57 protein-coding genes and 1 pseudogene are annotated in these 55,567 nt (G+C 56.2%); 22 read left to right on the top strand and 36 right to left on the bottom strand.

Features of this window, described 5'->3' with window-relative positions; all coding sequences use genetic code 11:
• The coding region (locus tag VFO10_RS31410; protein WP_414697023.1) for a deoxyribodipyrimidine photo-lyase at positions 1 to 156 on the bottom strand (156 nt) is incomplete at its 3' end.
• Between the two features lie 5 nt (positions 157 to 161).
• Complete coding sequence (locus VFO10_RS10940) at positions 162 to 1,106, bottom strand: MerR family transcriptional regulator (protein ID WP_325139954.1); 945 nt, start codon at positions 1,104 to 1,106, stop codon at positions 162 to 164.
• Between the two features lie 792 nt (positions 1,107 to 1,898).
• Between VFO10_RS10940 and folE the strand changes: the two genes are divergently transcribed.
• Together folE and VFO10_RS10950 are read left to right on the top strand one after the other, a co-directional pair.
• The gene (gene folE / locus VFO10_RS10945) at positions 1,899 to 2,552 is read left to right on the top strand and encodes a GTP cyclohydrolase I FolE (RefSeq protein WP_325139956.1); all 654 of its coding nucleotides are present in this window, start codon (positions 1,899 to 1,901) and stop codon (positions 2,550 to 2,552) included.
• Positions 2,552 to 3,766, top strand: a complete 1,215-nt coding sequence (locus VFO10_RS10950; RefSeq protein WP_325139958.1) for an MFS transporter — start codon at positions 2,552 to 2,554, stop codon at positions 3,764 to 3,766. Before folE ends, VFO10_RS10950 begins: the two co-directional genes overlap by 1 nt.
• A gap of 15 nt (positions 3,767 to 3,781) precedes the next feature.
• Here VFO10_RS10950 and VFO10_RS10955 read toward each other — a convergent pair.
• Together VFO10_RS10955 and VFO10_RS10960 are read right to left on the bottom strand one after the other, a co-directional pair.
• A pseudogene (locus VFO10_RS10955) lies at positions 3,782 to 5,611 on the bottom strand (ATP-binding protein); the annotation flags it as partial.
• A 146-nt stretch (positions 5,612 to 5,757) separates the two neighbouring features.
• Entirely contained in the window at positions 5,758 to 6,237 is a 480-nt protein-coding gene (locus VFO10_RS10960) for a glutathione peroxidase (protein WP_325139960.1), read from the bottom strand.
• Positions 6,238 to 6,561: 324 nt separating this feature from the next.
• Between VFO10_RS10960 and VFO10_RS10965 the strand changes: the two genes are divergently transcribed.
• The gene (locus VFO10_RS10965; RefSeq protein ID WP_325139963.1) at positions 6,562 to 7,728 is read left to right on the top strand and encodes a hypothetical protein; all 1,167 of its coding nucleotides are present in this window, start codon (positions 6,562 to 6,564) and stop codon (positions 7,726 to 7,728) included.
• Between the two features lie 13 nt (positions 7,729 to 7,741).
• On the opposite strand, the gene VFO10_RS10970 is transcribed toward VFO10_RS10965, so the two are convergent.
• Positions 7,742 to 8,590 carry an ABC transporter substrate-binding protein gene (locus VFO10_RS10970; RefSeq protein WP_325139965.1) on the bottom strand — a complete coding sequence of 283 codons (849 nt, stop codon included), beginning with the start codon at positions 8,588 to 8,590 and terminating at the stop codon, positions 7,742 to 7,744.
• Here VFO10_RS10970 and VFO10_RS10975 point away from each other — a divergent pair.
• The 3 genes from VFO10_RS10975 (at position 8,589) to VFO10_RS10985 (ending at position 10,815) form a co-directional block, all read left to right on the top strand.
• Positions 8,589 to 8,939, top strand: a complete 351-nt coding sequence (locus tag VFO10_RS10975) for a DUF1622 domain-containing protein (RefSeq protein ID WP_325139968.1) — start codon at positions 8,589 to 8,591, stop codon at positions 8,937 to 8,939. The genes VFO10_RS10970 and VFO10_RS10975 overlap by 2 nt on opposite strands.
• Complete coding sequence (locus VFO10_RS10980; protein ID WP_325139970.1) at positions 8,926 to 10,275, top strand: MATE family efflux transporter; 1,350 nt, start codon at positions 8,926 to 8,928, stop codon at positions 10,273 to 10,275. Before VFO10_RS10975 ends, VFO10_RS10980 begins: the two co-directional genes overlap by 14 nt.
• A gap of 141 nt (positions 10,276 to 10,416) precedes the next feature.
• A complete protein-coding gene (locus tag VFO10_RS10985) occupies positions 10,417 to 10,815 on the top strand; it encodes a hypothetical protein (RefSeq protein ID WP_325139972.1) in 399 nt (132 codons plus the stop codon).
• On the opposite strand, the gene VFO10_RS10990 is transcribed toward VFO10_RS10985, so the two are convergent.
• Both VFO10_RS10990 and VFO10_RS10995 read right to left on the bottom strand, forming a co-directional pair.
• Positions 10,816 to 11,439 carry a recombinase family protein gene (locus VFO10_RS10990; RefSeq protein ID WP_325139974.1) on the bottom strand — a complete coding sequence of 208 codons (624 nt, stop codon included), beginning with the start codon at positions 11,437 to 11,439 and terminating at the stop codon, positions 10,816 to 10,818.
• Between the two features lie 35 nt (positions 11,440 to 11,474).
• Complete coding sequence (locus tag VFO10_RS10995; RefSeq protein ID WP_325139976.1) at positions 11,475 to 12,611, bottom strand: hypothetical protein; 1,137 nt, start codon at positions 12,609 to 12,611, stop codon at positions 11,475 to 11,477.
• 258 nt (positions 12,612 to 12,869) lie between these two features.
• Here VFO10_RS10995 and VFO10_RS11000 point away from each other — a divergent pair, with 258 nt between their 5' ends.
• Entirely contained in the window at positions 12,870 to 13,535 is a 666-nt protein-coding gene (locus VFO10_RS11000) for an OmpA family protein (protein ID WP_325139978.1), read from the top strand.
• A 72-nt stretch (positions 13,536 to 13,607) separates the two neighbouring features.
• On the opposite strand, the gene VFO10_RS11005 is transcribed toward VFO10_RS11000, so the two are convergent.
• The 5 genes from VFO10_RS11005 to VFO10_RS11025 all read right to left on the bottom strand — a co-directional run bounded on the left by VFO10_RS11005 (position 13,608) and on the right by VFO10_RS11025 (position 18,765).
• Positions 13,608 to 14,213: a hypothetical protein gene (locus VFO10_RS11005; RefSeq protein ID WP_325139980.1), complete on the bottom strand. Its 606-nt coding sequence runs from the start codon at positions 14,211 to 14,213 to the stop codon at positions 13,608 to 13,610.
• Positions 14,214 to 14,427: 214 nt separating this feature from the next.
• A complete protein-coding gene (locus VFO10_RS11010) occupies positions 14,428 to 15,480 on the bottom strand; it encodes a succinylglutamate desuccinylase/aspartoacylase family protein (RefSeq protein ID WP_325139982.1) in 1,053 nt (350 codons plus the stop codon).
• Between the two features lie 3 nt (positions 15,481 to 15,483).
• Complete coding sequence (locus VFO10_RS11015; protein ID WP_325139983.1) at positions 15,484 to 16,644, bottom strand: hypothetical protein; 1,161 nt, start codon at positions 16,642 to 16,644, stop codon at positions 15,484 to 15,486.
• A gap of 9 nt (positions 16,645 to 16,653) precedes the next feature.
• Positions 16,654 to 17,433 (bottom strand): hypothetical protein, encoded by a 780-nt coding sequence (locus VFO10_RS11020; RefSeq protein WP_325139984.1) that lies wholly within the window; start codon positions 17,431 to 17,433, stop codon positions 16,654 to 16,656.
• Between the two features lie 45 nt (positions 17,434 to 17,478).
• Entirely contained in the window at positions 17,479 to 18,765 is a 1,287-nt protein-coding gene (locus VFO10_RS11025; protein WP_325139986.1) for a hypothetical protein, read from the bottom strand.
• Positions 18,766 to 18,902: 137 nt separating this feature from the next.
• On the opposite strand from VFO10_RS11025, the gene VFO10_RS11030 reads away from it, so the two are divergent.
• Complete coding sequence (locus tag VFO10_RS11030) at positions 18,903 to 19,520, top strand: recombinase family protein (RefSeq protein ID WP_325139988.1); 618 nt, start codon at positions 18,903 to 18,905, stop codon at positions 19,518 to 19,520.
• A gap of 3 nt (positions 19,521 to 19,523) precedes the next feature.
• On the opposite strand, the gene VFO10_RS11035 is transcribed toward VFO10_RS11030, so the two are convergent.
• The 7 genes from VFO10_RS11035 to sppA all read right to left on the bottom strand — a co-directional run bounded on the left by VFO10_RS11035 (position 19,524) and on the right by sppA (position 26,920).
• A complete protein-coding gene (locus tag VFO10_RS11035) occupies positions 19,524 to 20,069 on the bottom strand; it encodes a hypothetical protein (protein ID WP_325139989.1) in 546 nt (181 codons plus the stop codon).
• Between the two features lie 17 nt (positions 20,070 to 20,086).
• Positions 20,087 to 20,725: a hypothetical protein gene (locus VFO10_RS11040; protein WP_325139991.1), complete on the bottom strand. Its 639-nt coding sequence runs from the start codon at positions 20,723 to 20,725 to the stop codon at positions 20,087 to 20,089.
• A 361-nt stretch (positions 20,726 to 21,086) separates the two neighbouring features.
• Entirely contained in the window at positions 21,087 to 22,037 is a 951-nt protein-coding gene (locus VFO10_RS11045; protein ID WP_325139994.1) for a tetratricopeptide repeat protein, read from the bottom strand.
• A 67-nt stretch (positions 22,038 to 22,104) separates the two neighbouring features.
• The gene (locus VFO10_RS11050; RefSeq protein ID WP_325139996.1) at positions 22,105 to 23,154 is read right to left on the bottom strand and encodes a VWA domain-containing protein; all 1,050 of its coding nucleotides are present in this window, start codon (positions 23,152 to 23,154) and stop codon (positions 22,105 to 22,107) included.
• Positions 23,151 to 24,143: a VWA domain-containing protein gene (locus VFO10_RS11055; RefSeq protein ID WP_325139998.1), complete on the bottom strand. Its 993-nt coding sequence runs from the start codon at positions 24,141 to 24,143 to the stop codon at positions 23,151 to 23,153. Before VFO10_RS11055 ends, VFO10_RS11050 begins: the two co-directional genes overlap by 4 nt.
• Positions 24,140 to 25,018: a DUF58 domain-containing protein gene (locus tag VFO10_RS11060; RefSeq protein ID WP_325140000.1), complete on the bottom strand. Its 879-nt coding sequence runs from the start codon at positions 25,016 to 25,018 to the stop codon at positions 24,140 to 24,142. The genes VFO10_RS11055 and VFO10_RS11060 overlap by 4 nt, the downstream gene beginning before the upstream one ends.
• 3 nt (positions 25,019 to 25,021) lie before the next feature.
• Positions 25,022 to 26,920 (bottom strand): signal peptide peptidase SppA, encoded by a 1,899-nt coding sequence (sppA, locus tag VFO10_RS11065; protein ID WP_325140002.1) that lies wholly within the window; start codon positions 26,918 to 26,920, stop codon positions 25,022 to 25,024.
• Positions 26,921 to 27,200: 280 nt separating this feature from the next.
• On the opposite strand from sppA, the gene VFO10_RS11070 reads away from it, so the two are divergent.
• The 3 genes from VFO10_RS11070 to VFO10_RS11080 all read left to right on the top strand — a co-directional run bounded on the left by VFO10_RS11070 (position 27,201) and on the right by VFO10_RS11080 (position 29,014).
• On the top strand, positions 27,201 to 27,971 hold the full coding sequence (locus VFO10_RS11070; RefSeq protein WP_325140004.1) for a pentapeptide repeat-containing protein: 771 nt from the start codon (positions 27,201 to 27,203) through the stop codon (positions 27,969 to 27,971).
• A 420-nt stretch (positions 27,972 to 28,391) separates the two neighbouring features.
• On the top strand, positions 28,392 to 28,616 hold the full coding sequence (locus VFO10_RS11075; protein ID WP_325140006.1) for a hypothetical protein: 225 nt from the start codon (positions 28,392 to 28,394) through the stop codon (positions 28,614 to 28,616).
• Positions 28,617 to 28,621: 5 nt separating this feature from the next.
• Positions 28,622 to 29,014 carry a PilZ domain-containing protein gene (locus tag VFO10_RS11080; RefSeq protein WP_325140008.1) on the top strand — a complete coding sequence of 131 codons (393 nt, stop codon included), beginning with the start codon at positions 28,622 to 28,624 and terminating at the stop codon, positions 29,012 to 29,014.
• Position 29,015: 1 nt separating this feature from the next.
• Here the strand turns inward: VFO10_RS11080 and VFO10_RS11085 are convergent, their stop codons facing one another.
• From VFO10_RS11085 to VFO10_RS11115, 7 genes are all read right to left on the bottom strand, one after another.
• A complete protein-coding gene (locus VFO10_RS11085; protein ID WP_325140010.1) occupies positions 29,016 to 31,673 on the bottom strand; it encodes a 7TM diverse intracellular signaling domain-containing protein in 2,658 nt (885 codons plus the stop codon).
• A 68-nt stretch (positions 31,674 to 31,741) separates the two neighbouring features.
• Positions 31,742 to 32,188 (bottom strand): GNAT family N-acetyltransferase, encoded by a 447-nt coding sequence (locus VFO10_RS11090; RefSeq protein ID WP_325140013.1) that lies wholly within the window; start codon positions 32,186 to 32,188, stop codon positions 31,742 to 31,744.
• A gap of 72 nt (positions 32,189 to 32,260) precedes the next feature.
• Positions 32,261 to 33,100, bottom strand: coding sequence for a hypothetical protein (locus tag VFO10_RS11095; protein WP_325140015.1), 840 nt, complete (start codon positions 33,098 to 33,100; stop codon positions 32,261 to 32,263).
• Positions 33,101 to 33,306: 206 nt separating this feature from the next.
• A complete protein-coding gene (gene hpf, locus VFO10_RS11100) occupies positions 33,307 to 33,690 on the bottom strand; it encodes a ribosome hibernation-promoting factor, HPF/YfiA family (RefSeq protein WP_325140017.1) in 384 nt (127 codons plus the stop codon).
• A 195-nt stretch (positions 33,691 to 33,885) separates the two neighbouring features.
• Positions 33,886 to 34,845, bottom strand: coding sequence for a lytic transglycosylase domain-containing protein (locus tag VFO10_RS11105; protein ID WP_325140019.1), 960 nt, complete (start codon positions 34,843 to 34,845; stop codon positions 33,886 to 33,888).
• Between the two features lie 48 nt (positions 34,846 to 34,893).
• Positions 34,894 to 35,334, bottom strand: a complete 441-nt coding sequence (locus VFO10_RS11110) for a hypothetical protein (protein WP_325140021.1) — start codon at positions 35,332 to 35,334, stop codon at positions 34,894 to 34,896.
• A 240-nt stretch (positions 35,335 to 35,574) separates the two neighbouring features.
• Positions 35,575 to 36,441 (bottom strand): hypothetical protein, encoded by an 867-nt coding sequence (locus tag VFO10_RS11115; protein ID WP_325140023.1) that lies wholly within the window; start codon positions 36,439 to 36,441, stop codon positions 35,575 to 35,577.
• A 220-nt stretch (positions 36,442 to 36,661) separates the two neighbouring features.
• On the opposite strand from VFO10_RS11115, the gene VFO10_RS11120 reads away from it, so the two are divergent.
• Positions 36,662 to 37,033: a hypothetical protein gene (locus VFO10_RS11120; protein ID WP_325140025.1), complete on the top strand. Its 372-nt coding sequence runs from the start codon at positions 36,662 to 36,664 to the stop codon at positions 37,031 to 37,033.
• On the opposite strand, the gene VFO10_RS11125 is transcribed toward VFO10_RS11120, so the two are convergent.
• Positions 37,017 to 38,804, bottom strand: a complete 1,788-nt coding sequence (locus tag VFO10_RS11125; protein WP_325140027.1) for a GAF domain-containing protein — start codon at positions 38,802 to 38,804, stop codon at positions 37,017 to 37,019. The genes VFO10_RS11120 and VFO10_RS11125 overlap by 17 nt on opposite strands.
• 121 nt (positions 38,805 to 38,925) lie before the next feature.
• Here VFO10_RS11125 and VFO10_RS11130 point away from each other — a divergent pair, with 121 nt between their 5' ends.
• Positions 38,926 to 39,708 carry a hypothetical protein gene (locus tag VFO10_RS11130; RefSeq protein ID WP_325140029.1) on the top strand — a complete coding sequence of 261 codons (783 nt, stop codon included), beginning with the start codon at positions 38,926 to 38,928 and terminating at the stop codon, positions 39,706 to 39,708.
• Here the strand turns inward: VFO10_RS11130 and VFO10_RS11135 are convergent.
• Complete coding sequence (locus VFO10_RS11135; RefSeq protein ID WP_325140031.1) at positions 39,694 to 40,446, bottom strand: hypothetical protein; 753 nt, start codon at positions 40,444 to 40,446, stop codon at positions 39,694 to 39,696. The genes VFO10_RS11130 and VFO10_RS11135 overlap by 15 nt on opposite strands.
• Positions 40,447 to 40,552: 106 nt before the next feature.
• Here VFO10_RS11135 and VFO10_RS11140 point away from each other — a divergent pair, with 106 nt between their 5' ends.
• Together VFO10_RS11140 and VFO10_RS11145 are read left to right on the top strand one after the other, a co-directional pair.
• Positions 40,553 to 41,590: a FecR family protein gene (locus tag VFO10_RS11140; protein ID WP_325140033.1), complete on the top strand. Its 1,038-nt coding sequence runs from the start codon at positions 40,553 to 40,555 to the stop codon at positions 41,588 to 41,590.
• Positions 41,591 to 41,593: 3 nt separating this feature from the next.
• Positions 41,594 to 43,933, top strand: coding sequence for an adenylate/guanylate cyclase domain-containing protein (locus tag VFO10_RS11145; protein WP_325140035.1), 2,340 nt, complete (start codon positions 41,594 to 41,596; stop codon positions 43,931 to 43,933).
• 44 nt (positions 43,934 to 43,977) lie between these two features.
• Here VFO10_RS11145 and VFO10_RS11150 read toward each other — a convergent pair whose 3' ends face one another.
• From VFO10_RS11150 to VFO10_RS11165, 4 genes are read right to left on the bottom strand one after another with little or no spacing between them, the layout of a single operon-like run.
• Positions 43,978 to 44,733, bottom strand: a complete 756-nt coding sequence (locus VFO10_RS11150) for a response regulator (RefSeq protein WP_325140037.1) — start codon at positions 44,731 to 44,733, stop codon at positions 43,978 to 43,980.
• Positions 44,651 to 45,508: a matrixin family metalloprotease gene (locus VFO10_RS11155; protein ID WP_325140039.1), complete on the bottom strand. Its 858-nt coding sequence runs from the start codon at positions 45,506 to 45,508 to the stop codon at positions 44,651 to 44,653. Before VFO10_RS11155 ends, VFO10_RS11150 begins: the two co-directional genes overlap by 83 nt.
• Entirely contained in the window at positions 45,498 to 45,929 is a 432-nt protein-coding gene (locus VFO10_RS11160; RefSeq protein ID WP_325140041.1) for a hypothetical protein, read from the bottom strand. The genes VFO10_RS11155 and VFO10_RS11160 overlap by 11 nt, the downstream gene beginning before the upstream one ends.
• Positions 45,926 to 46,441 carry a hypothetical protein gene (locus VFO10_RS11165; protein WP_325140043.1) on the bottom strand — a complete coding sequence of 172 codons (516 nt, stop codon included), beginning with the start codon at positions 46,439 to 46,441 and terminating at the stop codon, positions 45,926 to 45,928. Before VFO10_RS11165 ends, VFO10_RS11160 begins: the two co-directional genes overlap by 4 nt.
• A 271-nt stretch (positions 46,442 to 46,712) precedes the next feature.
• Between VFO10_RS11165 and VFO10_RS11170 the strand changes: the two genes are divergently transcribed.
• Positions 46,713 to 46,943 carry a hypothetical protein gene (locus VFO10_RS11170; protein WP_325140045.1) on the top strand — a complete coding sequence of 77 codons (231 nt, stop codon included), beginning with the start codon at positions 46,713 to 46,715 and terminating at the stop codon, positions 46,941 to 46,943.
• Between the two features lie 132 nt (positions 46,944 to 47,075).
• On the top strand, positions 47,076 to 48,083 hold the full coding sequence (locus tag VFO10_RS11175; RefSeq protein WP_325140048.1) for a lysophospholipase: 1,008 nt from the start codon (positions 47,076 to 47,078) through the stop codon (positions 48,081 to 48,083).
• Positions 48,084 to 48,420: 337 nt separating this feature from the next.
• On the opposite strand, the gene VFO10_RS11180 is transcribed toward VFO10_RS11175, so the two are convergent.
• Positions 48,421 to 48,642: a hypothetical protein gene (locus tag VFO10_RS11180; protein WP_325140050.1), complete on the bottom strand. Its 222-nt coding sequence runs from the start codon at positions 48,640 to 48,642 to the stop codon at positions 48,421 to 48,423.
• Between the two features lie 57 nt (positions 48,643 to 48,699).
• Between VFO10_RS11180 and VFO10_RS11185 the strand changes: the two genes are divergently transcribed.
• On the top strand, positions 48,700 to 48,882 hold the full coding sequence (locus VFO10_RS11185) for a hypothetical protein (RefSeq protein WP_325140051.1): 183 nt from the start codon (positions 48,700 to 48,702) through the stop codon (positions 48,880 to 48,882).
• Here the strand turns inward: VFO10_RS11185 and VFO10_RS11190 are convergent.
• Together VFO10_RS11190 and VFO10_RS11195 are read right to left on the bottom strand one after the other, a co-directional pair.
• A complete protein-coding gene (locus VFO10_RS11190) occupies positions 48,870 to 49,454 on the bottom strand; it encodes a hypothetical protein (RefSeq protein WP_325140053.1) in 585 nt (194 codons plus the stop codon). The genes VFO10_RS11185 and VFO10_RS11190 overlap by 13 nt on opposite strands.
• A 10-nt stretch (positions 49,455 to 49,464) precedes the next feature.
• Entirely contained in the window at positions 49,465 to 50,694 is a 1,230-nt protein-coding gene (locus tag VFO10_RS11195; RefSeq protein WP_325140055.1) for a hypothetical protein, read from the bottom strand.
• Between the two features lie 207 nt (positions 50,695 to 50,901).
• On the opposite strand from VFO10_RS11195, the gene VFO10_RS11200 reads away from it, so the two are divergent.
• Positions 50,902 to 51,417, top strand: a complete 516-nt coding sequence (locus tag VFO10_RS11200) for a DUF4442 domain-containing protein (protein ID WP_325140057.1) — start codon at positions 50,902 to 50,904, stop codon at positions 51,415 to 51,417.
• Here VFO10_RS11200 and VFO10_RS11205 read toward each other — a convergent pair.
• The gene (locus VFO10_RS11205) at positions 51,407 to 52,438 is read right to left on the bottom strand and encodes a pyridoxal-phosphate dependent enzyme (protein WP_325140058.1); all 1,032 of its coding nucleotides are present in this window, start codon (positions 52,436 to 52,438) and stop codon (positions 51,407 to 51,409) included. The genes VFO10_RS11200 and VFO10_RS11205 overlap by 11 nt on opposite strands.
• A 123-nt stretch (positions 52,439 to 52,561) precedes the next feature.
• Between VFO10_RS11205 and VFO10_RS11210 the strand changes: the two genes are divergently transcribed.
• The 3 genes from VFO10_RS11210 (at position 52,562) to VFO10_RS11220 (ending at position 55,516) form a co-directional block, all read left to right on the top strand.
• On the top strand, positions 52,562 to 54,088 hold the full coding sequence (locus tag VFO10_RS11210; protein WP_325140060.1) for a DNA cytosine methyltransferase: 1,527 nt from the start codon (positions 52,562 to 52,564) through the stop codon (positions 54,086 to 54,088).
• The gene (locus tag VFO10_RS11215) at positions 54,015 to 54,431 is read left to right on the top strand and encodes a very short patch repair endonuclease (protein ID WP_325140062.1); all 417 of its coding nucleotides are present in this window, start codon (positions 54,015 to 54,017) and stop codon (positions 54,429 to 54,431) included. Before VFO10_RS11210 ends, VFO10_RS11215 begins: the two co-directional genes overlap by 74 nt.
• A gap of 65 nt (positions 54,432 to 54,496) precedes the next feature.
• Positions 54,497 to 55,516, top strand: coding sequence for an alpha/beta hydrolase (locus VFO10_RS11220; protein ID WP_325140064.1), 1,020 nt, complete (start codon positions 54,497 to 54,499; stop codon positions 55,514 to 55,516).
• Positions 55,517 to 55,567 lie beyond the last annotated feature (51 nt).

Genomic DNA, 55,567 nt, shown 5'->3' on the forward strand with positions numbered 1-55,567 from the left:
ATGCAGATAAACCCGTGACGCGGCCCCCAGGCCTCCAAGGTTCACTCCATCCGCCGTGAAGACAAGGACAGTGGGGCGTTCGGTGCCGACTGTCAGAGCGGGGTTATCGGTGAATCTTAGATCGTTCCTCACCCAGATGACATCGGCACTTCGCATGAACTTTACACCCGTTTGATATTGGCCAGGAGCCTGTCGAGTTCTTCCAGGGAAGGCAGCTCGCGCAGCCTTTCCGATTGCATCGATTTTTCCCCGCGCGGCATGCCACCGACCCAAACCTCGCACACCTTGGGCAGACGCTTCATCAGGTCGTCAAGGAAGTTACGGTTGGCCTCGGTGTAACCATCGAGGGGCGGCAGACCCACGACCACGCAGTTGGCTGAGAGGGCCTCGGTGGCTTCGGCCAGCGAAGCCGCGGGCAGGTTGGGCCCAAGGTAAAAGGTGGGGTAGCCGTGATACGCGCAGAGCACCGCGGCCACCATCACCCCAAACTCGTGCAGGTTGCCCTCGGACGTTGCCAAAACAAAGGACTTCGGCGATTTGGTATCGCCCATCATCGCATGCGAATGAGTCAGGAGATAGAAGAGCTGCAGCAGGTGATACTTCACGATCGCCGAGAGCGCATGCTCCTGGCCTATGGTGAATTCATCGCGGGCCACATACTCACCGATTCGCGACATCAGAGGTAAAACGACCTGAAAAAGGTACTCGCGCACACCATATTCGGCCTTGGCCTGCTGCAGGAGCACGTTGATCTTCACCAGCTCGTAGCGGCTGACGGCCTCTTCGATCCGCAGGGCCAATTCCTCGGCTCTGGAATTCTGCAGCGCCACCGCATCGCCCATGTCCGGTGTCTGCGCGGCTTCGTTCAGAAGACTGCTGAGTTCCGGCAGGGTATGACTCGCAATGTTTCCAATCAGAAAACCCTTGCGAATCAAAAGAGCGATCAGTTTCAGTTTCTCCAGATCCTCGATGGAATAGACCCTGCGGCCGTTTTCCAGGCGCCTGGGTTTGACAACGCCGTAGCGTCTCTCCCACGCGCGCAAAGTGTGTTCGTTAATGCCGGTTAGCTGGCATATGGTTTTGACGCTCAGTTTATCCTCGATCAATGTCAACTCCAGGGTGGAAGCTCCTTCCTGCGCGCTGCCTTATGAAGATCATCATGCGGCTTGTGCACAGGAATAAGCCTTGGATATGATGATCCTAATCTTCCAAGCCGGCTTGCACAAGTCAACCCCTCCCTGCACAAGTTTTTACCGAGTAATCAGAACCCGCGAACCGGCTTGACGACTCCCTGCGAAAATTTATTGAATTGCTTAACGCAATCCATGAGTTAGGAGAAAAAGCGAGGTGCTTTCGCTTTTCTCTGACTCTTTCTTTATAGCAGGCCATGAATAGGTTTTGCATCAGAATAATCATGCTAATGCTGTTCAGCAGAAAGAAACTCGCGGGGGACCGCGTGGCTGCCCAGCACAAAGGGGCATGCCGGTGTTGAGGCGCCCGAGGAATTGTCTTGGGAAAAAAGCTGGGAGTGCCTGAATTAGGCAAAGGGAGTTGCTTCGAAACAGCCATGGCGGCAGTTGCGTTTCCTGATCCAGGTGGATGATTGAGGAAAATCGTGGCCACTAATTTTCCTACTCAAGGTCCTTATAGCAAATAATACACAGCTTTTGTACAGGGTTTTTTTAACAGAAGCTGCACAAGTTTGCGCAGGTCGAGGACGCTTTCTGGCCCCGATTTCGGTCAAATCCATAAACATTACAGACAAATGTAATGTGAACAGGTATTGAATTAGTATTGTTGATTCATTTTTTATGCAATCTCAACGATGAAGACTTGCCAAGACATCATAAGAAGTATAATGACAATGCCTTGGCGATGATCGGAAAAGAGGATGACCTATGCCGAAGACGAACAAATCCCTGCGCAGTCAGCCTATCAACCTGCCACCCGAAGCGGCTGAACTGGGCGCCGTCACGCGAGCCACAGCGCGCGCTGTACAGAAACAGCAAAGCGCTGTGGAAGCCGGTCGCCGCATCCTGGATTTGACCGGAGAGAATACCGAGCGCGAAGGTCTGCGCGACACGCCTCAGCGTTTTGCCAAGGCCTACCAGGCTTTGCTGGACGGCTATAACCTTAGCCCGGCAGAAGCCGTCGGTAAAGGCGTCTTTCCCAGTGAAGGTCAGGGCCTCGTAGCAGTCGAGGACGTCGAGTTCTATTCCATGTGCGAACATCACCTGCTGCCCTTCTGGGGCAAAGCCACGGTCGCTTACTTTCCCGGTGAAAAGATTCTGGGCCTTTCGAAGATTCCCCGTCTCGTGGATGTCTTCGCTCGCCGCGTGCAGGTTCAGGAAAGGATCACCCAGCAGGTGCTGGATGCCGTGCAGAATCTGATCAGCCCGCGAGCCGTGATGGTCAAGGTCCAGGCCCAGCATCTCTGCATGATGATGCGCGGCGTGGAAAAGCAGCAGTCGCAGACGACCACCCAGTCCATCTATGGCTTCGACAATCTCCAGGACTATGAAAAGCAGCAGCTCTTGCGGCTGATGAAGTAATGAAAGAAAGCGTCCTGAACGAACCCTCGTTTCGGCTCTTTCTTGTCTATCGGCTGCTGGTGACCCTGGCGATTCAGATGCAATCGGTGGCGGTCGCCTGGCAGGTCTATAATCTTTCACATAGCGCCCTGCACCTTGGTTACGTGGGCCTTGCGATCTTCCTTCCGAACCTTCTTTTTGCCTTGCCGGGTGGGCGTGCGGCCGATCGCTATCCGCGAAGGCGGACCATGCTCATCAGCATCAGCCTGATTCTTCTGACCTCGGCCTCGCTGCTTCTCTCCCATCTTTTTCCCCGGAATGGACTCGGGCAGATTTATATCACGCTTGGCCTTCTGGGATTGGCGCGGGCTTATTACGGCCCGGCGGCCACTGCCTATCTTGCCCAGCTTGTGCCGACCCATCAGCTGCCGCGGGCGGTCGCTATCAATTCCACTGCATTTCAGCTGTCCACCATCATGGGCCCGGCCTTGGCGGGTGTGATTGTGGCTCTGCCCGACGCTTCGGTGGCCACGGTGTATGCGACCTGTCTCGTCTTTTTGCTGGCCGCTGTTCTGATCCTTCTCAGGCTGCCGATGCTGCCGGTTCCCGGCGGACCAGGTCGCGATCTGGACATCCTGGGCGGGCTTCGTTATGTCTGGGGAAACAAGCTGATCCTGGGCGCTATTTCGCTCGATCTTTTTGCTGTGCTTTTAGGGGGCGCGGTCGCTCTTTTGCCGGTCTTCGCCCGGGACATCCTGCATGTGGGGGCGGCGGGGCTCGGAACGATGCGGAGTGCCCCGGCCTTGGGTGCGACGCTGATGGCGATCTATCTTTCCCTGCGGCCTTTGAAGGGCCATGTCGGTCATAAGATGCTCGGGGCCGTGCTGCTCTTTGGCATCGCCACCGTGGGTTTCGGACTGTCCAGGAACTATCATTTTTCCCTCGCTTGCCTTGTGCTGCTGGGCGCCACCGATATGATCAGCGTGGTCGTGCGGCAGACTCTGATTCAAACTCACACGCCGGATGTCATGCGAGGCCGGGTGAGTGCTGTGAATATGGTGTTCATCGGCGCTTCGAATGAACTCGGTGAATTCGAATCAGGCGTGACTGCCGCCTGGCTTGGCACTGTGCCGGCTGTGGTGCTGGGGGGCGTTGGAACCTGTCTTGTCGTTCTGATTTGGTCCCTTATCTTTCCCACTTTGCGTAAAGTCGACAAGCTCCACCTCGGACAGTAGACGCTCCTTGGGTATACGAATGCTGGCCGTTGCGCCCTGTCCTGAACCCGGACTCTCCAGCTTCAATTCGAGTCCGAGATGCCGACAGGAATTGGCCGCATAATGAAGGCCGAAGCCATGACCCAAAGATTTGGTGCTGAAGCCGAAACGGAAGAGGCGGGATCCCACTTCGTCATCGAAACCATGACCGTTATCCTGGATGAAAAGAGTCAATCCCTCGTCATCCCGCGCGGTCGCAAAGCTGATGCGCCGCTGACCCTGGCCCTCGGTGGCGTCGATGGCGTTGCGAATCAGAACCGTCAGGATGCTTTCAAAAAGAAACCTCTCGGTCAGAAACGTTGCATCATGCTGCACCTGCATTCGCTCCTCGACGCGATGACGGCGGAAGGTTCCGAAGTAAAGGAGGAGCGTATGATGCAGAAGCTCCGAAAGCTTATAGGCCTCGGGGCTTTCGCTCTGATGCACGAAGGCCAGCTGGGACGAGATCGCGGCCATGGCCATGCGCACGTTATCGATCAGCCCGCGCAGTATCCCCTGAACATGCTGAAGCGCCTCCTGCTCGGCCGCCTCCAGCCTTGTGATCATGGGCTGCAGGGATTCGGTCGCACGCGGATCGGTTTGCCATTTTTTCAAAAAGGCCATGGTCAGCTGTCCGGGAGCATCGCGCTCCATATGTTCGCGCAAAAGCGTGCTCTGGATATTGAGCGAGGTGATGATATTGCCGATATTGTGCAGGGTCAGCGCGGCCACTTCCGACTGGCCGAGGCGCTTGGCGGTATCCAGCAACTCCTTCTGGGCATCGATCAGCTGACGGTTGCTGGTCTCCAGTTCCTGGTTCTTTCGTTCAAGATCGCGGGTCGTCTGATTCAGTTCGGCCGTGCGCCTCTCCACAAGGTTCTGCAGATGCCGGGAAATCACGAGGCGCCAGAGATAGGCCACGGCCATAATCAAAAGGCCCAGGGAAGCCAAAAGGATCCAGGCATAGGACATGCGCACGGTGTCTGCGAGCTGACGTGAGGCGCTGGACGTCCCGACGGTCAGGCGCAGATTCCACCCCAGCGACGGCGCATAGGGGGGCGCCTGAAGAAAGGATGAACCGCTCATGAAATCACCATCATCGGTCTCAATCAAAGACCAGATCTTGGCTGCCCGTGATCGATCCGCTGTCCCAGGGTAACGGGCCGGACGTTCATTCGCACCCTGGAATTTAATCTGGGCGCCCGCCTCGGCCATGCGTTCACCTTGAGCATTGATCAATTCCAAACGGGCCACGGAGAATCCGCCCGCGTGAAACATCGCATAGGCCTGATCGAGTTCCTTTTGTATCCACCGCACGCCTACGCGCAGGGCTATCACCCCGCGCACGGTTCCCTTGGAATCGGTGATGGCTGAAGCGAAGGTGGTCGTGCGCGCGTTGCGTCCATCCATCCAGGCGAGGTACGGATCCGCTGCGGGGTCCTGCACATAGGTTTGCCCGGAAAGGGCCACCTGAAACCAGCGCTCCTGCCTGAAATCATAGGCCCGCAAGGGATCGAGTTTCAACGCGTCGCCTTCCGGTCCCAGCGTGTTGCTGCCGATGAGCCGGCCTCGGGTATCGGTGACCAGGACCAGATCGTAAATCTGATACAGCTGCACAAAAGTATTCAGTACCTCGGCGATCGCTTTGGGATCCATCGATTGGACGGCAGGGTTTCTGGCAAAAGCATACAGATCGTAATAACGTTCGTTCATCTGCGAACCCAGGCCGTGATGCACGGCGACGGACATGGCATCCATGGCATCAAAGAGAAGGCTTTGGGCCTGATCCGCGAGGCGTTTAAAAAGCAGAAGGGAACCGACGGCCATGGCCAGGATCACAAGGCCCACCACGAGGAGCACCTTGAAATCGAGACTGCGGATGGAATGAGAGAAAACTCTGAATCGGTTCAAGCCGCCTCCTTCGGGGACTGGCGGCTATATTGGCGAATCGAAGAGACCTTGTCAGCAGAAAATCAGCCTTTCAAAAGTTTCTCAATATCCGCCGTGATCGCCTCCGGCTTCACCGTCGGCGCATAGCGCTTGACGACCCGGCCGTCTTTATCCACCAGGAACTTGGTGAAGTTCCACTTGATATCCTTGAAGATGAAGCCGGGTTTTTCTTTCACAAGGTACTGGTAAAGGGGATGGGCCTTGGGCCCTTTCACATCGATCTTGGCGAACAGCGGAAACTTCACGCCGAAATTCATTTCACAGAAGGATTTGATATCCGCCTCGGAGCCGCTTTCCTGCTTGCCGAACTGATTGCAGGGAAAACCGAGGACCGTGAACTTCCTGTCTTTGTAAGTTTCATAAAGCTGCTCAAGGCCCTTGTACTGCGGCGTGAAGCCACAGCCACTGGCAGTATTCACGATCAGAAGAGTCTGCCCGCGGAAGTCAGCAAGGGATTGCTCATGGCCATCGATTGTCTTGGCCTTAAAATCGTAAATACCCATCGAAAAGACTCCTCAAAAGGAAAGTGGTCAACGGTTCCATTCATCTTTGCCTGAGCCGCCTTCGGCAAACAAGCACAATTTGAAATCCCCGCTTGCAGAAATCCCCTAAAGGTATCCGGCATTTGCCAGCAAAAACCCGCTTTTGCGCGACTCCATTCCGCTGTCATTGTCATTTTTTCAAAGCTTTCCCCCATGTTAGCTCGAAAAACTCGAACGTTACGCAGACGAAAGTGACAGAAAATGGCAGCCAAGCTCCTGATTTACATAGGGAATTTTATGGTTTAACTCTTGCAAGAACAAGGGCAATTGGGGAGGGAACCGCTTATGCGTAACATTCGTTATGGTCTTTACGCTTTGGTGCTGCAGCTGACGGCCTGCTCGGAGTATCCGATGAGCAAGCTGCAGAACGCGCCTTTGAATTCACGGACCGTCTTTCAGCGCAAGGCCCAGGTGGCTCTGCGGGAAGCGACCGATGCTCTGAGCGATAGCAACCATCGCGGCCTGCAGGGTGCCGGTGGCATCGGTTTTCGCCTCCAGGAGATCGTGCAGCAGACCTGCACCAATCAACCCGATGGCGCCGTCATCAGCATCCAGTCCTCGCAGACTTCGACCTTTGCGATGGATTCCATGGAAAAGAATTACCAAAAAGATATGTTCGTCAACGCCCAGGTGGAGCGGTCCTATAAGCTCGTGGGCGAGGATCTGGAATGTGCCCGTAAGCAACCCATCATCGAAGTCGACCTGGATCGTGAGCTGGTGAATATGCAGCTTGATGTCAAACATCGGCGCGAGGAAAAGACCTACATTTCCGAGCTGCAAAAACCCAAGGCTCCAGAAAAAACGGAGGCGACCGCAGCCGAAAGCACGGATGGGACCGCACCGGCCACGGATGAAGCCGCAGCCGTGCCTCCGCCCCCACCCTCGCGGCAGATGACGGCGATCAGCTCGCTGGTCGAGGGAACGCGCAAAGTCACCTTCACCGCCGCGCTCGGCGAGAACAATGATGATGTCAGCTACAGCAAGGAATCGCAGGGCACAGGCACCCGCCGGGAAACCGTGCAGTCCACCGAAAACGGTGATCAGGAGCTGAATTTCACCGTTCAAAGCCAATTCAAGATGGTGGATACCTATGATGAAAACGCCCGCGACCGCGCGGTCGGCCGGGGCCCCATCCGCAAAGAGATCACGAGCGGAACCGTGAAATCGACTCTGGCCGGCCAGGGTTCGGTGGAAACGACCTTCTCGGACCTCAAGCTAGAATTCACCCAGGGTGCCTGCAAAGCCGTCTCGGGCAAGGTTCAAAGCCGCTTTATGAATGAAGGCGAGACCACGCCGCGGAAAACCGTGGACTTTGATGTGGCCAGCGGCTCGGTGAAAGTCACCGTGATGTCAGAAAGCGAAAACGCCGATCCCCTTATGGATCAGGCGGATATCCTGTCGTCGATGGACCTGCAGAAGGAACTCTGCGCGCAGGATGCATTTTTGGATTGATCCATTGACCGCGTTACTTGGCTGGCACCGGAAAGATCGGCTGCCAGCTCTTTTGCTCCATCAGCCGCTTCATCGCCTCATTGAAGCGCCGGATGAGGATTTCGCCATGCGGTTCCTGCCGCGAAATAATCAAATGCCCGTTGAACGAGAGTTCCAGGTCGTCTTCGACCACCTTATGCCCCTTGCGCTCGTGAATGGCCGCCTGATCGGGATGCATCATGAGAAAATCAATCCGACCATTGCCCAGCATCTGCTGACACTGCGCGGGATCGTTGACATAAACGAGCTTCACCTTCGCGTCATTCTTTAATCCATTCCAGATGGTGCTGCCCAGAGTATCGCAGGTAATGCGATGCTGGACGTTGTCGAGCGTCAGGCGCGGGAGATCGAGGGATTTTCTGAGGACAGCGACCGTGGGCTTCACAAAAAGCGGATCGGAAAAATAGAAATCCTTTTCGCGTTCGCTATCCCGATACCAGGGAAAACTTGCGAGGTAAGTGGTCTTCTGCGTTTCCAGATAGGCTCGTTTCCAGGGCATGGGTTCGATTTTCGGTGTCAGCCCCATCTCCAGAAAGATCCGTCTGACATTCTCCACCAAAGGGCCGCCGCCGGGCTGCTCAAAGTCGATGGCTGGTTTATACGATTCCCCTGTCGCCAGCTTCACAAGCGAATCACTCGATTCCGCAGGGCTGGTCAATCCCAGAAAGGCCCAGGCCAGCCAGCGCAGCTTCCACAGTGTCATGTTCCCCACCGCCCCTTTCATGAGTAAAAATATGTGCTCGTCTTCAAAATAATTGAATTCAGGACCCAGGGGAAGATCTTTTACACCCATGGACATGAACAACAGATGCGGAGCTTTCATGGAAGAGATCCTTCGACGCATGGTTTCCATCTTCATGGCCCTGACCGAAACCGCGGCGCTGATCATCATATTTTTCGGAGCGCTGCGCGCCTTCATCCTTTTTATCGTGAACACTCTGAAACGTCGTTCCGCGGAAAGTTTTATCGTCGTGCGGCTGGACCTTGGGCGTTTTCTTGCTTTAGGATTGGAATTTCAATTGGCCGCTGATTTGCTCCGCACCGCAGTCGCGCCCTCCTTTGAAGAAATCGGAAAATTAGCCGCCGTGGCCACCATTCGGACAGCTTTGAATTACTTTTTGAGCCGCGAGATTCGAGAGGAAAGAAAGGAAGTGTCGGTTGACAAGGTTTGAGTCCCAGAAGATCCGTGAACGCAGCATCTACAGTCTCTCCGGTCCCGTCCTTTTTGAATTGCTCATGCTTTTTATGGTCCCCGCCGTGGACGCCTACTACATGACCCGCGTCTCGCCCGAAGCGGTGGCCGCCGTCAGCGCCGTGCTGCCCGTGACAGGGCTGGGCTTCATCCTTTTCGCACCCTTGACCCAGGCCGGTTCCAGCGTAGCGGCGCAGCACCTTGGTGCGAACAATCACCAGCTCGCCGGCCTGACCTTTTCTTCGCTGCTCGGTTTGAATATCATCCTGGGCCTTTTCATGAGCCTCGTCTTCATCAGTTTCGCCCCCTATCTTCCGGAATTCGTGGGGCTGACGGGAAGCCTTGCGGATCTGGCTTCGCTCTATATCCGCGCCTTGGGTTTCGGCTATGTGTTCCTGGCCATGAAGATGACCAGCTCCGGAATCATGAATGCCCTTGGTCGCACGCAGATCAATATGTGGGCAGCCGTGCTGATGAACGCGGTGAACCTGGGACTGAATCATCTCTTTGTTACAGGCGCCTTGGGTTTTCCCAAGCTCGGCGTCATCGGGATAGCCGCGGCCAGTGGCATTGCCTGGTTAGTCTCGTTTCTGGCCGCGCTTTATTTCTGTCATCACTACCTTGCAAGGCCGAAGGTCATAGCCGCGAGCCTGCCCGCTGTGCGGGAAACCCTCGGGCATGTGCTGAGAATCGGTCTGCCTTCGTCTTTGGAACCACTCTCCTATCAGTTAAGCCAGGTCGTGATCAGCCGCATCCTCGTGAGCCTGGGAGTCCTGGCCGTGACGACCAAGGCCTACGTCGCGAACATCACACTTTTCTCGCTCCTTTGGGGTGCGGCTTTCGCCAGCGGCACCCAGATCAAGATTTCACATCTGCTCGGGGAAAGGTCCTTCAAGGAAGCGACCTCGCAACTTGTGTCGGGCGTGAAGATCGCGCTCTTCGGCTGCACGGTCCTAAGCCTGATCCTGGCCATCGGCGGCCCCTGGTTTTTGCGCATTTTCACCGAGGATCCTGACGTTCTGCGGCTCGGCTGCCAGGTGTTGTGGGTGGCTGTGTTTTTGGAATGGGGTCGGGCGCTGAACGTCATCGTGGGAGCGGCCTTGCGTGCTTCAGGGGACGCGAGGTTCGTGGCCGGGTTCGGCGTGACCAGCATGTGGCTCCTGGCGGTCACGGGAGCCTATGTGATCGGTGTGGAAGCCGGACTCGGACTGCTCGGCATCTGGCTTGTGATGAGCCTGGATGAGCATCTGCGCGGCTGGGTCAGCCTGCGGCGCTGGATGTCGGGACGCTGGCAAAGTAAAACCGTCTATCGCTGATTCTGAATAGCAAGCTGACATAAGTCGTTTCAACTCTCTATCCTCGCTGGGAACACTCAAGTACCATGTCCCTGCTCATGCAAAGAGTCCCGACCCCCCTGGTAGGATGGGGGCACTTAGCCCAAGCCTGAGGAGTAACCAATGAGTAATTTTGAACAGGACAAACTCAAAACCTCCAGCATCGAGGAGGAAATTCTCGAAGAAGAGACCGATGAGGAGGACTCCGAAGAGATTGAGGTCGACACGGAAATGTTTGCCGAAGGTCTGGTGCGTTTCCCCTGTTTCGAAAGCGTTCCCAAGGAAAAGAACGCCGAAGAAATCTTCGATCTCGTGTTCGAAGCCTATCAGGATGAGAACCTTCTGGAAGAGCAGGATCACGTCGTGGAACTCCTTCTTCACCTGCAGGATGAAGAAAGCCCGTTCAATCTGAGCCGCGCTCTGGAAGTCTGGTCGCATGATGACCGTCAGGCCTTCCTGGAGCTGGTGGATGAACTCTGCCAGGAAGCGGATGAGCATGACGCCGAAGAAAGCACGACCTGATCAGGATTCGTCCGTTTCCATAAGCGGATCGCGACCCAAACTATGAGCCGTGCCGCGGCTCATGCCCAGCTCCTGAGCGATCTGTTCGTAACTCAGGCCCTGGGCGCGTTTCTCGCGAACCAGCTGCTGCTGCTCCTCGGTATAACGCCGGGGGCGGCCCAGCGTCACTCCCCGTTTCTTCGCAGCGGCCAGTCCAGACCGCACCCGCGAGACTATCGTTTCCCGCTCAATTTCTGCGATTTCGGAAAACGCCGCGAGCATCGTGCGACGGAAGGGATTATCCAAACCCAGATTCAGAACGGGCTGCGTGATGGATATGAAACCCACGCCGGCCTGGTCCAGGATCAAAAGCGTTTGAATGGCTTCGGTCGCATTACGGCTGAGGCGGTCCAGCCGATAGACGACGATCGTATCTATTTTTTGTTCGAAGGCGGCTTTCAAAAGCGCCTGGTAGGCTTTGCGCTGCGTGGTTTTCCCGCTGATCCCGTGGTCTTTGAATTCCTTGATGCTGAGCGGTTTTTTGCTGTCCGGCAGGGTCCCCAGCCAGGCCTGGAATGCCGACTTCTGGCTGGCAAGGTCCTGGCGGTCGGTGGACACGCGATAGTAGACGCCGAGATGCTTCATGCCCTCTCCCATGGGGTGAAACCGTTCCCTTCATCCTACAAATTTTCAGTTAAAAGTGCGACCATCCAAAGGAAGTCCACGCCATGGAAGGTTTCCACGCAGCCGGCTTTGGGCCGCGGGACGTATTCGACCGAATGCCGCTGCCAAAGATAATCGGCGCGCCGATCGCAGTTGCGGGGCAGACGTTCATTCGGGAATTGCGGCATCTCCAGAAGTTTTTGCAGGAGCATGGCCTGGGTTTTCCAGGTCAAAGCCCCGGCGCTCCTGAGTTCCATGTATTCAAAAAAAAGATTGGGGCGATCGAGGGTCGCCAGCTGATGACCGACCCAGACCCAACGCTGATCCTGGATTTTCGGTGTTCCAAGCGGGCCGAAGGCGGTATCAATCAGTTCGGAGACGCTGCGGAGCGCACTGCGCGGCTGATGATCGGTAAGTTCGAGTTCGATCCATAGCGTCAGAGCATTGAGATGCGCGGTATAGCCAGGCTGGGCCATCCAGGCGTCGACTTCCAGCGTGGAAAAACCAAGGCGCACGTCCTCAGGAATTTCCCGAAGGGGCACACCATACTGCTGACTCATCAGGCGCATGATAGCGCCCATTCCGGGACTCATGCGGCTGACATAAAAAGGGCCGTCATCTATAGACCCGCCGGTATCCTCGACGATGCTCAGAAGTTTTTGCAGCTGCCGAACTTCGGCCGGCGGACTCTGGGTCATGGCCACGAGCAGACCGACTATCATGTCGCGTGAGGTGCTTTTTCTACGGCATTTGGGATGACGAATCCAGCGGCCATTTTGAAAGGCGTTTTCTATACCACGCCAGGCTTGATAGGCTTTATCATGCCAGCCGAGTTTCATCAAAGCGGTGAAACGCAAGGACGAGAAGAGAAGACTGTCGCATTCCCCAGACGGTCGGCCATCGCTGTGGCGGTTGACCACCATGCCCTGTTCCAGAAAGCCTTCTTCAAGCCATTGGTTGTAAAGATAGGCTTTCTCGCGGGCGGCGATGCCGAGCCTCTGCCATTCCCCGCGCCAGTAATCGGGATTCTCGGTGGCGCTGGCGCGCAAGCGGGCAGTCAGCTTTTGAATGGAATGGCGATTCTGCTGCAGGGTCCACACCACCGAGGCCCAGCAGAGGGTCATAAAAACCGATATCAACAGGACCCGACGCATCTGCACCCCGCTTAGGATAACGATTCCGCCCTTCCCTGCCGCTATCGGCTTCTTTATTGTATTTCTCAAGCCCCTTCATTTATTGTATAGTTTTCGATACCTACGAGACGGTTGTCACCAATAGGTCACAGATGAGACCTGGAAAAAAATTTTGCTTTTTATTTGCCGCTCTCGTATTTGATGAAAGTTGTCTTCGAGGAACTTCTCGTTGAGTCCCTCTGCAACCAATGGTTTCGCACTTACATGGAGAACGTAAAGATGAAAAGACAGCTCACCTGCCTCGCCCTCATTCTCGCCCTCGGTAGCAGCGCCTGCGTGACGAAAGATGCCACGACTGACCAGAACGAAGTGTCCGGCGCAACCGTCGGTGCTGTGGCTGGTGCCGTTGCTGGAGCCGTCTTGGGCAACCAGGTGAAGGGCGACAAGAACACTCGTCAGAACGCACGTATCGCAGGCGCCGCTGCGGGTGCAGCCATCGGCGGTGGCATTGGTAACTACATGGACAAGCAGGAAGAGAAACTGCGTCAAAAGCTGCGCGCAAGTGGCGTGAGCGTGACACGCAAGGGTGATCAGATCGTTCTGAACATGCCTGGCAACATCACCTTCGAAACCGCCAAGGCTCAGATCAACCCTGGTTTCGAAAACGTCCTCGACAGCGTTGCTGAAGTCCTGAAAGAGTACAAAGACACAGCGATCGAAGTTTCGGGCCACACCGATAGCCGCGGTAAGATGGAAGCCAACCAGGTTCTGTCCAAGCAGCGCGCGGATGCCGTTGCTCAGTTCCTTCGTCAGAAGGGCGTTGCTCCTGCACGTATTTCGGCAGTCGGCTACGGCCAGAGCCAGCCTATCGCGGACAACGCGACTGAAGAAGGCCGCGCTCAGAACCGCCGCGTGGAAGTTCTCTTGACTCCCAAAGGCAAGTAAGGATCGCGGCTGCATTGTTTCGAATGCAGCCAGGGTTTCGAAAATGGGCCGACCCCTGGGGTCGGTCTTTTTTTATTCGGGAAGAGATTTTTTCAGGTATTCGTAGAGGGCCTGGAAGGTGCGGACGTTGATTTTGCCGGTTTGCCGCGTGTTGTTTCCGCAGAGGGCTACCGGATGCGATTCCGGAACGGACTCGGCGTTTTCCACGATGAGTTCCCAGTCCGTGGCCGCGGTTTCGGAGGGGCATGTGACCTGGGGACCTGAGGCCAGTTCCAGGGAGGCGACATACTTATCGAGTTCCTGAGCCTGCGCCGGGGACAGGGTCAGCTTTTTTTCAATGCGCTCGGGACTGCAGCGGCAGGCGCTGAGCTGGAGTTCGCGGCTTTTACGAATGAAGCGATAGCTGGTTTCGTTGCCGCAACCATTCTCTTCCACGCTATCGGTCGGACAGGTCGATGAGCGGTGGATTTCCAAGGCCTTCGCACCCTGCGCCCAGGCCTGACGCACAGGCACTTCCGGCATCTCCGTATTCACTTCGACATTCGGATTCAAAAGCTGAATGCCGCTCGGATCGTCGGTGCCATAGAGGTTTTCGCTGGAATCATTCGCACCACTCGGGTGCTTGCAGGCAATCAACCCCAGAAGCAAACAGCCAGCTAACAGCTTAGCGCGCGGCATAATTCCCTCATTGGTGTGAAGAATATGCCTATTATACAACCGCTCTCATGAAAGAGCCAGCGGATCGGGGAAGGAAGACGGGCACTTCGAGCACGAGATGACGACGGGCGGTGGCAAGGCGGGAGACGGGCGTTGGCAAGACGGGAGACGGGCGTGGCGGAAGACGACGGGCGTGGCGGAAGACGAAGCCGCGCGAGACGGCTGCGGCGACGGCCTAGAGTGCCAGCTCGTCGAGGTCGGCAAGCGATTCTTCGACTTTCTCGGGTTCGTGAAACGTAGCGATGTGGAACAGAGCGTCGCCTTCATGGACGACCGGCAGCATGGAGGCGCAGATGACGATACCTTCCACGCGGGTGCGGACGGTTTCGATTTCATCACCGTAAGGATCGGAGATGACGCCGATGACTTCGTCCTTGTGAACGTGTTTGCCAATGCGGGCCAGTAGACGGATGATGCCGCTGCGGGTGGCGCGGATCCAGTAGCTGCTCTTGGCAATGAAGGGCTTTTTTTCAGCCGATGTCAGACGCGGTGGACGCTTTTGGGTATCAAGCATTCCGATTTTGTACATGACCGAGATGATGCCATCGAGGGCCATCTTGATCACACGATCGTCAAAGCGAAGAGCCTCGCCACCTTCGAAGAGGAGCATGGGCAGATCGCGCTCCAAAACCGCCTGGCGCAAGGAACCATCCCGCACATTGGATTTGATGATCACGGGAATGCCGAAGGCTTCCGCCAACTCAAACGTTTCCGCGTGATCAATGTCCGCACGAATCTGCGCCAGGTTCCGGCGATGGACCGCACCCGTGTGAAGGTCGATGCCATGCGTGGCCTTCGAAACGATTTCCGTCATGAACACATGCGCAAGCCGTGAAGCCAAAGACCCATTGGGCGACCCGGGAAAGGAGCGGTTCAGGTCTCGACGATCAGGCAAGTACCTGGAAAGATTATTGAATCCAAAGACGTTGACGATGGGAATGACGAGCAATGTCCCGGAAATTTCCTTGAGCTGCCGCATATCGAGAAGACGCTTGCAGATCTCGACACCATTCAACTCATCGCCATGCACGGCCGCCGAGACGAAGAGCGTCGGGCCTTCGAGCTTGCCGCGAATCACTTCGACGGGAATATTGATATCGGTGTTGTCGTAAAGCTTACCGATCTTTAAATGTATCTTCTTGCGCTCGCCGCGCTTGATGCTGTGACCGGAGATTACAAAAGGCGTCGTCTCAGGGCTGACTTCGTCTCCCGACACGTTTTCGCTCACAACTTATCCATCCACTGAAGTTTTGCCATCATCCTGGAAGAGTGGCTTGCCCACCGGACCAAAGCCCAAGGGCTGGTTGTTTTTCTTGTCTCGTTTGACAGGCACGGCTTCTTCCATCGGCTCCTTGTCCTTTTCCTTTTTATCGCGAGCCGCCTGTTTACGCAACTGAGCCTGAGCTTCATACTGCTGCTTCCGACGTTCCGCGTCCTCATCAGCCAGAAGATGCCAGGCCCGCTGGTACTCGTCGAATTTCTCGGGGCGATACTTGATCGCCTTGTCAAAGGCCTCCAGCTCCCCGCTTGAATAGTACAGCCGGGGCAGATACTGACGGGCGACCTCGGGGAAATATTCGTTGTCGATCAGCTGCTGCAGATAAGGAATGCACTCTTTGATGCGATTGAGCATGAGCAGCGCCTGCACCGCATCAATGCAAAGGAAATTCGGCTTATTGAAGCGCTCAAAGGCCATCTCGATCAGGCGCAGAGCAAGCTTCGGCGCGCCGGAATAGAGATAAAGGTCGATCAGGGGCAAAATGATGGACATTTCAAAAATGCCCTGTTTGATGGCGGAAACCAACAGTTTTTCCGTCATCTTGATATCATCCTGGCGCCGATAATAGAGCGCCAGGGCGGCCGTCGCGACGGGAGCCTTCTGACCGCTCTGGACGATTTCCGTCAGAATACGAAAGCCGGTCTGAATCTGGCCTTCCGCCATCTTCGCCGCGGCCCTGCGCACATCGACGAGGTAACCCTGCGACCACTTTTCGCAGAGCTGATCCATCCCTTCCAGAAGGGTCTTCGGTGAAATAGGCTTCGGCACCATCACGGGGTCACCCATGCTGGCCATGCATTTGAAGTCAGTCTCATTGTGCTGGGAACAGATGATAAGAGTCGGCGTGATGCAGGCGACCTGATGGAAAAGCTGTTCCCTTTGAATGATCGCCGCAGGATCCTGCTCGGTATCGTCGATGATCAGCATCGAGGCCTTGCCGATCGCCGTGTTGGCAAAAGCCGCTTCTTCCGAATTGGTCGTTTCAAGTATCTTCCACTCGCGCTTCGAGAGGATATCCTTCAGCTCGATGCCGATCGCTCTTTGACTCGTGCTATAGGCGATGGCCCAGCGATTTTCCCAGGTTTCCGCCTGCTTTTTGATGCGAATACCCACTTCAGCCCCCTAGACGGCGTTGCCCATTTGCAGCTCTTTGATATAGCGCCCGACTTCCAGCATAAATTCACGCGGCGGATTGAGGAAGGCCATCCCCATCTTATACTTCTGAATCGAATAGCCCGCCTCCGCCGTCGTGGTGCGTTCCCTGATACGCTTGGTCCAGCGCAGTTCCAGGCCGATCGGAATAGGCTTCATCATCGGAAAAACCAGCTGGGCGCGCGTGCAGGTCGGATTCGCTTCGACCCAATTCAAAAGCGCAGGAAAGCGCGTTTCCACGCACACGCCACCAAAGCTGATGTCACTCACCGAGGCCCAGCTGGCCAGCGGCTGATAGAGTCCAAAGACAGGAGGCGCGGCGATGTCATTCGCATCGATGATCCAGGCCTTGGGATCGACGAAAGGCATCCGGTCCTCGGCGGTTTTAAAACGCTGGGCTATGCGCCGCTCGGCCTTGGACAGCGTCGCAGGAAGGTTGACGTAAACTCCGGCCGGAGTATGCTGGATCACGGAAGTGTTGAAGGCGATCCTTTTATCCGTGCCGAAGACTTCGACGATCAGATCCGAATGCGGCAGAAGACGAGCCAGGCCATGATCGGAAATGCTGCCGAGCACGAAAGAAGGCGGACGGGAATTGAAGAAGGTATCCCCAAAGGCGAAACGCACACCCAGTTTCCGCTCCTGAACGGGACGTATGATGCCCTCGGCCCGTGTATCCGAAAGTTCCGTAATGATTTTGCGTATGATCGCGGGATCCGCTATTTCACCGGAAGGGGCGTAACGACTCATAGTTCACCTACCCTGAAGGCTTTCCCCCTATTGTAACATAAGAGTTTAGAAGTCGCGCGCCAAACCAAAACGGAGGCCACTTTCCTGAAAGCGCCCGGTGACGGCGCCAGCGGACTGACGGGTATTATAAAGATAGAGACCGAGGAAAGGCTGCATCGACCAGACGGTCAGAGGCGCGATCCAGCGTCCGTGGATCTCGCGGCTGCCGCTCTTCAGGAACAAAAGAGCAAAGGCGAGGCGACTCGGATAATGCTGGCTCGCCAGGTGAATTCCATAATCGGTGAATTTCTGATCGTTCTGCTGCAGCGGCATCTGCACAAGGCCCGCAACCGGCCCCAGCATAAGCGACCAGTCGGTCGTCCGCACATGAGTATTGAGAAGATCGAGCCCCAGCGCGACATGAAAACGAATCCGCTTCTGCTCGGTATTCGGCGCCTGCGCCCCACCCGCTTCATAATCCGTGCGGGTCGCATGCGTATCCAGCGTGCCCGAGATTGAAAAATTCGGCGCTAAAAAATACTGGCCGCCCCCGCCTGAACCAAGACCGGTGCTGGGTTCCGCTTCGAAACGATCCTTTTTATCTATACTGAAATCCTCGCGCAGATAACGCAGCCAGACATAGGCCTCATGCTTTCTTTGAAGAGGAGGAAGATCAGGAGCCGACGAGCGCCCCACCCAGGAAGCCATGAGACCATCTTCGGGTCCACTCAATAAATCCTTGTCTTCCGGCTCATAAACCACCTGGTCGTCATCGGGCGCTGTCACATCAAGAGCAACATCGGGCACCTTCGGCTGCTCCTTCGCAGCTCCCGCAATACCCAAAGCCTCCCAGCGAAAACGCAGATCCGTGACGGGAACATAGCGACCTTGATTCGTCAGGCCGCGCACGCGAATCAGCCAGGGCGCACCGATCTTATGCAGCCGTGCACCGAGTTCATCCGTTTCCAACCAGCGCGTGCGCACGGTATGACGGCTGACCCAAAGACGATAGCGCTTGACCTGCGGTACCGGTGACCAATCCAGGCGCGCCAGCTGCTGGTCCTGGGTCCCGTCCAAAAGAGCGAGAACGGCTTCCTGCCACAGGATTTTTTCCTGCTGCCGGACCCTTACGTAATAGACAGCCGTGTCGGGAAAATTTACGAGGTACTCACTTTTTTCACCGAGCTTCAAAGTCACGAGCACGCTCTGAAAGTTCGGATCACGAGCCATTTCCAGGGTTCCGGGCTGCTGCCCCAGAACGCCCATGCGCAGGGGAAAGACTTCGGCATATGCGGGACACAGCCCGAAACTCAGGCCCATGAGCAGGATAAACCTTGTAATCAATGGCTGCATCAAACCCCTACCCCATAAAAGGTATTTCAAAAGTGTCCTTCGGAATATTTCCCAGAGAGTTGAGAACCTTGCTGCGACCTTGAATCCAGGCTAAGATCACCCAGACGATCGGCAGCCATGGAAGGAACCTGGTCGAAATGAAATCAATCGGCATTTATTATCGTGTTTCCACCGAGAAGCAGGATCTGGAAAGTCAGAAGCATGCGGTGGAGGACTGGCTCGCGCGTCTGGATCCAGCACGGCAACCCAAACGGGTCCAAATCTTTGAAGACGAAGGTCTGAGCGGGACCGACAGCACGCGTCCGGGATATCTGGCCCTGCTCGCCGCGGCTCAGGCTCAAAAAATAGACACCATCGTGGTCTACCGACTCGATCGCTTCAGTCGTAATGCCACCGAAGCGATTCGCACGCTATTGGCTCTGGATGAAGTGGGCGTGGGATTTATTTCCGTGACGCAGCCGGTTTTGAATCTGGGTCATGAAAATCCTTTCCGCCGCACGATGCTGGCTGCGTTCGCCGAGATCGCGGAAATTGAAAGGCAGACGATCGTCACGCGCGTGAAAGCCGGACTGGAAGCGGCGCGGCAGCGCGGCGTGAAGCTGGGGGCTCCGAGTAAAATTTCACCGGAACTGAAGGAGCGCGTGCAGACTCTGCGCAGGGAAGGCCAGAGTTTTCGGGCCATCGCGCAGCAGTTGGAAGTGAGTTATGGTCTGGTGTATAAGGCGGCCCAGGAGGATGCGGCCGCCGCAGAGTGACGATCAGAACATCAAAACCGGCGCGATTTCCGCTTCGGGAGCCAGTCCATCTATATGAGCGCGAATCACATCGCGCTCCGAGATCATCGTGGTCTTGCTCATCAAAGCCTTGCCGAAGTCCTGAAGTTTCTCCTGGGTAATCTGCATCGGCAGATTCTTGCGGAACTCTATCCATAGGGGCAGCATGCGCACGGCGTTTTCCAGGTTCTGCCGCAGCTTATCCTGAAACTGCAGAGCCTGGATGATCGGATGAATGACGCTCTGCACTTCCGCGTGTTCACCAGCAAGGTCTTCCAGGTTTTTGATCAGCTTCACGAAGTTTTCGCGGTTACTATTCCCAAAGCGCAGACTGATCGCCTTCTGCAAGCCCTGGATGGCGGCGATGCTCTCGGCCGAGATTTGCGACACGCGGGCGGTATTCTGCAAAAGAAGGTCGATCGCTTCGGTAACGCGCGCCGTGGAGGTTTCCGATTCCTGGGCGCACCACTCCAAAGTCTTCTGACTGAAGACGTGCATACGCTCGACCAGCTGATCCATCGTAAGTGTCATGGGAAACTCCTGGAGATTTAGAACTCGATAAAGATCGAACGCTGATCCTGGCCTTCGGGCGGCTTCTCATTCAAAACCAATTCATAGAAGGTTTTGGTTTCATCCACCGAGGACAGCACCTTGGCCAGTTCGCGGGCCACGTCTTCCAGCTGCTCAGGAGTCAATTCCTTGTGCAGAACGTCACCGATGTTCCACCAGGCGTGCACGACGTGCGCGAGGCGCTGACGGATCGCATCCTCGAACTGCATGGATGACAAGGCTGGCAGAACCTGCTCCTTGATCCCGCTGTCGAGGACGATCAAACCTTCCAGCTGCTTTTGCACAGCGGATAGACTGAGCCTTTGGCGTCTGAGTTCTTCGTCATCATCGATGCCAGGGACCGCATTAAGGTCTTCACCGGCGGCCATCCGCTCCTGCAGCGCGTTCACCATATCATCGACGTTGGCGTTGACCTCGTCTTTTTTCTTATCGATGTCGCCGGTCGAAAAATAGAGATCATAAAACTTACGAAGGGAGTCGAAGGCCGGTTTGTCCATATAATTGGCAGACAGTTCGAAAATGGCTCCAGTGCAGGCGGCTGCACCTGCCAGCGCTGCCTGCGTCAGGGATTCGAAAATACGAAGGAAGATGACGTCCAGTTCTTCTTTCGCGATCATAGGCGATAACTTTTGAGCCGACGACGAATTTCCCATGCAGCCGCACCTCGGGCGAAGTCTTGTTTACTAAAAGCATAGCATGGAAATTCTTTGTACCAATAGGGTTGGCCGGAAAGAGCTTGAGGGGTCTCAAGTTTCGAAAGCTGTTTTTCCTGACGACGAACTTTCTAAGGCAGGGATATTCAGGGCTTACAAATTTTTGTTAAGGGACCAACGCCGAGTGCCGACTCTTTTCGCGAGGCTGCTGCTTGCAGTAGCCTAGGCTGAATACTCAGTCCTTGGTCCCCTCAAGCCTCCAGCCCACAAACGGGATGGAGGTTTTTCTTTTTGGGACTTTTACGAATTCGGCAGAGTTGCCGATTCAGAATTTTTGCCGGTTTTCAATGTCACGCATCAGCGCCGACACCCACTCATCGCGGGGATCACTGTCCTGCAAGGGCTGCAGGATACGACGGGCTTCCGCGAACTGCTGCTTTTCGATCAGGGCCGACGCGATACGAATTTTCGCGACCCGCACCTGATTCGGTTTATAGGGTCCGTCTATGATCTGCTGATACTCGCGGATCCCATCTTCGACGCGGCCCGCATCCACAAGCGCCTCGGCGAGGCCCTGGCGCGCGGTGTATTCTTTATAGCCATATTCGTAAACAGCTTTTTGCAGCGAGGCCACTGCTTCGGCGGGACGGCCCATGCTCATCAGCGCTGAACCTATCCCGTAATCCACATAGCCCGTTTTTCTGGGGTCATCCTGCATGGACCGCAGAAAGGCAAGGCCCTGGTCCCAGTTCCTTGTCTCTTCATAAACGCCGAGCAGCTCCTGAACCGCAGCTTCGTTGTCCGGGTTCACTTCCAAAGCGCGCTCCAGATAAGGCTGCGCCGCGCGGCTGTCATGCTTATCAATCAAAAGCAGCATGGCCATCTCAACCAGAGCGCCTTCATCACGGGGATCCTTCTGCAGAATACCAAGAAGTATACTTTCGGCCTCGCGCCATTGCCCTGAATCGATCAACTGCATGGCGGTTTGCAGTTCGGAACCGTCCTTCGGTTGCGGAGTGCCTGCGGGCCGCGCAGTCGCGGGGCTGTTGCTGCTGCTTGACGAGTCGAGAGGAATGCTCGGCAGGACATCGACCCGAGGTCTTTTCCTGGATTCCACCGGATTCGCGGCCGACTCTTTGGGTTGGTCGAGTAAGGAATCCTGACGACCTTGGCTGCGCATAAAGAAGAGAACGCCCGCAGCCAGGGCCAGAAGAACACCCAATATCAATGCCGATCGCAGAAAATCCGACTGGTTTTTCGTATGCTTGCCTGCCACGATGAGACCTCGCTCCACTTGAATGAGGCGATCATACTGGCGGAAAATCGGCGAGGCAATAGCTAACTCACGAGCTTAAGGCAGGATCCCCAGTCTCTTTCCGGGCCGCTTCCGGCCTGCGCTTCCTGCTTCTCCACTGCCGCTGCAAAACTTCGCTCAGAAAGAGAAAGATCGCAAGGCCGGTCAACCAAGGGTGAACTTCGTTCCAGACTCTTTCCCTTTGACTCTGTTCGGTCTCTTTCAGCGGCGGGCGAATGGATTCCCTATAGAGCCGATCCAGCCCGAACTCCCCGGTTTCCGAGCGCAGAAAATGTCCACCGCTTGCCTCTGCAATTTGGCGTAATATCGTCTCATCGGGATGCGACACAACGAGGCTGCCGCTCTCATCCTTCAAGAATCCGCCATCCGGCAAGGGGATGGGAGCCCCCTGCCCGCCCACGCTGATCGTGTGAATGGCAATGCCCTGCCCCGCTGCAGCCTTGGCCGCAACCAAAGGATCGGTGTCCTGATCCTCGCCATCACTGATCAGGATCATCGCCTTGCCCACACTCCCCGCTTCTGTTCCGTCCTGCAGAGCCTGCATGCCAAGCCGTATGGCCTGGCCCATCGACGTTCCCTGCACGGGGATGGAATCGCTATCGACCTGTTCCAGAAATAAGGAAAAGGCATTCATGTCCTGGGTCAAGGGGCATTGAATGAAACCCACGCCGGCAAAGAGCACCAGACCCAGTCGATCCCCATGCACGACCTTCATGAGGTCCATGATTTCCCGCTTCGCGCGCACAAGCCGGCTCGGATCAATGTCCGCCGCATTCATGCTGCGCGACACATCCAGGACGATGACGACATCCGCGCCGTGTTTCTTCACATCCTTCCATTCAAATCCATAGCGCGGCCTTGCCAGCGCCAAGATCAAAGCGGCCACGGCCGTAAGGATCAAAACCCAGGAAAACCAGGGTTTGCGCAGCGCCCAGGCGGGCAGGAGCAAAGGCTGGAATTCGCGCCTGGTCAAAAGCTGCAGTCGCCTTTCATAGCGTTTTTGAATAAAGACGAGCGCAAAGGACAGCGGAATCAATAGGAGCAGCAGCCAAAGCAGTTCCGGTCGGGCAAAGCTCATGGCACCACCCTCCAGCGCGAGCCTGAAAGCGCCTGCTCCACCACGAATAAAGCCAGAGCAGCCAGAAGGAAGACCCAGGCGATTTCTTCGCGTGGCCGGGGATCGTCCACGGCGGTGCGGGTTTTTTCAAGCTGATCGATGGTCGCATAAACTTTCTGAAGGGTTTCGGTATCACTCGCCAGAAAAAATTTGCCGCCTGTGGAATCGGCGATGAACTTCATCAGCTCGGTATCCATTTTGAAGATGCGCTGCTGGTATTCAATTCCAAAAAAACCCTGGGTCGGATACGGCACCGGCCCATCGCTGCCGACACCGATCGCATAGACCTTGATGCCCAGGGTCCGCGCAGCCTCCACAGCGGATCTGGGGTCCATGGTGCCGGCCGTATTCGCGCCATCAGTCAAGAGAATAACGAGCTTGGATTTCGCATCCACATCTTTGAGACGCTTGACGGCGGTTGCCAGCGCATCACCAATAGCGGTTTCCGGGCCCGCCATTCCAATTTTCACCGGCTTCATGAATTCCATCAGCACCCGATGATCCAGGGTCAAGGGCGCCTGGGTGAAGGCCTGGCTGCCGAAGATCACAAGGCCGATGCGATCATCCGTGCGTTTTTGTATGAAGTCTTCGACCACATGCTTGACCACCTCCAGCCGGTTCTGCCGTTTGCCATCGAGTTCGAAATCCATGGCCAGCATACTGTTCGAGGTATCAAGCACGAGCATGATATCAAGGCCTTCGACCTGTCTTTTGGTGTTGACGTCCATGACCTGAGGCCGCGCGGCGGCGAGGATGAGGCAGACCAGGAGCCCAAGGCGCAGAAGCTGAGGGAGGTTCAGCCAGATCATGGGCGCCGAGCGCAAAGTTCGCAGGATGCCGACGGCGCCATAGCCGAAGCCGCTGCGTTTCCGCGGGCCGGATAGGATCATCCAGGCCAGAGGCAAAAGAAGGAGAAGCGTGAGCAGAACCCAGGGGTAAGCAAATCTCATGAACGTTTTCGCGCTCCCATGCTCAGAAAACGGTGAAGGGCGTCGGCGGTATTATCCCGCGTGCTCATGCTCCAGACCGAGGCGCCGGCGCTTTCCATCGTGCGCTGCCAGAGTTTTTGCTCGGCCTCGCGCTGCCGCGGCCATTCGCCTTGGATCCAGGGATCACTGCTGTCCACCAGCACCTTCTGCCCGCTTTCCCGGTCCTGATACCAGACGAGCCCGGCATCCGGCAAAGCGCGTTCGGCGGGATCTTCGATCTGCACGCAGACGAGTTCATGGCGGCGCGCGACCTGCTTCAGAGTTTTTTCATAGCCTTCTGTCTTGAAATCGGAGAGCACGATGGCGAGGCAGCGTCTTTTACGCAGCCGCATGAAGGATTTCAAAGCCCCGTCGAGATCGGTTTTCTGGCCCTGCGCCTTATGCGTCAGGATACTGCGAATAATGGACCAGACGTGGGCCCGACCTTTGCTGGGCGGAATGAAAAGTTCGGTATGATCAGAAAATACGAGGAGGCCCACCTTGTCCTGCCGCCGAATGGCAAGAAAGGCGAGCACGGCCGCGAGTTCCGCGACCATCTCGTGTTTGGCACGCGCCGAGCTGCCGAAGAAGAGGGACGAGCTGACATCGACCAGAAGCATCAGCGTCATCTCACGCTCTTCCCGGAAGAGCTTCACAAAGGGTTGACCCATCCGCGCGGTGACGTTCCAATCGATGCTGCGAATTTCATCGCCGACCTGATATTCACGCACCTCATCGAATTCCCAGCCGCGACCTTTGAAAGCGCTTTTGTACTCGCCGAGCAAAATTTCACTGGCCAGATGCCCGGCCTTCAATTCCAAACGACGAATGCGACTCAAAAGCTCGGGTGCCAGCAAGGTTCAGTCCTCCGCGGCACGGCCAAGGCCAGGACGGGCGTCCCAACGCAGAGCACCGGGCCAGTAAGCAAGGGTTTGCCCGGATTCCAAAAGGTCCGTGGCGTGTTTCAGCTTATCCAGACCAAGGGGAAGTTCAACGCGACTTTTCCAGGGAAAGAAGGATTCGCTGTCCTGGAGCGTGCTGAGGCATTCACCGATGCTGCCGCTGCGAATGCAGTCGAGCAGATTCTTCGGTGCCGGTTGATATTCTTCCAGCGAATAGAATTTATCGGGATCGAGCTTCGCGAGTTCCTTGGCGGCGCGCACGGCTTCATGGAATCCACCGAGGCGATCCACGAGGCCAAGTGTCAGGGCATCGGCTCCGGTATAGACGCGGCCTTCCGCGATCTGATAGATGCGCTCGGGAGCCTGCTTCCGTCCTGCGGCGACTTTCTGCACGAAGGTGTCGTAGGTTTCCTTGATCGAGTTGCGAATCAATTCCTTGTCGGCTTCGCTGCTTTTGGTGGCGAAGTTCAGATAGTCCTTGCGATCGGACGCTGTCACCATGTGAAAGTTCACGCCCCATTTTTCCGCGACCTTAAGGCCCTTGGGCATGCCGCCGATCACACCGATGGAACCTGTGATGGTCGTAGGTTCGGCCACGATCATGGTCGCTGGCGCGGCGATGTAGTATCCGCCTGATGCCGCGACCGCACCCATAGATACCACGACGGGTTTCTTCTCGGAAAGCTTCCGCACCTCGTCCCAGATCAGATCCGATGCGAGGGCTGAACCACCAGGGCTATCAATGCGCAGGACCACGGCTTTCACATCATCTTCCTTGGCCGCCCACTGCAGTTCCTCGATCATGTGATCGGGTGCGATCTGGTCGCTGTTGCTGCGGGTGCTATTGACGATCTCGCCTTCCGCGCGAATCAAAGCGATGGCTTCCGGCCCTTTGGTCACACGGGGTTCATCCAGCTGACCGGAACCCTGCAGGTAGGCGCGCAGCTCGACAAAACGCTGGGCTTTGGTGGCGTTTTTGATTTCGTCCAACCAGGCCGGCAAATAACCCACGCGATCGACGAGGCCTTCTTTCAACGCTTCCTGACTCGTAAAGAAAGAGCGCTTCAGCCAGCCGTTCACTTCCGCCACGGAGTGCTTACGGTTGTTAGCGATCGCGGTTGCGACTGTGCCGCGCAGCGAGGCTTCCAAGGCTCCGTACATTTCCAAAGTTTCGGGCGACGGCGCATCCTGAACGAAGGCTTCCATCGCGGACTTGAATTTACCGGCTTTTACGACTTCAAACTGCAGACCCAGTTTATCGAGAGCCGATCCAAAATAAGCGAGCTGGAACGCAGGCCCGGTGATCGTGAGCCCACCCAGCGGCGTCAGGCTGATTTGATTGCCGGCCGACGCGATGTAATAGAGCGCGGTATCACCATCGTTGAGGCTCACATACAGAGGCTTTTGACTGGCGCGATAGGCATCGAGGGAACGCCGCAGCGCGGTCATCGTGCTGAAGCTGCCGCCGGTGTTCGTGATATCGAGCAGGACGCCCTGGACGCGGGCATCTTCCGCCGCGCGGCGCAGAGCGGTCTGCAGATCCATGAGCGAGACAGGGACGGTCTCGTTGAAGAGAGATCCGAAGAAGCGATCGCTTTCATCGAGTGTGTAGGCCACGATCGGGCGATCGAGTTTTAAATGGAGGATGGATTGTTCGATCTCCGTATTGGCTGCCTGCGTGGCCTTGACTGATTTCATGCTGGAGCCTTCGTCCCGCATGGCTTTATATATGAAAACCCCAAGGAGGATCCCAAGCACTGTGACCATGAGTCCGACCAGGGCCAAATATGATGTGATAATGACAAAGAGGCTGCGGAACAGCCTGCCAAGAAAACCGCTATTTTTACCGTCACCCATGCAAAGGTCCCGTCCGAACTGGGGTGTCTCGCCCGGCCCTCCCTTGGGACGAAGTCGAAACATCGCGTCTGACCGATCAGTGTAGCGATGTTTTCTGAAAAAAAAAACCAAAGGCCGCGAGGCCGGGGTCCATGCGGACCCTAAACCCAGGCTGGGGGACCTTGAACCAGCGGCTGAGGATCTTGCGCAAACGACTGGGGCATGTCATCATGCAGCTTCCGGGCTGATGGACAGGGCCCGGCACGCCGGCCGAGAGTCGGAATAAGAGGAGACGGAAAGAATGCAGGACACCTTGCCGGAACATCCCAGCGAACTCTGGGAAAAAAATCCCGTGGTCGCAGCGGCGATGCTCGGGGCTCTTCGCGAGAATCCCCAAACCCGGGATCTCCAGGAGCAGCAGCGTATCATGCTGGTCGAGCGAGCCTTGCGCGATCAATGCCGTGGCGATCACGCCTGGCTTTCCAAATGGGTGCCACGCCTTCAGGCGGGTGAAAATATTCTGCTCGATTCCCAGGCCCCAGCAGCGGCCACGACCAGCGCAGCCCCAGACCCGTCGGGCAAATCAGGCGACAAAAAAGCGGAGAAGGGACCGCCTGAGATCACCGTCTCCCAGCCGACTCAGGTGACAAGTCAGGACGAGCTCGATGACCTTCTTGAAATGCATCGGCATTGGATCAAGCAGGTGCTGGAACCCGGACTGGACCTTGGACCTGGACGCGCGAACCTGAAAGGTTCCGACCTCAGAGCCTTCAATCTGGAAGGGGCAGATCTGCGCGCGGCTCGTTTGGAGCATTGCAATCTGAGCGGCGTCTCGCTCATGGGCGCGAATCTCGCTGGAGCCAATCTTGCCGGAGCCAATCTGGAAGGCGCTTCCTTGGAACGGGCCCGATTGCGTCGCGCAAACCTTACCGGCGCGAACTTAAAAGGCGCCAATCTCAGTAAGGCCGACGTGCGTCATATTCAATGGAAAGGCGTAACGATCGACGGGGCCGATTTCACCGATGCTCTCGGCGCTCCGGAAATCCCTTCAGGCGGCACTATCGAGGCTTGATACGCTGCCACGTAATTACGGATTACGAAACAATATCCGCAGCTTGGCCTGCGGATTTTTTTTGCAGTTCGGCCTGCCAGTCAAGTGTTCTTAACTCAAAATCGATAGCTGTGAGGACCCGGAATTCCCCCCGGGCGCTATGAACGCTTTGTTTCGCTCGTCGGCGTTCTGCTCAATTCGTGGGCAACAAGAAATGCGACGCTTGAGATCGCGATCCGGACGTCAATCCGAGGCTGGAGCATCCATTTGAAATCGGATTTCAAACACGAGCGTGGTCTGCTCGACTTTTTGCGCATTCGTGCGCGCTGCTGTTGGAATTTGATATCGAACCGGGCGCCCTGGGCAACATCTTCAATTCCACGGCACGCCGAGCCTTCTGCAGGGAAACAGACCCTGCAGAATTCTGGAGTCAATCGTTTTATGCATGATATCGACATCGCGCAGTATTTTTCCTTTCGCCGTTCCTATTCTCTTTATACAATATCGGGAACGGATGGACTTGAATTCAGCTACGGAACGGACATCGAGTTCAGCCACTCGCCGTTCACGAGCCATGGGGCGATGCGCTCTCAAAGTCCTTCGGTGAGCAAAGTCAATGAGTTCCCGCTGATTGGTGGATTCGGAATGCAACTGAAAAGGGAGTGAGTCGTATGTCGGATAGTGCAGCGAAAATTCGCGACAAGCGGGTCAAGCCTCGTTTTAAAATTCAGGTGCACGCACGGATCAAAGCCCAGCTGATCGGCAGTTCGAGCAAATTTCCCTTCGTCACGGAAAACATCTCGGAGTCGGGCCTGCTCGTCAACCACGAGCCCATGTCACGTCATGCTTTCAATAAGCACTCGATCCTGGAAGTATGGGTCAGCAATGATGCAGGCGAGGAAATTTACTTCTTCGCCAAGTATGTGCGAAAAGCCAGCGAATCATCCTTTGCGATCAAGATCATTGATATAGATGGCGCGAATTCCAAAAAATACCAGGACTTCATCGATGCGCATCGCAGTGAAGCGATTTCCGATGATAGCCCTGAGGACGACAAGAACTAGCTCACGCGCTCAAAGCCACCCGCTCTCCATGAAATTGGATCCAATCCCGCTGCGGCAGGCGAAGTCGCAGGCGGAAGGCCACAAAGTTCTGCGCGGCCTCGCCCAGGATCACCGAAATATCTCCGCCTTCTTTTCGGAGCGTATCACGAACAGCGGAAAGCCCAAGACCACGGCCGGATATGGACGACACCGCATCGCGGGTCGACAGCTCGGGCACGAAAATCAGCTCCGCCACGTTCTGAGCGGAGGCCGTCGCAGCCAGGAGCCCAAGCTTCTGGCCTTTGGCTCGAAGAGCTTGCAAATCGAGGCCGGCACCGTCGTCTGAAAAATCCAGATAGCATTGCCCGTCCTCGATGAAGGCATGAGCCTGAAGGCTTCCTTTGGGGTTCTTGCCCTTCCGAGTGCGCGTATCAGCCGTTTCCAGGCCGTGGTCCAGACTATTCCGCACGAGATGGCTCAAAGCCCCGGTGAGCGCATCATGTCCATACTGCGTGAGCCCGATGCCGCTGGCGTCGATCGTGATGTGCGGACTGGGTTTTCCCAGTTCAGTCGCGAGGCGGTGCACCGCTTTCAGACTTTGCGCCAGAACTTCGTCCAGCGGAAGGAAGACCGCCCTTTCCAGAGTTTTCAGCTGCTTTGTCGTGCCTTGGGTCAGATCCTGAACCAGCCCATGGATAGCTTCAATGGGCAGCTCGACGGCCTCGTTCACTCCCAGGCGCCGCCCCAGTTTTTCGACGGCGATGCTGCGATATCGTGCGATCAAAGCCTCCAGTTGCGTCAGCTGCTCCTTGAGTTCAGGAAGTCTTTGCTGCTGGGATCTATCCTCCAGCTTATGACAAAGGTCAGCCACCTCATCAAGGTCGAGGGATCGGGCTGTGCCCTTCAGCGTATGGAGGTTCAATTTCAGGATGTGCAGCTCATCGCAGTCGTGAAGCAAGTGCGTCGCCTGGCGCAGGAAGCTATGAAAGCGGGCCGGCGGAACATCCAGGATTTTCTTGATGATCGCGAGGTCCCGCCTTTGCGCTTCGGCCTCGGATTCCAGCGCCAGAAGCCGCGTGCTATCGTGAACGGTCACCAGGATTTTCTCGACCCGTTGATCGTCCTGACAAACCGGGTTCCACGAAAGGCTATAGACCCGCTTCTCTCCTTCCCATTCGGTCACCATCTGCTCGATGAAGACCTGCCGATTCAATTCAAAATTCAAAAGGTCCTCGCCAATGGCATGGGAAAGTGCCGCGCGGATCTGATCCTTTCTATCATCGGACAAAAGCGCGTGATCAAACAGCACGGAAAGCGCAGGCTCGCCCGCAATATGGCTCCTGTGGAAGAGGGATTCGACGGATCTGGAATAATCCTTATGGATCGACTGATCCGCCGTGATCGAAAAGACCCCAAGAGGGATGTGCTCCATGATCGAGCGGATGTCGCGGGTCTTCCGCATGACCTCCTCTTCAACGTGTTCGATCTGATAGGCGAGCTGATCGTTGGCCTGCTTAAGACCCATGCGCAGCTGATGCAGGCGATCGGCCAGAGCGAACGAGAGGATGGTCACTTCAAAGAGGGCTCCGATCTGTACACTTTTTTCCACCACGAAATTCGAGTTGATAAAGCCGAGGGACATCAGGGCGAAGATGATGATTCCCAGCAGAAGCGAGATCCAGGCCGCGGCATAGAAGTAGGCTTCCCGCTGCTTCCGCAGAACGCCCCTTATCGTCGTGGTGATGAGGAGCAACGAGGTGAACGCGCTCAGAACGGTGTAGCTGATGCCGACGACATTATAGGGCAGTAGGAAGACCAGGACGAAAGACAGGAGCAGCGGCACTATCATGAAGCGCATCAGTCGATGAATGACAGGATCGTGCGTCCCCAAAGTCATGAAGTAATCGACGAACAAAAGTCCGGAGACATTCGCCCCGACTATGGACATCAGCGTGATCTTATTGCTCCAGAAGGCCGAATCGGTAAAGAAATAGCGCAGCAGCATGCCCCCTTCCCCACCCACATAGATTCCAACGCAGATGACGAAAAGCGAATAGAAGAGATAGCTGAGGCTGCGGGTCGAAAGGAACACGAACATGTTGTAGAAAACCATGATGCCAATACCGCCGAAATAAAGACCGTTCAGCATCAGTGCATCCTGCTGGGCCTCGCGGAACTCTTCGGGTTCCCACACTTTGACGGGAAAGCGGATCGGGCTGTCCGTACTTATTTTCGCGTAAACCCTCAGGATCGATCCGGCCGGAATCGTCAGGGGAAAGGCAAAGTTGATGTGATTGATGGGCCGCAGCGTCTGCGGCAGCTGGGTGCCCACCGTGAAACGCGACAGCACCTGAGCCCGTTCATCGACGGCATAAAACTCGACTCGTTCCAAACGAGGATAGGCGATTTCAAAAATGAAAGGGGTATCCCGGTTGCTGGTATTATGAACCAGGGCCCGAAACCAGTGTACACGCGGGCTGAAGCCGAGGCTGGGACGAAAGCTCTGCGTTTCTTTCATGGCGTCCGGGGGAAGCTGCAGGACCTCGTCGATGGATAAGGGCTGCTCTTCGATCCAATAGGCAAGCCCGCCTCCGCCGAGGATCACGGGAAAGTCTTCCGACCATCCACGGTTCGACCACAGACACGCGACAAAAAAAAGCAAACCCATAAAGCTTCGCATGGAAAAATCCCGGCTTTAAGAATGAATGCTTCATCTTATCATAGGGGAACGGGACGCTCACAGAGGGGTTAAGCCCCAAGGTCCCGCGACATGGTAATATGCTGGATGCCTTCCTCCAGAAACACAGCCCCTTCGCTGACAAAACCGAATTTCTGATAGAACTTTTCCAGGTAAAGCTGCGCGGCCATCGTCAGGTGACAGCGGCCCAGCTCCCGGGCTGCGAGCTGCAAAAGTTCATGCATAAGGGCCTCGCCGTGCCCTTGGCCGCGGAAGTCAAGACGGGTCAGGACACGCCCGATTTTATAGGTGCCCGCCGTATTCCCGGGAATCACCCGCAGATAGGCGACCAGTTCCTCGCCCTTCCAGCCGCTCAGATGATAGCTTTGAAAATCCTTGCCATCCGCATCCACATAACGAATCTTCTGATCGACGACAAAGACTTCCTGCCGAGCCTTGAGGATCGCGTAAAGTTCCCGCTTCGACAGGGTTTCCATGGTTTGCCAACGCCATTCCACCAGGGCCTCTTCCTTTCCCAATAAAAAAATCCAGGCCGAGGATCACCTCGCCCTGGACTTCTACCAGAAATCTTAGAGCGTATCGAGAATGGATTGCGTTTCCTTGATGCAGAGCACGGTTTCCGGCTTCACGAATTGCGGCACGAGGTCATCGGCCAGATATGCTGTGAAGTCAGCCACCGTCTGCTCGGCCAAGGCTTTCGCATCAGCGTTGCGTTTCAGTTCGATCAGAACGGAAAGTTTGCGGCGATAGTTTTCGCAGAAAAGATTGCCCGGGGCATTGTCAGGATAAGCTTCCGCTTCAATCGCGGAGTCGATGAGCTTCAAGGCTTCCTCGGGATTATAAAGTCCGCCCGGGATGCCCTTGGCTTCCGGATTCGACTTCACCGCCGCCTTCACGCGCTTCACGCCGCCGCCTTCATAGATCTCGCCACCCGGCGCAGCGAGGCCCTTATCAAAGGATTCATTCAGCTTGGCAAGGTTTGCGAGGCGTTCGATGGCATTGGAAACCTCGGCTTCACGGGTCAGGCAGTTCGCGCGGAAATACCAGTAGACCGGCGATTGGAAGCCGAGATTGGTGGGATTGATGGTTTCCAGAGCCTTGCGCCAGCACTCACCCGCCAGGGCTTTGCGCTCCTTCCGGTCAGCGTCCACGTTCAGGCTCAGGTACGCGTTGATTTCGTAAAGATAGGAACGCGCGATATATTCGGTCGCACGAAGCTGATCGTTCGAACCCTTGGCGCTTTGTGCGGCCAGCGTTTGAAACGCGGCGCGCGCGGCTTGAATTTTCTCCCGGCCTTCAGCTCTTTGCGCAAACAGGGCATCGGCTTCCGAAAAGTCGACGGCCTTGACCTGCGTGGTGGAGCCAAGTGCAAGGGCGAAAACAAATGCGTACATGGGCCTTGTGAGCATAAAGTGTCCCCTTCGAATTTGGAAAATGTATGGAGTGAACCTTCCCGCACTCTAAGGAGGGGCTTCCGTTCTGTCAATTCAGAAGGATGGATACAACGATTCGGTGGGTTTACTTGCCGTGGCGAGAGAACGAAGGCTTGACCGTGAACCTTGCGAAAAGGGGGCCTTTGCCCCCTTCTACATATTTTTCGAGGCCCTAAATTTTTTCAACGGGCCGGAGTGAATTCCTCTTCGACAAAATCATCGGCAGGGTTGGGCGGCATGGGAGCCGCGACGTCTGCAAAGGGATCAGGCTTTCCGTTGCGCGCCAGCATTCTGTCTTTTTCGCGCGACAGCTGACGGTGCAGGTTGTCCATCAAAAGATCGAGCGACTTGTACATGTCTTCGCTTTGCTCTTCCACTTCCACAGCGGCGTTGTTGCGAGCGTGAAGACCGATATGAACCTTATGCACGTCGGCTTCTACAGAAAATGTCACATGAATAGGATTCGAGGTCTGAATGAGGCTTTCCATTCCCGCCATTTTTCTTTCGACGTCATATTTCAAAGCATCCGAGCTGTTCATGTGGCGGAAGTAGTAATGGAAGTTCATAAAATACCTCATCATCAAAAAGTGGGGCTTAATTCGTGGCCGGCAACAGGTCCGTGTCCACACCTTGGTCAAAGCAAGATTCGGCCCATTCTCAAGACGCGGAAATAATAAAGAAAAAACGGCCTGGGGAAAATCCAGGCCGCGTGATATGCAGCAAAATACTGTAGGATTTCAAGCTAGCTCTGGCGCAAGCTCCTAAAGTGACTCGTCGGAACCTGCCGATTGTTCAGCGATATTCCGTCGAAGTGACCTTTCCTTGTGCTGGCCGTGAACGCGTAGGGCCGCCAGGAATTCTGCATAGAAGTTACTACTCGCAAAACCGAAGCTCGGCGAACGGTAATCCTCGATGATATCGCTCAGGCGATTGCTACCCGTCTGAACGACGGCGCGTTTCATACCCCCGAGTCCATGGTTATAGGCTGTAATCGCCAGGGGCCAGTTGCGGAGTTCATTATAGTTCTGCTGAAGGACGCGAGCGGCCGCGCGAGTGGCCTTGAGCGGGGAGTTCCGCTCGTCCACATGCCGATTCACGCGGATATAGGCCCGGGCCGTATTGGGCATCAATTGCCAAAGGCCTGAAGCGCCGACCTTGGAGCGGGCTTTCAGGTTGAACATGGATTCCACGAACACAAGCCGGGTGAGTTCCGGAGGCAGTCCGTGATCGCGGAAGATCCGTTCCATCTGGGGAAAATACAGTCGCGAGGTACGGAAGGCTTCCTTGAAGGTATCGGAAAGACCCCCCTGACTCCGCAGCGTGATGCGGCCCTGCAAAAGGCGCTGGCGCGTGGCCGGGGTATTACAGGCGTTCCAGATCGAGGCCGCCAGCGCATGCTCATCGCGCATCGCGGGCCCACGTTCCTTGAATCCCTTCAGAGTTTCCCCGTAAAGGCGCAGGGTGTTTTCAATCAAACGATCCGCACCGGGACTGTCGACGTTTTCAAAGCCCTGGGAGCGCAGCTGGATGACGCCCAAAATCAGGCTCAGGTCATCCTTATCGTGAATCACGATGTGATGGCTCGGATACTTTGCGAAGATTTTCTCCCAGAACTGCACGCGCGGCTCCAGAATCGGTGAAGACGGGAACGCCGCATGGGTTCGCGCCTCCACAGTCCAGGGCAGCCACAGGCAGAACAGGGCTGTTCTTATATATCTCATGGTCCACTCTCTCTTCCCAAAGATGGATCGTCTCGATCAGATCGGACTTCAATGCATCAGGCTTGCGCTCGCCACTTTCTTGCGGGCGGGTGCCGGGGCCTTTTGCGTCGCCATGTCGGCGACGTTATGCTGAAGGTCCTGGATCATACTCCGAATCTCTTCCAGGCGGACGCTCTGGATTTGCGCATCAGTAGGTTTTTCCAGGGACGCGCGCACGGTTTTCTTGAATTGGTTTTCCCAGTAAGCGTAGCACTGGCCGCTGTAGTATTCGCGAAGGCTCGGATTATCGTATTGCGCATGTTTACGGCCGTAGTAGTCACCGTAGATGAAGCCACCGACAAGGCCCACGAGGGCGATGACGAAGCCGAGCAGATAAAGGGTGAAGGCGACCAGACGCTGCTCATGAGCATCAGGCAGACGGTCACGGAAGCGGAGCGCGGGAGTCTCGGAGGAGGACAGAACTTTTGGAAATTCCTGATCTTGCTGCATGGTGAAAACAATCTCCTGGTTAATGGGGAATCGTTGAAAAAATTGAATTGAAAATGCGGGTGAATGCAGCAGGAGATGGAGAGAAAGGCAACCCTGTTCAGAAGGCATGTCGAACGGGCTTTTAGTAAATGTTTTTTGGGGAAAAGGATAGAAAAAAAAGAGCCGCTCCGTTGCTACGGGCGGCCGTGCGAAGTTCAGGCGAAAAGGCTCAAGACTTCAGCGAATTCACAGTCCGGGCGTTCAAGGCTTCAGCCAACTCGTGGTCACCGTGAAACGACCGACGTTGTTATTCCACTCGTATTCATCCATGATCGCCACGTAAAGGCGTGTGGCGCCCTGCGGCACGACAAAGGCCTGCATGGTTCCGCTGCTGTCCTTCCCGTCACCGATGAAAAAGATCTGACCCAATGCCGGAGCCAAGGTCTTGAAATTACGCTTTTCAGCCGTGCCGAAGTCAAGGCTCGCCGGCATGCTCGGCTTCTGACTGGGCACCGCGGCATCCAGGAAAATCCCGATCAAACTATTGATAGGCGCCGTGGTCATCGCAATCTTGTTCACATTGCCAAGGGTATGCTTCACAACCTTGGCGCCGATCCCGTCCGCGTTGGATTCCTGGCCAGCCTGCGCATCAAAGGTGATCCGTCCGTCCACCTTGAAATAAAGGGCCGTCCCGGCCTGCAGACAGGCGGTATCGGTCGGCATCACCTGGGTCGGCGCATTACGGGGCGCGCGATCGCTGCTGTTCGGATAGGCGATGGTCGTATTGTTCGGCATTCCCGCCAGGAACGGATTGGTGGCTGAATTGATTTGAAACTGCGGGGTGCAGTTGGTCAGCACCGGAACTTTTTTGGGTTCCTCGGCCGGCGTGTAAATGATGGTATCCGAACTGCCTTCGACGGGACGATTCCTTTCGAGCACGACCGAACCGAGCACGCTGATATCCTCGCTGCGCACGCCGCTTGCTTCAGCAGGCGCTTCGACCTCGGGTATGTGTTCTTCCGGTGGAGCAGGATTCACGCGATCGGTCCCGCAGGAACCCAGCAGCGTCCCTGCCAGGCAAAGGCCTATCGTTCGTGCGAAACGCACGGCGAAATTGAATAGACTCACGATGGTCCCCTTCCTCTAACGTTCGCGCTAACATCGGTAAGAATGGGAATAACCTAAGCCTTTAAACCTTACATTTGGGAAAGTAAAAAATACCTCAAAAAGAAGTTCGGCCTCGGGCCTCGAAAAAGCCAAAGGACCCGGGTGGATAAACCCTGCTTTCAAGACGCCGGATAAGGGAGCCGAATGAATGGTAAGGACTGCAAGGCATTGAGAGGACACCATGACCATCGACGAGGACATTTTGCATGAAGTTCAGCAAAGTCTAGGCCGCTGCGCCAACCACAGCAGCTTTTTCGATCGCTTTGGCTCCAACTTCAAGGCGGGTCAGAGCCCCGTGGGAGGTCGGCAGCCGCGACTCTTGAAAGACGACCTGACAAGGCTTCTGATGTGCGCCAGGGACCCCGATTTCGCATCCCGGCCAGGGGCGGTCGCGCTCAACGTTCCCCCGCAGCTCTCACGTTTTTGGATTGATGCCCTGATGACGACGGTTCGCGAATTCGACGATAAGTTCACGCCGGAACTGGAACGCAAGTGGCGAACGGTTCTGATCATGGGGCTGGCATCTTCGGGTAAGGTTAAGCTTCCTGCTTGAGGCGGATCACAAACCTGGCGCCACCCTTGAATTCCTTATCAAGGGTGATCGAGCCGCCGTGATCGTGAATGATTTCCCGCGCAATATAAAGGCCGAGGCCCGTGCCCTTGGACTTGCCGAAGGTGGCAAAGGGCTGGAAGAGCGTTTTGGCGAGTTCCGGGGGAATGCCTGGACCGCTGTCGGTGATTGCGATTTCCACCCACTGGCCGTCCACTGGCTGCGATGCGATGCTGATCTGCCCGCCGGCTTTCAGGATTTCCAGCGCGTTATTGGTCAGGTTGAAGATCACGCGCATGAGCTTGGCCTTATCCACCCGGACGTTCCCCGGATAATTGAAGCTCGTGCTCAGGGTGACCTTATGCCTTTCCGTTTCGGCCTGCAGCATGAATTCGATTTCATTCAGCACTTCGTTGAGGGGCAGAATTTCAAAGCGGAATTTCTTCTCGCCCCGCGCCACGCTCAGGAGTTCCTCGACCATCGTGATACAGCGATTGGCCTGATTCCGAATGATGGTGCAGACGCGTTCCACCTGGTGTTCCGACATCTGATCGCGACTGCCGAGCAGCTCGGCGCAGCCGATGATGGCCGAGATAGGGTTTTTAAGGTCATGGATAATGGTACTGGCGACCTGGCCGATGGCGGCGAGGTTTTCCGAGCGCTTTTTCTCTTCGATCAGCTGCTTGCGCATGATCAGCGAGAAGATCTGGGCGCCGATGATCTGCATGAAGGCAAGGTCTTCGTAGAGAAATCCGCCCGGCTTATTGAAAACTTCCAGGATGCCATGATTGATATTGGTATTGTGCAGGTCCATGGACTGATGAATGGGTATCGCGAGAAGGTTATTGAGCGGCGTGTCCACCTGCTGCGTGACCTGCTCCAGGTAACTGTCGTTCCTGCTGAGGCTGTTGACGATCACAGCCTTGCCTTCCTTCAGAAGGTTTTTCAGGTAAATGCTGTCGAGTTCATCGCGCGTCCAGTGGCTTACCTTACGGCCTTCCTCGACCTGCGCGGCATAGGCTTCCCAGCTCTTGTTCTCGCTTTGAATCATAAGGCAGCCGACCTTGGCGCCCACCGCGGCCACGGCCTTGCGGATCACGGCGCTGATGAAGTCGTAAAGGTTGGAGGATTCGTTGACGGCTTTTTCCAGTTCGCGGATCACTTCCAGCTGATCGAGCTTTTGCTTCAGCCGAACCTGGGTATTGGAAAGATCGCGGATGATGCGGGCTTTTTCCTGGTAAAGGTAGGCGGATTCGATAGCCACGGCAGCCTGCGAGGCGAAGGCGATGCTGAAAGTCTCGTCAGCCGGTTCGAAGTCGCCATCATGTTTATTCAGGAGCTGAAGGCAGCCTATCGTCTTGCCATCCAGGTTCGCCATCGGCACGCAAAGGATATTCCGGGTGCGATAGCCGGTGGAACGGTCCACATCCGGGTTGAAGAGAGGGCTGTTGTAGGCATCGGGAATCAGAATGGTCTGACCCAATTCAATGGTCCGACCAGCCACCCCTGCCCCACGCGGGAAACGGATGATTTGGCTTTCGCCCAACTGGACCTTCGACCAGATTTCATCCCGCTCCTCATCCAGCAGGAAGATACTGCAGCGGTCAGCATTCAGCGCCTTGCGGCCCTGGTCGGCGATATAGACAAGAAGGTTGTCCAGGTTTTTCTCAAGGCCCATGAAACGACAGACATCGAGCAGCTTCAGGAGCTGATCGAGACTCGGCATGTGCGAGTCGCTGAGTCTTGGGACATTTAGAATCTTGGCTTCTGACATGAATGAGCTTCCTCGTGCCTATCTCCATTCTTCCCGACTGCAAACAAAAGAACCAGAGGTTAAAAGTTCCCAGCTGCCGCCCTCATGCTATAATACGCCCAAGGCAGCGAGGAGTTTACGCATGCGCATGATTCTTGGTTTTTTCTGCAGTTTCCTTCTGGCCGTTCCGGGGGCGCGCGCATCCTGCGATGCCTACAAAGAATATGTAACGGCCTATCATTATCTTCTGGATAAAAAAGCCATAGCCTTCACCAAGGATCAGGCCTCACGCACGGCCATGAGCGTGGCCAAAGGCTGTGATGGCTCGGCAGCCCGCTTCATTCGGGTCTTTGACCTGCTCATCAATGCCCGGCTGACCCTGGATAACGCCTCGAATATTGCCCAGGAGATCGCGCGCCAAGGCGATGATAGCGCGGAAAATTTCGTGGAGGTTTTCAAGGCGGCCTATCTGGAAAAGTACCTCGATCTTTCCCTTCAGGATGCTTTGAACCTCGCCCGCTCGCTCAGCGGCAAAGGTCCCTGGATTCGGAGGGACTATGGGGCGATCGTGGATTTTTGCTTAAGCCCCAAGGGCCTCGGTCTTTCCAAGCCGGATTGCGCGACCCTGGCCCGTGATCTGACGCTTATGGGCGAAGACGAACCCGCGCGTTCATTGGCGGAACGTTTTATCGAGCTTCTGGAATTTTTGAGAAGCCACAAGGAAGGCCCCCAGCTGACCACGGGCGACGCCCTGGCTCTGACTCGGGAATTGATGGCGATCAGCCCGGATGCGGGACGCAATTTCATTCCGGGCTATAAGTTTGCGCGCGATAAAAATGAACTGGGGCTCGATCGGGTGAAAGCCGTGGGCTTCGCACGGCAGCTGACCATGTTCACCAAACCTTCGGACTCAGAAGCGAAGTGAGTAGGCAAAGCCCGGGACCCAGCTGATCCTGGGCTCCAGCGGCTGGGCGTGGGACACTTCGGGCAATAAAGTCAGCTCCGCCACAGGCCCGTAAATCCGCTTTTTATAGTCCTGCTGCTGATCGTAGTTGGTGATCCAGGGATGATCAAAGACCAAAGGCAGGAAAGCCATGACAGCCGCGACTCCGGCCACGGCTTTCACCTTGTCGTTTTCTTCCGGTAAAGACGTGATGGCGATCGCCCCGGCGAAATTCGTGAAGGCTGCGATATATTGCACGCGACGCATCACATAGGCGGGAAAATAGAGTGCCTCCTCTGCCCGTCTTTCCTTGGCCAGGCTTTGTTCCTGGGTTTTGTCACCAAGGGCCGCGATGTCCTGCTGCGCTGTGCGATAAGGCGTATACATCGCCCCTAGACCGAAGGTCCCGACCAACCAACCCAGGCCGATTCCCGAGGCGATGGCCGCGGCTTCCTTGCTTTTTGCCTCTTTCATACTCATGGCGCTGGCTCCGGCGAGGAGCGTGAAAAAAGCAGGGGCCTGCAAAACGAAATGGGTCCGCGCGCGTGACTTGCTTTCCTGATTGGCAAGCGTCGCGAGTCGCTGGCTGGCCCGCGGCACCACCAAAAGCTCGGGATACTGATAGCCTTCCTTGGGCGCTGGAGCCTGGGCCTGAAGCGGTCCACCGCCGAAGGCGAGAAGGAGCCCCAGGGAAAAAATTCCAGCTTTTGAATTTTTCATACACGCTCCGCTTGCTGTCAGGCTCATTCACGAAGTAGCATTTCTACTTGTTACCAGGATAAGTTGTCCATACCCCAAGATCAATGTTCTTTTACCCGGAGCACGTATGAAGACGCGTCTTGAATGGATCCTCTTAGCAAGCCTTTTCAGTCTTCCGGCCTGGGGCGCGGATAGCGATCATACGGCAAAGATCACGCGGTTTTTCGGCAAAGCCCAGATCCTGTCGGGACCTTCGGCTAAAAAAGCGGGACAGCCTCCGCATGTTCTTTTCGAAGACCTTTATTATCACGTCGAACCGGCGAAACTGGGTTCGGAAATTCCGCTCGGCAGCGTGATCCAGACCAGTGAAAAAACCATGGTCCGGCTGGTCTATCCGAACGGTGATCAGATCATGATCTCGCCCTCGTCTTCCTATCGGGTCGCGCTGGAAACCAAGGATGGCAAGGAAAAGCCGATTTCCGAGCTGATCTATGGGAAATTTCGCGCGGTGATTTCCAAGGAAGGCCCGCGCAAGGAATCCGAGGTTCGCACCCGCACCATGGTCATGGGGATCCGCGGAACGGATTTTCACGTCGCGGCCTTCTCCGATCAGGGCGGTTCTGTCGTTTCCGTTCTGCGCGGAGCCGTCGCCGTCACGCCCCAGATCGCCCAGGCCGGCGCCCAGCCCCAGACCATCGAAGTCAAAACCGGCTTCAGCGCTGCGATTCCCAACCAGGACAAGGCTCCTGTGAAAGTGGCCGCGACCGATAAATACGATCTGAAGGTCATCCAGGACAGCGTGAGCTTCACGAAAAATCAGCCGGCCGAAGCCCCCGCCGACCCAGAAACGCAGAAGGAGATTGCTGCGCTGGAGCAAAAGGCCGTGGAGTCGACCAAAAAAGATATCCAGAGCGGTGACCCTGAGCTTTACAAAAAAATCCAGGCGGCCGAGGCGGCCGGTAAAAAGATCGAAAGCGTCGAGGTGCTGCAGGCTGTGACCCTTGAAAAAGCGCTGGTCCGCGCGCCGGAACCCGTGGCCGAGAAAAGGGAGGCTTTGGAAAAAGCCGGCATCCTGAAAAAACCGGCGGCGCCCCCGCGCAAACCCACCGGTCAGGAATTGGATGAGCTGGAAGGCGGTATTTACGACAAATACTTCAAGCGCTGAACCATGCTGGAAAAATCCTCGCTTCGGCATAAATTGAGTCTCGTCACGCTTTGCCTTCTGGTCATTGCCGCCAGCTACTATGCGATGTTTCAGCACTATCGGTCGTTTCGCTTCGCCAGGACCGATACGGATCTGATCTATCGCATCGAAAGTAAATTGCTCGACTACAGGCTCAAACTCCGCGGTCCCATCAAGAGTTCGGGACGCGTCGGCATCCTGGCCATTGATGAACGCTCGATTGCGGAATTCGGGCGCTGGCCCTTTTCCCGCCGCTATTACGCGCAGGCCTTCGCCAACCTTAAAAAACTGGGCGTGCAGTGGATAGGCTTCGATGCGATCTTTTCCGAGGCGGAACGAACGGCGAACGAAGATTTCCAGCCGCTCTTTCAATCGCTCGCGACCGACAAAAGACCGGCGAATCTTCAAAGGAATCTGCAGCTCTACCTGACCATGCAGAATCAAAGTCCTGCGGATCTCTCTTTCCAAAAATCCCTGGACGAATTTCAGAGCATCACGCTCGGCTATCTTTATTATGGCCACCCGCGTGAGGCGGAACGCAATCGAAAGCCGGGTGAAACCGCGTTTCCCGAACTCGCGCGGATGGCGGAAGCCTCCCAGATCATGGCGGATGTCCCCCCGGGCCGGACGCTGCATGACTATCCCGAATTAAGCCGGGCCTATGGCCTCGTCGCCAATACCCCTGGCCTGACCGCCGCCGGTCGCCATTTCGGTTTTTTCAGCAATGACAATGACAGCGATGCGATCAACCGCTGGATTACGCTCGTGGCCGATGTGGATGGCCAGCTCATGCCGTCTTTGGCCTTGAAAACGGCGGCCGAGCACTTGAACCGTGAAATTTTCGTGGTGTTTGATGAATTCGGCGTGGAAACCGTGGCCCTGGTCAGTCGCGACAATCCCGAGGATGTGCAGGATATCCCGATTGATATCCGTGGTGCCGGCCGCATGCTGATCAACCCCATCGGCCCAGGCGGATCGTTCAAACACATCAGCCTCGCCGATGCCTATGCGAATAATTTCAGTGACAAGGATAGGAAGTTCTTAAAAGGCTCGATCCTGCTTCTCGGCGGAACCGCGGCAGGCACCAATGATGTACGGCCCAACGCCTTTGATGCGGCGATTGACGGCGTGGAGAACCACGCGGCCGCCATCGATAACATCATCAGCGGAAACTTTTTGAAGAGACCCGTTTCGATCTATAAGACCGAACTCCTGATCATCCTCGGCGTGGGGATGCTGTTTGCGCCCCTGATGGTCTATGCGCATGCGCTGATGTCGGGACTGGCCGTTCTGCTCTTTGTCGTGGGATACTATTACCTTGATAAATACCTTTGGTTTGGTCGCGGAATCTGGACCTTTATCGCTGTGCCTTGCCTTGAAATCATTGCCATGGGCTCCATCACAACGATCTACAAATACATGACCGAGGAACTGGAGCGTAAAAAGCTGAAAGGCGCCTTCCAGCATTACCTCAGCCCCGAGGTCATCAATCAGATGCTGGAGCATCCCGAGGAAATGCAGCTCGGTGGCGTGCGCCGGGAGCTGACCGTGCTCTTCTCGGATGTGCGCGGCTTTACCACCATCTCCGAGTCCCTCTCGCCCGAACGCCTCTGTGAACTGATGAACGATTATTTCACCCCAATGACCTCATTGATTCTGAGAAGCGGAGGCGTCCTCGATAAATATATAGGTGACGCGATCATGGCCTTTTGGGGGGCCCCGGTTCCCCTGCCCCATCACGCGGACAGCGCGGCTCAGGTGGCTTTGGATATGCTGCGGGCCTTGGATAAGGTTAAGGAGGACTTTAAGAACAAGCAGTTTCCCCCGATCGAAATCGGCATTGGGCTCAATACAGGACCGATGTCGGTGGGTAATATGGGATCGAACGAACGCTTCACCTACACCGTCATGGGTGATGCCGTGAACCTCGGATCACGTTTGGAAGGCCTGACCAAGGACTATGGTATTCAGATTATGATCAGCGAATACACGCAGAAGCAGCTGACGCCGGGTCGGTTTTTTACGCGGGACTTGGATCATATTCGCGTGAAAGGGAAGCTGGAGCCGGTGCATGTTTTTGAATTGATGCGGCCTGAAAGCTTCCGCTCGCTCCAGGACCTGCAGTCCTTCATGGAACACTTTCAAGCCGGACGGCAGGCGTATCAGGCCAAACGCTGGGACGAGGCCATCCGCAGCTTCAACGCCTGCCTTCTGCAGCGGCCTCATGATGGAGCCTCGGCGCTTTATGTGGAGCGCTGCACGGCCTATCGCGATCATCCGCCGATAGAAAACTGGGATGGGGTTTATACCTTCAAGCACAAGTAAACGTCAGGATGCCCGGCGTCGCACCCCAGGACTTGAACAGGCCCTCACGATGCGCTCCGGCGCCGCTCCTGAATAATCTGCCCCAGACGTTGGATGAAGGGCTCGACGTCGAGGGGCTTTTCAAAATATTCGGCCACATTCAGCCGGCGCGCCAGCTGATGAAAACCCTGGGGAAAGGCGCCGGTGATCACGACCACAGGTGTCCGCACGCCCTGCTGGGCTAAAAACTCGATCAGTTGAAAGCCGCTGAATTGCTTCACATGGATGTCGGTGATAATCGCATCAAAGGTCGCCGTCCTGAGGAGCCGCAGCGCTTCACGCCCGTCATCGGTCGTGGTTACGCGAAATCCCGAGGCCTGGAGCGCCATCATCAGAACTTCGGCCAGACGTTTATCATCTTCCATCAAAAAGATGTGCGGCCGATTCAAGCTTCGCTCCTGGACCACCTCGCAGAGACTTTGCGCCAAGGCCGCATCCCGGCCTTCATCGACCACGGCGTGCTTGAGCCCGAACTCCAGAAAGCCTTCGATGCGCGGCGGCTCACCCCCAGGCGCCAGCCCGACCAAGGGCACGGACCGCACATCGACCTGGAGCAAGAGTTTTTGCAGGAAGGCGCGTTGCTCCGCTTCCGGGGCATCCAGATCCACCAGCAGAAGGTCAGGCGCATGCTGCCTGACGAGCTGAATGGCATCCAGAACGTTTCCGGCCGGCCAGACCTTAACGTCCTGGAGTTTCATGCGAAGGGGAAGGCTCTGACGCCTTGCCGTGTGCGTTGTGAAGTAGACGAGAGTCGCGGTCATGAAGCTTCCTGCGTGCAGTAGTTAAAAAACGTCGGCTCCCGATGATCACGAGCGGGAAAGCCCACCAAAAGCCGGCTGCCGCATTGTGCCCCGTGACAACGCCACAGCTTGTCAGATAACGCACATCTTCGGATTCACTCGGCTCGGGATACAGAAAACTCACACCCGCCTTGTCATCCAGGGCAAGGTTCGCCGAGTCATCCAAAGAAGAATAAGACATGATCGAGCGGTAACTGCTATGCGGGTGACCGAGCCCGAGGCAGTGCCCGAGTTCATGCACCAGAGTCCGCAAAAGCGATTTCGCCGACACGCTGCTATTCGACACGCTGATGTCGCAGTCATGAATCACATGCGGATCGCTTTCAAGCGCCGTGGGATCAGGATCGCTCGTCATGAAGCTCGGCAGGGCCGCGGCAGCGACGGCCTGGGAATCCTGGGCCTCCACCACGATGGAGAAGGTTTCGTCATTTTCGTCGATATGAGCGGACGCATCCTGCTGCAGATTCAAGACCACATAGGCGGTCGGCACGCTGTTCCAGGTATTCATCGCGCGGGTTAAAAGCGCAGCCATGAGATCCTGGTCACTGGAATCGGCGAAGCTGCCATCGAGCACATCCTCCTTCTCCGTAAGTTCCGGCGCATCCCCATTCCAAAGGAAGGTCACCGTCGGTTGATCAGGATTCACGGGAAGCCGCGGTTTCAGCTGGCTGATATGAACGAAGGCGAGGGCCGGCGAGCTTATGAAAAAGAGCGCGAGCAGAGTTTTATAACGCATAGCTAAGCCCCATGCGGAACGTGTAAGGGAACTGCCAACCGTAATTGCCGACGCCGATCACCTGCCGATATTCCACCTGGTAGCGAAAACTCTTCAGAAAAGGGCTCGATTCATAACCATAGGCATGATCCACGCCGACGCCGGGTCCTGAGCTGGTGACGAGCAGACCGCCGCCCAGCGCCGCATAAAAGCCTCCGGCATAGAACCTTTGCCCCCAAAGGAGCCCCGGCACGAGGCTGACGAGCCACTCGCGCTGTGAATCGGTTACATAGGTGAACTGCCAATCGACGGGACTGGCCGGTGGAATGGAAACCGGATTCGATCCCCCTTGTCCGATCGAAGGCGGGCCGATGAGCACGTGCAGGGTATCCGCGAACGAAGCCTTCGGCATGAGCGCCAGGATCAGCAGAAACCGCTTCATAGAGCCACCTCAGCACCCAGAGTGAAAATGGATTTCCGCGCGGTGGTCAGGAAGAGAAAGGCAAAGCCCGCAGCATAGATCTGGGAATTCCACTCGGCGTTCACGCGCCAGCGTTCTTCGCTCCAGATCGTATAGCCGATGCCCAAACAAAGTCCTATGTTTACATCATGGACGTCTTGCTTGGATTCACCCGGCGGATCATAGGATGTATAAGCATCCATAATCGTGACACCAAAGCGCGCGGTCAGCTCGGGCCAGGGAAAAATCTTGATCAGCTCGTCGCGGCTGAGCATGGTCGTCGTTTCCAGAAAGGAACCGAAGCGCCGCCCGGTAAAATCCAGGCGATAGCGCGTTCCATCATCCAGCCCAAGACCGAACTGGACGGCAGGATGCAGAAGGAAATCACCCTGTTCCATGACGCTCTCGCCCGCCTGCAGCCAAACTCCAGCGTGGGCCCAGGTCGCACTGATCATCCAAAGCATAAGGCCACGCACAAGTGTACGAGGGAACATTCGTTCCTCCTGGGACTGGGCTTTTCCGGAAAGTTATACGTTTCAGCATAATGGTTTGGGCGAGGTGGCGTCAACTGAGCGAGACCATTCGGCTTTGAGCCTTGCTGAGAAAGGGGTTCAAGAATCAAGGACGGATCGCCGAAAAGACTCCAAATTTTTTATCAAGTTTGGAATCCCAGGTCCTGTTCTAAGCTGGGGTTGACAGCGGGGTGAACGCCTTTTCATAATGATAGACGTATCACCCCAGACCCAAACCGAAAGGAAGCTGCCTATGCGCGCCAAGATCCACGATTGCCCACGTTGTGGCAACGCCGCGAGGCTCGAGAAGCGGCCGTTCAGCGATCAGGCCCTTGCCGCCCTGGTGACCTGGGGGGACATGGATCGTTCTCTGGTCGGACAGGCGATCTGCGAGGAATGTTACACAGAGATGCGTGACATCCTGATCGAGCGCTGTGAAGACATCAAGAAGATCGATCCCAAGACTTTGACCAAAGCCAGCTGATCGTGATGGGGTTTTCTAACCCCATCCTGCCGCCCCCTTTCCATTCCGCTCCGCATCACGGATATGTGATGACAGCCTTTCGTCTTTCCCCTATACAATTTCTTCAGCTGTCACATGAAAGAGGGCCACACTATGGACGCAACGACCATAACCTGTCAATTTGCTCCCGTTTTTCCCTATCGACCCGAGCTGAAGCGCAAGAAGCCTCAGGTGCCTCAAGGCCCGCGCGGTTTTCCGCCCAAGGAAGACGGCTGGATCGTGGAATTTGAAAGCTTTGATAGTTCCGATCGGAAGGCGCAGATTTTCGGACATCTTTTCCGCCCGGAAAAGGTGAAGCCGGAGCTGGCGCATCGGGCGCTCGTGATCCTGCACGGACAGGGCGAACATAGTGGGCGTTACATCCATTGGCCGCATTATCTGAAGGATGATGTCGGTTCCATGTATCTCATCGACCACCGCGGGCACGGGCATTCCACGGGCATTCGCGGCCACGTCGAGGACTTTGATTTTTATGCGGACGACGCGGCGGCTGCTGTGCGGCGCTACTATAATTATCTGATGGCGAAATATGGCAAGGCCGAGATTCACCTTGTGGGGCATAGCATGGGTGGGCTCATCGCCATGCGGGCGGCTCTGCGTTACAATCTGCCCATCGAATCGCTCATCCTCAGCGCGCCGATGGTCGAGCTGGGTTTTCCGGTGGGACGGGCCAAGGAATTTGCGGCCGGAATCTTGAACAAAATCGTTCCCTACCTGCCCCTGCCCTCGGAACCGCTGGGGGATTTGATTTCGCGCGATCCCGCGGTGGTGGAGCACTATAAGAAAGATCCTTTGAATCACGGACTGGCTTCGCCCGGTTTTTATTTTTCCTATCTCACCGCGAAGAAAGACACCCTGCGTCGAGCCAAGGAATTCCGGGTGCCTGTCCTTGTGCTCCTGCCGATGGCTGATCAGGTGATCAACCCCGAGGGGACCGAGGAGCTTTATCGGGCGCTGGGTGCGCCTGAGAAGAAGATCATTCGCTATCCTGGGCTCTATCATGAAATTTTCAACGAGCCGGAAAAAGATCGGGCCTTCGGCGATCTGAAGGCCTGGCTCAAAACCCATCATGCGAAGGGCGAGACGAGCGCCGAAGCCTGAGCCCTCCCCCCGATCCCGGGCGCAATCCCACGGCGCGCCTGGGTAAATTCCTTAATACCCTTTTTAACTCATTGAATTTATTGATGTTTCGCTTTCCGCTTTGATCATTTGGCCGGCTGGTCGAAGAGTATTTTAAGCAGCGCGAGAGTTATCGGGACTCTCCGGCAACCAGAAGGAGGCAACATCACCATGAGTCATCATTCCTGGCGTCAAGTCCCGAGCGAAGGTCCACCTTAGGGTGAAGCTGCTTTTTGCAGCTTTTCTGGAAGAGGTTTGATCATCAACCGATAGAAGGAGTTCATTGTTCAGTTTTTCGATAGAGAGCAGTCCGCGCCGCCTACGGGCCCGTCCTTGATGATGCGCCGTCGTCTGCTGCGGACCCTTGAGGACCTGAATCCTCAGGAGAAACATTCCAATGAATCCAGGCCGCCTGCCATGCAGCGGCCTCTTTCTTTTTCTGCTCCTGATGAAAAGAATTCAGAGTCAGCATAAAGGCTTTGCGCACGGCCGTATTCAGCTCCTCGCAGTCCTTTTCCAGATGCCTTCGTTCAAGAGTCATATGTACGCCTTCCTTCTTTAGCCTTAAAATAAAAGCAGTCTTGTGAAAGGATCCTTTATGCCAGCACGCGAATCACGGGTCAGCCTCATGGCCCTTCGGGAACGGTATCTTTGGCTTTGGCGGCAACTGCAAAAACTGGAAGAGAAGCTCAAGACTCCAGCAGCTCCCGCCCCTTCTGATGAACGCAAGACCCTCTGGGCCCAGCGCATGAAGAAACAGCTGAAACGCTATTGGCCCTGAGACGCCTTGGTCATCATCGGCGCAAGAGTCCCACTTGAAACCTGGGCCTTGCGCAGAAGAGCCTGCAGTTTTCTTTCATAGATCAGAACGCCCAAGGGCGGGCAGAGATAAAAAAGGCGAAAGACCCAGCGGGAGGCCGCCTTTTGCCCGTTTTTTTGCGCCAGCATTTCCAAAAGCCGCCAGAGCCCGAGCATGGATCGACGATAGCGCCCGATGAAAAGAGGATGCCGCAGCTGTTTCAAAACTTCGGGCGACATCTCGATGCCCAGGTAGCAGCCAAAAGCAAAAATTCGATCATGCGCCCACGGCCGGAAACTCCGCCCGAGGCTCGTCAAAGATTCCAGGGCCAACGACCAGGGATCGCGTGAGCCTGTTTCCAGAAGATCGCGACCGAGTTTATAACGATGTTCACGCAGGACCAGCATGCGGTACCGATGGGCCAGCAGATCAGGGCTTTCATTCTGTGGCGAAGGATCTGTCGACAGCGAAGGCTGCGCTGCGGGCTCAGAGACGGCCAGCGTTTGCACCTTATCTTTCCAAAGACCTTTGTAGGCTCCCAGAGTTTTCGCCAAGGCACATCTCCTACATCGTCTTATCTGTATTGGGTTTTGCCGAAAGCTCCATCTCCTGCGCGCGAATGAACTGATCCGGCCCGACGCGCAGCCATGCTCCCTGCATCTCCTGGACTTCCACCTTATGATTGCGGAAATAAAGTCCGAGCACAGGATACTGCTGCCCGGGACCGCCGCGGATTTCCGCTTTTTCCACGCTGACCCGCATCACAGCCGGCAGCTGAATCAACTTCGGCGCTTCCTGCGTGACGAGCTTGCGGAACACAAAACCCCCGCCGGCAACCTGAGCCCAGTCCTGATTGAAGGCCTGCAGTTTCAATTCCAAACCCGGCTCTGCTTTGCGCAGGATCCTGGCCGTGATCAAAGGAAATTCCCGGATATTCGCAATATTCGGACCGACCCAGAAATTCTGATAGCCGGCGGCGGCTGGATCCTGGAACTGCAGCGCATCCGCACTGACGAAGGCGCCCGGTTTCACGCGCAGCCACTGCTTGTCGGTGGTCAGCACACCCTCCAGCGCAAAGCCCGGAGGCAGAGAATCGACGATTTCAAAACTGCCGCCTGGACCCTTCCGCAGTTCGACCGCACGCAGGGTCATTCCTTTCAGAAGATTTTCCTGCTCGCCCGCCTCCACAGGCGATGGCGGCGTCACGGGAGGCGGCGCCACGGGCACTGGCGGCGTTACATTCAAAGGCGCAAGAGGCGCGGCAGCCATGGCCGTCTGTTTCGGGGCATTGCCATTGGCTTTTTTCGTTGGAGTCGATCTTTCGCTCGCGCAGTTGGCTTCTGCAGCCGTTCGAGCCTTTGCGACTTTGCGGCTCGCCGGCTGACTTTGCTGCCAGGCGGTATTCAAAAGAAAACCAAGGCTCGTAAAAATCAGGCTCAGCGCAATCATCGTGCCCATGCCGCTGTGTTTCACGGCGGGGCGCGACGCGGACTGCATCACAGCGGGTGGAGGCAGGGCTTTGGCCTTGAGCGTTTCCTGAGGCGGGACTTTTCGCGCGGGAATGCTGCGAGCCGCCGGTGAAGCCATGACGGCAGCGGCCTGCAGTTCATGCTCCGCAGTGGAACGCAGTTCGTGGAAAGCCCGGGTTTCCCCTTGAATATGCTCCTCGATATGGCGCCGGAACGCATCATACGCAGGATCGGAAAGCTCGCCCTCTCCACTCCCATTCCGTTCCCCACCGAAGATATCGGCCGGATCATCCATGTCGCGCCAACGCTTTTTTTTACGTCCCATGACCCCTCCAACCTCTTCCGTTCAGCCTTTAAGGGCTCCTACTGGCAGTATAACGCGCAAAGAAGGAGCCGGGAGGACTTTGAAAACGGCAGATTTTGCCCGACCAAAGTCGGCAAAACCGGGACCATCAATCCGGCCGCCTTGATTTGAACGCAGGAATAAGGCTAGGATGGGACTCCTGACTAACCTCTCTCATAAAGAATGGCTATGACACTCAATATGCAAGGCCTCATGTCGCAACTTCGATCGTGGAATGATGGATCCCGAAACCTCGCGAAGGAAGGCTGGGATTATCTGAGCCGCATGCCCCGCGGCAAGCATATCTATAGCTATCTGATCGGACGTTATGCGCCTTACACCGGAACGATCGGGGCTTTGATCGAAGAGCTGCGCGAAGGGCATGCGGAAGTCAGTTTGAAGGATAGTCCAGAAGTTCGCAATCATCTGAAAAGCATTCACGCCGTGGCTCTGGCCAATCTTGCGGAATTGACGGGAAATATCGCGCTTTCTTATAGCATGCCTGCGGATGCGCGCTTCATCGTCAGCAAGATGGAGATCGAGTATCTGAAAAAAGCCAGGGGCAAGGTCACCGGGATCTGTGATTGCCCGGTGCCGGACAGCAGTGAAAAGAAAACCTATCTCGTTCCCGTGGAAATCTATGACGAGGGTGAAAACCTCGTGTGCACAGCCGTCCTGCATTCGCTGGTCGGGCCTAAGAAGTAGGCGAAGGGCCCCGGTGGCCCAGTGCCGCCAGCTCGCGCGGAAAACCATAAAGACTGCTGGATCCGCCCGCATGCAGAATCAAAACAGGATGCTCGGGCTCCTTTTCCGCATAGGCCGCGCGTACGCTCATAAAGAGTTTCGCTGAATAGATGGGATCCAGCAATATCCCGGTATCGTGCGCGGTACGCTGAATCTCTTGAAAAACAGCCTGATTCGTCGATCCAAATGAACGCGCGGATAAAGGCTGATGACAGCGGAACGTCGCCTGGGGAATCTCGCAATGAAGCTCAGCCGCGAGTTCCGCACGTCTTGATTCCAAATCCCTTTTGAAGGCCTCTTCACTCCCGGCACAGAGCAAAACCTCACAGGTCGCCCGACTTTTCAAAAGCCCAAGCCCCAGTATCAAAGCCTGCGCGGTCAAACCCGTCCCGGCATCCACCCACAGCTGCGCAAAACTCAGGCCCAGTTCCTTTTCCTGCTGCACGATATCCAAGGCCAAAGTCAAAGCCCCCCAGAGAGTCTCGATCTGCGCCCCACCTTCGCGCACGCAAAAGACCCTGCGGCCCTGCGCCTGGACACGTTCGCAGCGCTCCTTTGCCATATTTTCCACCTGGGGCCAGGCGGAGCGCGGAATCACCTCGATCGTGGCCGCGTGGGACAAAAGGGGCCAGAGTAGATCAGGACCGTGCGGATGACGTGGACTCCCCTCCTTGACCAAAAGCTTCACATCAATACCCAATTCACGTCCGAGGCTTAATAGGCCCTGCAGAAAATGCGAGCGGCTGCCGCCCCAGGCAACCATGACATCGGCCCCGTTTTCCTGCAGCGCGGCCGCCAAACCCTGCATTTTACGCCATTTGCTGCCCAAAGGCCCAAGTTCATCATCGCGTTTGATCCACACCCGCCCGCCCCAGGCCAGAAGCGGATGAATGCGGCTCGTCAGCCAAAAGCCAGACCGCCCCCCGCGTAAAGGGGAATGCTGGAGCTGCCTCTGGATTTTTTCCTGCCATGCCTCACGCAAAATGATGACCTCCGCCCTGATCCGGTGACCTTCGGATTGAAACATATTCAGGAAAGCAGCTCAACACGGAGTGAAAGCTATGCTACCCTCCCTCGATTGCCTTATGCAGCGAAAGGAGACGTCATGCGGACCGGAACCATTCAAGCCAAACTGCAGCGCCATGCGGCGGGCCAGCCTCTGCGCGTGCTCGATCTCTTCGCAGGCTGTGGCGGCATGTCGCTTGGTTTTCATCGGGCCGGTTTTCAGATCGCTGGGGCCATCGAATTCGATCGCCTGGCCGCCGCCTCGCATGCGCTGAATTTTGAAGGCTGCACCCTGGACGAGGTCACCGCTCCCGGGGCGAATTTCGCAAGGGACATTACCGGCACCTCCGCAGCCGACGCCGTCGCGCACCTTGATACGCCCCTGGCCGAATCCATTGACGTCATCATCGGCGGCCCGCCCTGCCAGGCCTTCGCCCGCGTGGGTCGCGCCAAACTTCGGGAAATCCAGGATCACCCGGACGCCTATCTTCGCGATCCGCGCGCGCAGCTCTATCTGAGTTACCTGGACTATGTGCAGGCCCTGAAACCCTTGGCCGTCCTGGTCGAAAACGTTCCTGACGTTTTGAATCACGGTGGACTCAACATTGCCCATGAAATCAGCGAGACCCTGACGTCGCTCGGCTACGACTGCCGCTATACGCTGCTCAACAGCGTGCATTATGGTGTCCCGCAGATGCGTGAGCGGATGTTCCTGCTCGCGCTGCGGAAGGAATTGAAAGAGACCATCGTCTTTCCGCGTCCCACGCATTTTTTTCAACTGCCCAGAGGCTACGCGGGGACAAGGCGCACGGCTCTCAAGACTTTGGAAAAGCTTGCCCACACGGACAGTTTTTTTCAGGAAACACCGCTGGCCGATGCCAGCCTCCCACCGGCCGTGACAGCAGCAGAGGCCCTGGCCGATCTGCCTTTGATCACCGCGCATCTGGACGGTTCCTTAAAGCGCGGCGCAAGGCGTTTTACGCAGAGCGTTCCCTATCGCGACATCAGTCCCAGCGCCTATGGGCATCTGATGCGACACTGGCCAGGGTTTGAAACTCCCGGCGCGATCAGTGATCATGTGATTCGCTCGCTCCCGCGCGACTATAGAATATTCCGCGCGATGCAGCCCGGCGATCAGTATCCCGAGGCTGTGGCCGTTGCTGAAAGATTATTCAAAGACGAGGCCAAACGTCAGCGCCTGACCGCGCAGTCGAAAGCTTATAAAGAGCTGCGGAAGGATTTTGTTCCGCCGTATGATCCCGGCAAATTTCCCAATAAATGGCGGAAAATGGCGGCGGACGAACCGGCCCGCACACTGATGGCGCATCTGGGCAAGGACAGCTATTCGCATATACACTACGATGGCCAGCAGGCGCGGACCATTTCGGTGCGCGAAGCGGCTCGTCTGCAATCGTTTCCCGATGGTTTTCGTTTCGTGGGGACGATGAACCCGGCCTTCAAACAGATTGGCAATGCGGTTCCACCCCTCATGGCCTATGCACTGGCGCAAACGATCAAGGCCGCCCTTGATAACGTGGCGGCGAGGAGTCCTCATGAGCGACGTCATGACCCGCGAGCAGCGAGTGGCCTGCATGCGGCGTATTCAGGCTCGTCACACGGGGCCTGAGCAGAAAGTTGAGGCGCTGCTGGAGCGCTGGGGTTTTCCCTATCAAACCCATGTTCCCCATCTTCCCGGCCGACCGGACTTTGTCTTTCCCGAGCGGTCTTTGGTCTTATTCGTACACGGATGCTTTTGGCATCGGCACAGCTGTCATGAAGGTCAGCCCTGGCCCAAGCAGAACGAGGGATTCTGGCGTCGGAAATTAAGCGGCAACCAGGCTCGCGATCTCCGGCTTCAGGCAAAGCTCAGGCTTTTGGGCTGGAAGGTGGGCGTGATCTGGGAATGCCAGACGAAGAAGCCCGAGCATTTGGAACCGCGGCTTTTGAGTTACCTGCTTCATCCGAGCTGATCTGGTGGGTGATGTTCGCTTGCGCTAGAATGGGATATGCGCCAAGGACGGCGCGAGGACATCCCATGCGCCGGATATTTTCTGAAAAGCCTCTGCTTGCGATTCTCGGCTGTTGCTCCCTCGTGGCGATTGGTCTTCTCGTTTATTTTTTAAGCGGCATCGTCATCTTCGGAGGACGAGTGGCCTCGGACTATAACCGCCCGATGGAACCCGTCTGTAACGGCTGGTACGAAAACGAGGTCTTCAAAGACCACCGCACCCCCGAAGCTCAGGCCGCCTCCCCTATCCGCATCCCCAGCTGCGAAGACTCCGTGAAACACCCTCGAAAAACCGAGATGCTGACCACCGCGGAAGGTCTGCGCGTGCGTCTCGTCATGCCCGAGATGCCCGCGGCTCCTGCCATCTGGCTGCACCTGCATGGCATCACCGACAGTTATCTGAACGGCATGCGCTTCACTGATCTCGCCCGCCGCGCCGGTTTTGAATTGATGCTGCTGGAGCTGCAGAATCATGGAGGCTCCGACCGTCACAGTCAGGGTTCATCCTGGGGCTGCCGCGAGAAGTTCGATCTTTTTGCCGCGCTCAACTATCTGCAAAGCAGGTGGCCGGGAAAGCCCATCCTCCTTTCGGGAACATCCATGGGTACCATGACCATCACCCAGGCCGTGCTGACCCGTCCAGAACTCTTTCAATCCGTGCGCGGTATTATTTATGAATCGCCCCTCTCGACCTTCAGCAACCTGACCGATCGGGTCTGTCTGAAAATGGGTTCCGTGTGTTACTTCGTGTTCGGTAAAATCGTTCCGGCCTTCGCCAAACTCCGCACCGATACTGACTTCGACAGCTGTTTCGCGAGTCATGCGGCGCCCACTGCGATTCCCACTGAACTGTGGCTGACCCAGGAGGAATTCAAAACCCCCGAGCAGATCGCGCTCGCTTCCGATATGCCGGGCCATGCGAACGTCAGCGTCCGCATCTTCCCGCGCGGCACGCACTCCGCGTACTACAGCTACAACCCCGAGGACGTGGAAAAAGCCCTGCAGGAGTTCTGGACCAAGGTCAAACCCGCAGCTCCTGCCCCTTAACCGCGTCATTTCATCCATGTTCTGGGAATTCCGGGGGTGTTCTGTTCCGTG

The organism is Oligoflexus sp. (assembly GCF_035712445.1).
GTDB lineage: Bacteria > Bdellovibrionota_B > Oligoflexia > Oligoflexales > Oligoflexaceae > Oligoflexus.

Excerpts from the sequence above, each read along its gene's own strand:
- folE (WP_325139956.1), top strand. The coding sequence starts at position 1,899 with ATGCCGAAGACGAACAAATCCCTGCGCAGTCAGCCTATCAACCTGCCA.
- VFO10_RS10950 (WP_325139958.1), top strand. The coding sequence starts at position 2,552 with ATGAAAGAAAGCGTCCTGAACGAACCCTCGTTTCGGCTCTTTCTTGTC.
- VFO10_RS10960 (WP_325139960.1), bottom strand. The coding sequence starts at position 6,237 with ATGGGTATTTACGATTTTAAGGCCAAGACAATCGATGGCCATGAGCAA.
- VFO10_RS10965 (WP_325139963.1), top strand. The coding sequence starts at position 6,562 with ATGCGTAACATTCGTTATGGTCTTTACGCTTTGGTGCTGCAGCTGACG.
- VFO10_RS10975 (WP_325139968.1), top strand. The coding sequence starts at position 8,589 with ATGGAAGAGATCCTTCGACGCATGGTTTCCATCTTCATGGCCCTGACC.
- VFO10_RS10970 (WP_325139965.1), bottom strand. The coding sequence starts at position 8,590 with ATGAAAGCTCCGCATCTGTTGTTCATGTCCATGGGTGTAAAAGATCTT.
- VFO10_RS10985 (WP_325139972.1), top strand. The coding sequence starts at position 10,417 with ATGAGTAATTTTGAACAGGACAAACTCAAAACCTCCAGCATCGAGGAG.
- VFO10_RS10990 (WP_325139974.1), bottom strand. The coding sequence starts at position 11,439 with ATGAAGCATCTCGGCGTCTACTATCGCGTGTCCACCGACCGCCAGGAC.
- VFO10_RS10995 (WP_325139976.1), bottom strand. The coding sequence starts at position 12,611 with ATGCGTCGGGTCCTGTTGATATCGGTTTTTATGACCCTCTGCTGGGCC.
- VFO10_RS11000 (WP_325139978.1), top strand. The coding sequence starts at position 12,870 with ATGAAAAGACAGCTCACCTGCCTCGCCCTCATTCTCGCCCTCGGTAGC.
- VFO10_RS11005 (WP_325139980.1), bottom strand. The coding sequence starts at position 14,213 with ATGCCGCGCGCTAAGCTGTTAGCTGGCTGTTTGCTTCTGGGGTTGATT.
- VFO10_RS11020 (WP_325139984.1), bottom strand. The coding sequence starts at position 17,433 with ATGAGTCGTTACGCCCCTTCCGGTGAAATAGCGGATCCCGCGATCATA.
- VFO10_RS11025 (WP_325139986.1), bottom strand. The coding sequence starts at position 18,765 with ATGCAGCCATTGATTACAAGGTTTATCCTGCTCATGGGCCTGAGTTTC.
- VFO10_RS11030 (WP_325139988.1), top strand. The coding sequence starts at position 18,903 with ATGAAATCAATCGGCATTTATTATCGTGTTTCCACCGAGAAGCAGGAT.
- VFO10_RS11035 (WP_325139989.1), bottom strand. The coding sequence starts at position 20,069 with ATGACACTTACGATGGATCAGCTGGTCGAGCGTATGCACGTCTTCAGT.
- VFO10_RS11040 (WP_325139991.1), bottom strand. The coding sequence starts at position 20,725 with ATGATCGCGAAAGAAGAACTGGACGTCATCTTCCTTCGTATTTTCGAA.
- VFO10_RS11050 (WP_325139996.1), bottom strand. The coding sequence starts at position 23,154 with ATGAGCTTTGCCCGACCGGAACTGCTTTGGCTGCTGCTCCTATTGATT.
- VFO10_RS11055 (WP_325139998.1), bottom strand. The coding sequence starts at position 24,143 with ATGAGATTTGCTTACCCCTGGGTTCTGCTCACGCTTCTCCTTCTTTTG.
- sppA (WP_325140002.1), bottom strand. The coding sequence starts at position 26,920 with ATGGGTGACGGTAAAAATAGCGGTTTTCTTGGCAGGCTGTTCCGCAGC.
- VFO10_RS11070 (WP_325140004.1), top strand. The coding sequence starts at position 27,201 with ATGCAGGACACCTTGCCGGAACATCCCAGCGAACTCTGGGAAAAAAAT.
- VFO10_RS11075 (WP_325140006.1), top strand. The coding sequence starts at position 28,392 with ATGCATGATATCGACATCGCGCAGTATTTTTCCTTTCGCCGTTCCTAT.
- VFO10_RS11080 (WP_325140008.1), top strand. The coding sequence starts at position 28,622 with ATGTCGGATAGTGCAGCGAAAATTCGCGACAAGCGGGTCAAGCCTCGT.
- VFO10_RS11085 (WP_325140010.1), bottom strand. The coding sequence starts at position 31,673 with ATGCGAAGCTTTATGGGTTTGCTTTTTTTTGTCGCGTGTCTGTGGTCG.
- VFO10_RS11095 (WP_325140015.1), bottom strand. The coding sequence starts at position 33,100 with ATGCTCACAAGGCCCATGTACGCATTTGTTTTCGCCCTTGCACTTGGC.
- hpf (WP_325140017.1), bottom strand. The coding sequence starts at position 33,690 with ATGAACTTCCATTACTACTTCCGCCACATGAACAGCTCGGATGCTTTG.
- VFO10_RS11105 (WP_325140019.1), bottom strand. The coding sequence starts at position 34,845 with ATGAGATATATAAGAACAGCCCTGTTCTGCCTGTGGCTGCCCTGGACT.
- VFO10_RS11110 (WP_325140021.1), bottom strand. The coding sequence starts at position 35,334 with ATGCAGCAAGATCAGGAATTTCCAAAAGTTCTGTCCTCCTCCGAGACT.
- VFO10_RS11120 (WP_325140025.1), top strand. The coding sequence starts at position 36,662 with ATGACCATCGACGAGGACATTTTGCATGAAGTTCAGCAAAGTCTAGGC.
- VFO10_RS11125 (WP_325140027.1), bottom strand. The coding sequence starts at position 38,804 with ATGTCAGAAGCCAAGATTCTAAATGTCCCAAGACTCAGCGACTCGCAC.
- VFO10_RS11130 (WP_325140029.1), top strand. The coding sequence starts at position 38,926 with ATGCGCATGATTCTTGGTTTTTTCTGCAGTTTCCTTCTGGCCGTTCCG.
- VFO10_RS11135 (WP_325140031.1), bottom strand. The coding sequence starts at position 40,446 with ATGAAAAATTCAAAAGCTGGAATTTTTTCCCTGGGGCTCCTTCTCGCC.
- VFO10_RS11140 (WP_325140033.1), top strand. The coding sequence starts at position 40,553 with ATGAAGACGCGTCTTGAATGGATCCTCTTAGCAAGCCTTTTCAGTCTT.
- VFO10_RS11145 (WP_325140035.1), top strand. The coding sequence starts at position 41,594 with ATGCTGGAAAAATCCTCGCTTCGGCATAAATTGAGTCTCGTCACGCTT.
- VFO10_RS11150 (WP_325140037.1), bottom strand. The coding sequence starts at position 44,733 with ATGACCGCGACTCTCGTCTACTTCACAACGCACACGGCAAGGCGTCAG.
- VFO10_RS11155 (WP_325140039.1), bottom strand. The coding sequence starts at position 45,508 with ATGCGTTATAAAACTCTGCTCGCGCTCTTTTTCATAAGCTCGCCGGCC.
- VFO10_RS11160 (WP_325140041.1), bottom strand. The coding sequence starts at position 45,929 with ATGAAGCGGTTTCTGCTGATCCTGGCGCTCATGCCGAAGGCTTCGTTC.
- VFO10_RS11165 (WP_325140043.1), bottom strand. The coding sequence starts at position 46,441 with ATGTTCCCTCGTACACTTGTGCGTGGCCTTATGCTTTGGATGATCAGT.
- VFO10_RS11170 (WP_325140045.1), top strand. The coding sequence starts at position 46,713 with ATGCGCGCCAAGATCCACGATTGCCCACGTTGTGGCAACGCCGCGAGG.
- VFO10_RS11175 (WP_325140048.1), top strand. The coding sequence starts at position 47,076 with ATGGACGCAACGACCATAACCTGTCAATTTGCTCCCGTTTTTCCCTAT.
- VFO10_RS11180 (WP_325140050.1), bottom strand. The coding sequence starts at position 48,642 with ATGACTCTTGAACGAAGGCATCTGGAAAAGGACTGCGAGGAGCTGAAT.
- VFO10_RS11185 (WP_325140051.1), top strand. The coding sequence starts at position 48,700 with ATGCCAGCACGCGAATCACGGGTCAGCCTCATGGCCCTTCGGGAACGG.
- VFO10_RS11195 (WP_325140055.1), bottom strand. The coding sequence starts at position 50,694 with ATGGGACGTAAAAAAAAGCGTTGGCGCGACATGGATGATCCGGCCGAT.
- VFO10_RS11200 (WP_325140057.1), top strand. The coding sequence starts at position 50,902 with ATGACACTCAATATGCAAGGCCTCATGTCGCAACTTCGATCGTGGAAT.
- VFO10_RS11210 (WP_325140060.1), top strand. The coding sequence starts at position 52,562 with ATGCGGACCGGAACCATTCAAGCCAAACTGCAGCGCCATGCGGCGGGC.
- VFO10_RS11215 (WP_325140062.1), top strand. The coding sequence starts at position 54,015 with ATGAGCGACGTCATGACCCGCGAGCAGCGAGTGGCCTGCATGCGGCGT.
- VFO10_RS11220 (WP_325140064.1), top strand. The coding sequence starts at position 54,497 with ATGCGCCGGATATTTTCTGAAAAGCCTCTGCTTGCGATTCTCGGCTGT.